The sequence below is a fragment of the Desulfobotulus sapovorans DSM 2055 genome, from assembly GCF_059569355.1.
In genome coordinates this window covers 57,672-110,827 of record NZ_JCANVJ010000009.1, presented here as the reverse complement: position 1 = coordinate 110,827, position 53,156 = coordinate 57,672, and the positions used below count along the sequence as shown (strand labels likewise).

Sequence of the window (53,156 nt, the reverse complement as noted above, 5' to 3'; positions counted from 1 at the left end):
TGAACTGCTCCTGGGGCACATCGAGAATCCCCAGATTTAAAATAAGACGCTGCCGAGGCCCTTTCGGGGTTCGGATAGTTTCAACAAGGTGCAGATATTCATACACCTTCTTGCTGTTACGGTTCGATTTGCGGACGCGTTTAATATACATACCCGTCACCGTAGCTAAAAAACAGGGGGGTGTCAATAATTATTTTGTTTTATGGGTCACTACATTTGGGTTTTGCCCGGTGCGGCACAATGATTTCAGGCGTTTATGCCTGCAAGACATGGGGTTTTGGGCAAAAAATAAGCGTTGCCCGATCAATTTTGACGAAGTTGGGTTAAAAACATAGTCTTTCAGCTCTCATCAAACTCTGCGGCATCAAATTTGAGAACAGAGCAGTTTTCCTTAACGCTGCGCTGCATGCCCTCGTCAAAGCCATCTGTGCTGTTGGCGTGAATTTCAACGGTGATTTCCACATCCACGCCAAGTCTTGCGGTGAACTGCTGCACCACCTCATCCATCAGCACATTGAAATCCATCTTGGCCCGAACCGGGTTCAAAGAAACAGTTCCGTAAAAGCTGGTTTTGGGAGAAGCCGGGCCTGGGCTTGATGAGCCTGAAGGAGAGACTGTCCGGCGTCCATTTCCGGCTCTGGCCGGGCTGTCATCACGGAGAGGGGGGGCGGATTCTCCTGTTCCCCCTTCTGTGGCTTCCGGCCTAAAAGTGCTGGCCTCTGCGTTTTTTCTTTCCTGCTCTCTCATTTCTTCAAGGATTCTGATGGCAGTGTCTTTTTGAATGAGAAGGCAGGCATCGTCCAGCATATTGAGAGGAAGGCTTCTGCCGAAACGGAAACCTACATAGCGGTTTTCATCCCTTGCTGCGGCAAAACCAAAAAAGTCTTCGCTTTCAAGGCCCCTGGCAATGCAGGAGCGCAGAACACCCTCATTCAGCAGGCGGGGAAGGTAAAGATAATGGCAGGTGTCCTGAAAGACTTTTTTGGCGTTTATGGCCTCGACATCATCTTTGAAATACCATTTTTCCAGCATGTTTTTCAGATGAATGGGAGACCATTCGGAAATCAGCCATTCTTCTTCCTTGAGTCTGAATTCAATGGCTTCGATAAGGGCCTGACCGGAAGAGGGCAGGGAGACGGCTTCCCAGGTAAGGACGGGCTTTCCCTTGATGAAGTCTTCCATGGGGGCCATGAGCCATTTCCAGGTTTCCCGGAGCATGAGATTGAGGGTTTTATCGGCGATGTCCCGGTTCCTTTTTGCCTGATTGAGGTGGGCGATGTCCTGATTCAGGTTCCCCTCTTCAATGTCTTTTACGATGGAATCCCAGGCAAGGTAGGTTTTTCCCTGATCCCGTACCCGGAGCTGGGTATCCGCATCCGGTGCAAGAAAAATCAGACGATTCTGTTTTTGTCTTGGCTGATCCCCCCGTTTTCGGAGAATGGCCTCGGCGGCTTCATGGGCCGGACTGTCTGCGCTGCTGCTGTATCCCGCAGAGGTGGGCAGTACTACAAGGCGGGGACCATCGCCGTAATCATCGGGAACATCGCCGGATGCTGTGAAAACATGGATGCCGGAAAAAACATGTTTGCGGCCAAAGAGGGAGGAAAGCCTTTTTTGCAAAATGGGTTGCAGGATTTCGTTTTCGGAAATGTTTTTGATGCGGCTTTCCATTTCCCGGCGGAGATTGGGCCTTGTGTCCAGCCAGAAACGGTTTTTATCCGCATAGAGGTAGTGGAGCCTGTCCCTGAGCCTTTGCAGCACATCTTCAAAAACGCCGGGGCTTTGTCCGGGTTGGGCTGCACCCAGAAGAATGCGGTTACTTTCAAGGCCCCTCAGTCCCTGTTCCCTGCCGGAAGGGGCACTGCCCAGAAAGAGGGTGCGGGCCGTGCGGCGGGCCGCCTGTACACTGCCAAAAAGGGTGTTGCGGCTGTCCAGCTCTGCGGGTGTGGATTTTGGACCATCCACCTCCTTTTCAATGACGGGCTCCCAGCCCTGGGGCAGGTAGTGGATGCTTTTGGTACGGACGGCACTGATTTCCAGGGGAATGGAACCGGGCAGGATCATGGCATCGCTGTTTCCCTGTACCCAGAGATGGTGGATCACAATGGCCATGAACTGAAGAACCCCACGGGTACGCTGGAATTTTTCTAAGGTGGACCAGTCCTCATAGAGGCGGTCAAAAATCTCCGGATGGATGGGGTAGGAGCGGCAGAGGCGTTCCATGTATTCGCCGGACTGGGTTTCCTGGGGAAATTTGTCTGGATATTCATGGTAAAAATCAAAGAAGTGCCTGCACACCTCCCTCACCTTTTCTTCGGAGCCTGCGTTTTCAAAGAGCCTGCGTCTTACGATTTCAAAGGCTTCTTCGGCTGCCACGGGTTTCCATACGGATTCCACACGGGCAAAGTATTTTTCAAGGGAGTTCAGTGCCCTTTGTCCCATACTGCCGCCAATTTCAAGATCGGATTCCGGCAGGGAGGCCAGGAGGATGGCGTTGGGAACGGCTTTCATGGCTTCGGTCAGGGCCTGAATAAAGCTTAGGTTGCTGTCAAAGGTGCCTGCGGCATAGTGTTTGTCCAGCTCCATCTGACGCATGAAGGCCACAAGCTCATCCAGAAGAACCACGCAGGGGGCTGCGGCCTCAAAGAGCTTTGTCAGGCTTTCCTTGCCCGGAGAAGTGCCTTCTGCGTCACTTTCTGCAACCATGGCATAACCATCTTTCCCTAAAAGCTGCCAGGCCAGCTCACCCCAGAGGGTGGCTACCCTTTGTCCTTCGTAGATTCGGGGCTTGCTTGGGGAAAATTTGATGCCGTCTATGACTGCAATTTTAGCGCCGGGAAGGGTGAGGATGCCCGCCTCATCCAGAATGGGCGGAATCCCTTTGAGCCTGTCTGCGGGCACAAGGCTTTTTGCCAGATGAAAGACGGCAATGAGGGTGTGGGTTTTGCCGCCGCCAAAGGAGGTCTGGAGCTGGATAACAGGATCGCCTCCCATACCGGAAAGCCGTTTTGCCACGGAAAGGAGAAGCAGCCTCATCCCCTCTGTGATGAAGGTTCTGGAAAAGAACTTTTCAGGGTTCTGGTATTCTTCGGGCGCTTTACCGGAAGCCACCTGGGTCAGGTCTGCGGCAAACTCGGACTGCTGAAATGTACCTTCCAGAACATCCCTGTGGGGTTGTGCGATTTCACGCCAGGATTGTAAACGCATGGTGTTTTTCCTTGGCAGATACCCTCACCTGACCTTTTTCATTGGCAGTGGAAAATAAGCAGCCAATATTATGGCCATTATCCAGAGGGGTGCTGCGGTAATGGGTTATTCTTTTCAGTCCAAAGCATCCCAGGGCAGCTCTGTTTTCAGGCGGGCCTGATTCACAATGCGGGGGTGGGGATCTATGGCTTTCAGTTTCTGTTTCATTTTTATCAGCAGATTGGCAGGATCAACGGCCTGGGGGAAAAGCTTTGACGGATTTTTTGCCTGTTCCAGATGCAGCACGATGCGGAAACGTTTTTTAGCAAGGACAAGCACGGCAAGCTCTTTTTCATCCCCATCGCTGGCAGTATTTTGGGCCACGGTCAGGCCTGCCAGGGTATCCCGCACCTTGAAGGCCAGCTCATCCGCAAGATCCAGGGCCTTGGTTCTGGCCTTTCCCCGGTAATCCTTGATCTCTACCAGCCATGTCTGGCCTTTTTCCATCAGGATAAAATCCAGGGCCTTGTTGCCGCCAAAGGCGGCGTGGAACTGTTTGCGGTAAAAGGTGCTGTCATCGTATTTGAAAACCCTCATGCCTTCAGGAAAACGGAATGTGAGGCTGCCCTCCTGCCAGTCTGTCATGCTATGCCTCCGTTTCCATGAAGCGGTCGGACTGGGCCAGCTCCTCATCCAGCAGCACAAGGGTCTGAAGGGCATCCAGGCTTTCTCCCTGCTCCACGCTTACTTCATTGTCCTTCAGGGAGAGGGCAAAGTAACGGTGGGTCGGAAAAAGCGTCTTTTGCTTCCTGCTGAGAACTTCCAGTTCCTTTAAAAGGAAGAGGGAATGGGTGGCCACAAAAATCTGGATGCCGTTTTCCGCAAGGCTTACCATTACTTCCGCCACAAGGCGTATCAGTCTGGGGTTCAGACTGGCTTCGGGTTCGTCCCAAAAAAGACAGCCCTTATCCAGCAGGGTTCCCGTGGCGATGAGGCGGGAGACCATGGCAAGCTTTCGCAGACCTTCGGCCACAAGGCTCATTTCGATGCGGCCCTGACCTGTGCGCTGAAGATAAAAGCGTCCGTTCTGATCCAGCAGCACTTTGCCGTCCATGGCTTTTTCAAGGGGGACAAGGAGTTCTGCCACCTTTTTTTCCCTTGGGCCTTTTAAGGCAAGGGCTCCAAGGAGAATGCAGGTATCCCGCCAGCTTTCCTCCAGCTCCAGATAATGGTTCTCATAGACGGAAACAAAATTGGGGTAAAGGGTCATGAGTTCACGGGTGGGAAGAAAGACCGGGGCCTTGTCCTGCCAGATTTCAGGAAGCTTTGTAAGCTGTACCTCAGAACGGCTGGATGTGGAGAAATGAAAGGCGCAGTCCAGGGCCTTGTCCGCAAAGAAAAAGGAAAGCTCACAGCGTTCCTTGCCCTGCTTTCTGCGGGCGATACGGCCAAGGGACTCCGGACGCAGCACATGGATGAGCTTATCGGCAAGGATTTTTTGCAAGGTGGTCTTGGAAGGGCTTTCGCCACCCGGTTTTCTGCCTTCTTCCGCACTGGCCGCCATGACCGCATAGGCGGTTTTAAGAAGGTGGGATTTGCCGCAGCCGTTTTCTCCGATAAGGACATTCAGGCCCGGAGAAAAGTGCAGCTCGGCTTCCGGGAAAACACTCAGATTTTTAATGGAAAGACTTTGCAGCATAGGGCATTCCTCTGGCCAATTTTTTACATCTGCCGTGTCGTTTGTTGTTTTTGCCTTCAGGCTTCAATTTCCGTCTGTGTCCTTCTGTGGCCAATGCGGTGGGATTCTTCCAGAATGGTAGGCCATGAGGTGATCAGCTCGTTGTAGGCCTGGGCTTCTTCCGCCCACTTTTTGCGCTCGCAGAGGGTGTACAGGTGATAGGCCAACTGGCGGATGGCTTCTCCCTTTTCCGGCATCAGGGCAAGCAGGGCTGCGGATGCGCTTTCTCCTTTGGTTTTGAGGCAGAGAACCATCTGATGGCAGGCCTCCCATGCGGGGGTGCGCTTGTCTTTTTTGGGGTTCCAGTCTTCGGGGTATTCTTTCCAGGTGAAGAGACGAACCTTACCGGAAGAAGCATCCAGCACACCGGCCTCCTTCAGGCCGTCCACACTGGTGCCCTTGGCACGGGAAAGGGTGTCTGCTTCGCCAAAGGCACCGGACTGCCAGCCGTACTGATCAAACCAGGCGGCGCAGAAGAGGGTGTCCGGGTCTGATTTTCCCGAATCCGGGGTGAGAAAGTCCGTGATGGACTGATTGATCAGGATAAGGGCATCCTGCACGGCCATGGGGCTGCCGTCCTGGGTGAGGACAGCCTGATAACGGGAAAAGAGGGCCATGCCCGGCCCGATGGCGGACTGGGCCAGATCCACGGGAGCAATGGGGTTTCTTCCGCTTTTGCCGCCGATCATGGTTTCCAGGGCTTCGGGCATTTCTTCCCGGAGAAGGCGCTGGAACTCCCTGCGGGAGATGCTTTCCGCATTTTCGGGCCGCTTGCGGCAGACCAGGATAATGGAAGAGGCCAGGGCGTTGGTGCCAGCACCTATGAGCCTTCTTTCCAGTTCTGTTCTCATGGGCCAGGTACCCTGAATGGCAAAGCCTGCACAGAGAACCGCTTCCAGAAAGGTGATCCAGCCCGTGCTGCTGGTGCTGCCTTCTTTGGTTTCGGACTGTTTGAAGGCGTAATAGATGGTCACGGGAAAGGCAGGGTGGGCCTGATCCGCCAGCCTTGCGATGGCCCTTTTCATGCCTTCCATGAAAAAGTTTTCCGCCTTTTCCTTGTTGCCGTGGCGGTAGGGGGTGGCCACCAGTTCCTCGGCCTTGGGAACGGAGAGGGTGGCAAAGAGGGAAGGAAAGAAGGGCTTTAAGGAACGGCGCATCCAGACATAAAAGTAATCCGAGAGATCCGCATAGCCTATGTTGTCGTAATAGGGTGGGTCTGAAGAAATAATCTTGTGTTTGCTTATTTCCTGATTGGATGCATCTGCTTGTAAGGCATATCCTGTGATAGCAGCAGGTAAAATTTCAATAATTTTATTGATCCAGTTGAGTCCACCGCTAAAATGACCTGTTGATGCAGAGAAGGGATTAACTTCAGCATAATTCCAGATCATAGGAATTGCCTGACGTGCAAAGGTGTTTCTCAAGGTATCCCGTTGCGATGTCCAGCTTGCAATGCTTGACCATGCATCCGCTGCACGATCCACAGCAAAGGTGAGGTAAACAGCCAAGGCATCTCCATAGGCCGTAGCATCGGAGCCACCTGCATCCAGCCCTGTGCCGTCATCTTTCCAGCCTGCGGCTTTGGCATCGGCGATGGCTTTTTCCCTTGCCTCCTGTACCAGATCGGAAAAGGTGGTGAGGGCCACAAGCTGTCGGGGTGTGAAGAGTTCACCATAGGTTTTCATTCCATACATGGGGGGCGAAAACCAGCGGGGATTTTCCGGCATAAGTGTTTCGGGTGACCATGATGAAACAGCACCTGTAGCTATATTTTCGTGTAAAGCAATGGGCGATAGATAAATTCTTCCCTGTTTTCCTTCTGTAACCACTGCCATCAGTCTTTGCCCCAATCTCCCTGCCTGTGCTTCTGAATAAATATGCTTGGGGTCAATGGGGGTCTCTGAAAAAAGGCAGCTAAAGTTTGCGCCACGGCCCAGCTTTGTTCCATTTTTTGCATCTTCAGACGGCTTTCCCGTTTTTACCTCAAAGCGGTAGGTATCCCCTTCCACCACGGGCTTTACATAGACTTCTTTTCCTGCCTTGCTGGACAGTACGAAGCTTGAAACCAGGGGAACATCCACATGGGAAAAGGCGGGGTTGGGGCTTTTTACGGTTCTGGCCCAGAGCCAGGCAATGACGGTGAGTTCTTCATCCACAAGATGGCGCAGTTCGGGCCGGGCTTCGCTTTTGCCCGGTGTGCCTTTGACCATTTCTTCTGTGATCCGGACTTTGGGGTAAAGGTGGCCGATTTTTTCAAAGGCCCTTTCCCGCATCCAGTGACCATAGCGCAGCACATCTTCGGCAAGGCCCATGGCCCCTTTCCAGATTTCCTCTGTCCGGGTCTGCCTGTCCTCTATCGGAACGGGGCCTACGGGTTCACTTCCCGCAAATTTTGGCGGAATTTCAATCATGGCCTTGTTGATCATGACGGCCACGGGGTTGAGATCCGAGGCATGGCTTTCAAGGCCCAGGCGCTGGGCTTCCAGGGGGATGGCACCGCCGCCTGCAAAGGGATCGTGGAAGGCGGGCAGCTTTTCCGGGTTGAAGAGGGTGGCGGCTTCCGGGTGGTTGCGGTTGAGGTGGCAGGTTTCCTTCCAGCTTTCGAGGATGCAGGCCCTTGCCCTTTGAAGGAGCTTTTCATTGTTTGTATTTTCCCACAGCACCAGCTCCCGCAGAATCTGAAACAGCTCTTCCCGCTTTTTTTCCGCTTCTATTTTATTGACACCATGGCCAAGTTCCCGCTGATAGCCCGGATCATTCACCATCTGGGCAAAGAGTACGGCCCTTGCTGCGGCAAGGGGTTTTCGGGACCACCAGAGGTGCAGGGTGGAAGGATGTCCGTGGCGGATGGATTTTTCCCTTGCGGCTGCGGCATTGATGTCATCTAAGGGCAGGGCGACTTCTATGAGCTTTTTCGGGATTTTAATGGCTGTCATGGTTTTTCTTTCTTCAACATATCAAGGAATCCTGCGGCCCAGGGAGGGCCGTTTTAAAGAAGTAAAATCAATGCTTATGGCAGATGGGTATCAGAATCTTTTTTTGATGTCCCTGTAAAAGTTTTCATGGGAACCCAGGGCCATCAGCTCCAGTGTTATTGTCCCTTCCTGATGGCTGTACCCAAGTAGCGTTAACTGATTGAGCATCTTGAATTTGTAAACACGAAGGAAGGCAAGATCTCCCTTCTTCTGTTCACCTAAAAGCGGATTTTCAATGAGTTCCCTGATGGCTTTGTCCAGTTCGGCTTTTTGGTTCCCATGCAGTTTTTTAACAGCCTTTTTAAAAGCAGGGGTCTGGAGAATCCGGGTAATTTCAGCCAAAGGTGTACTCCTCTAATTTTCCGGCCTCTTTTTCGGCTTTGGCAATGATGGCCTGACGGACAAATGCATAGGGTAGATCGGGGTTTTCTTCCATAATTTCACCTATCTTTGCCCAATGTTCGATCTGTTTGGGTGTTGTTCTGTTGAGGGCCTTGCCCATGATGGCTGCTTTTTGTACGAGAGTCTCATCAAGGCGAATACTTGCTGTTGTCATAAGTGACCTCCTTTCCTTAATTCAGGGAAATTGTAGCAACTTGCTACAGATGTGGCAATATGACTTTATTGTCGTTTTAAAATCTTATGAAAGAAATCAATGGACAAGATGGTTTAAAGACTTTCTTCCGGCCTGAGGGCTTTTTCAAGGAGATGATCCAGCCTGTAGTTGCTGCTGGCAACTCCAAAATCCGGCTCCCTTTCAAAGGGATTTTTGATGTAAAAAGGGCCTTCAAATTTATCTCCATCCACAAGAACGATGGCAAGGATGAATTTATCTGTCTGGTTCAGGGCGCAGAGGATTTCATTGCGGGTGATGGTGATGCAGTCTGCACCTTTGGCCCTGCCCTTGACCTCGATGTGACGATCCGGCCTTATGGAGCCGTCTTCAAGCTGGGGCGGTCTTGCGGTGATGTCCCATCCGCATTTTTCATGGGAAACATCCTTTACACTGTGGCCGAGTATTTTTTCTGCCTCCATGACGGCCTGCATGGCAATTTCTTCCACCCGCTTTCGGGCTGCGGCATCGGTGCAGAAATTTCCTTCTCCTTTTCGCTGGGCCAGAAGCCCTGCGGGGATCACCAGAGCGCCCCCAAGGATGATGGGGGTGCTGGACACTACCTCCTTCATGACGGCCACTTCCTTTTGCCGCTGCTCAAGCCTTGCGGTCAGTTCTTCGGCTTCCCGTCTCCGGTTTTCCGGCTGCATTCTGGGCTGTCTGCCTGCCTTCACATCCTCTTCCAGCTTGAGGGCCTGACCGTAAAGGTAGTTGATTTCCTTCACAAGCCTTTCCTGAACCGCCCCAAGGATCTTGTCTGCCTGACGGATGCAGCGTTCCCGGACTTCCGTATAATGCTCCGGCACCAGATGCTCTGAGGCGTGTTTCAGGGCAAGGTCTTCCAGCTTGCTGCTGATCCAGGGAGCCTGAAGGATGTCCTGGATGAGGGGAAGATCGGCTTGGTCAAAGGGTTCAAGATCCAGGTGCGGTGCCCATCCTCCACGGGTAGCAAGGCCCTGTGCATCCATGAACACAAAGTGCAGCCTTCGGGAGACTTCCTTTGGGGAAGTGCCGCTGCTCTGGCGGATGCTGTGATCCACCATGAAGAGCAGGCGGGGTTCCGTGCCTTCGTCCGCAGGGTCTAAAAGAACAGCCCCCTGCTTTAAACGGCTGCGATGGGCCATGAGGATGCACTCCGTTGTGGCCTTCATCAGGGGATGGCCGGGGTGCAGGAGTTCTGCCATGGGCTTTTTTTCGTGAATCCGTTTTTTTTCAAAACAGACCCTCTCATACCTTTTCAATACGGGTGTCCGGGATTCGCCCATTGCCCTGTCCTGCTCCCTGATGGTGGCGGGCACATGGCGGATTTCAAAACGCTCCTTTTCCCTTGGCCGCAGTTCGCCCCCAAGATTTTTGAAGGCTTCCACGAAAAAGGCATGGACAAAATAGGGCTGGAGCTTGCGGGCTTCGGCCTTTTCCATTTCCTCCCGCACGGCATAGAGTTCTTCAAGGCCCATGTGCTGATCCACCAGGGCCTGCCTTTTGAGAATTTCTTTGAGGTGTTCTGTGTCGAGACAGCTTTCTATCTTCCTGTGGACTTCTGCCTGTCTTTCGGGGGATTCTCCGTAGCGGATCGCCTCAATGAGGAGTTCTTTCAGGGAGTGGTTTTCAAAGGCTTCACCGAGAATATCAAAGACCTTGCCGCCGAGAGCCTTTTTTTCCACTTCGATCTTGTCAAAGAGCCTCTGGAAGACATCGCCCTCACGGGTTTCCTTTGCCACAAGGTTCCAGAGGTGGCAGATCTCGGTCTGGCCGATGCGGTGGATGCGTCCGAAGCGCTGTTCCAGCCGGTTGGGGTTCCAGGGGAGGTCGTAGTTCACCATAAGATTGGCATTCTGGAGGTTCACGCCTTCACCTGCGGCATCTGTGGCCACCAGTACCCTCACCTCGTGATCGTTGCGGAACAGCTCCTGGGCCTTTCTCCGGTCATCCCGGTTGGTGCCCCCGTGTATGGTGATCACGGCTTCCTGTCTGCCCAGAAGGGAGCGGATGCGGCTGACCAGATAGTTCAGGGTATCCCTGTGTTCCGTAAAAATGATGAGCTTGCGAAGGCCGCCGTTTTCAAGGCGCATTTCTGGGGTGTCCTGCAACATGCGGGAAAGTTCTTCCCACTTTTTGTCCTTTTCCGACTGCACAAGGGCGCAGGCCTGTTTTTCAAGACCTGCAAGAATGTGGATTTCCGCCTCAAGCTCAGGAATGGATTCCGCAGCGGATGCCTGATCCACCACCTGATCCGCATACAGCTCATACTCTTCGGCATTGAGTTCTTCTTCAAGCTCATCAATGTTGTCCGGTACATCCAGCTTTTTGGTGACGGTGAACTGGCCAAGGGTTTCTGCCACCTCATCACCCACCTGCATTCCCCTTGCCACAAGGCGCATTTCCTGAAGGCGGGATTCCAGTTTCTTGTGCCTTCGTTTGAGGGACTGGTAAATGGCCTCCGGGCTGGATGCCAGCCTGCGCTGCAACTGGGTGAGGGCAAAGCCCACATTGTTTTTTTTCTGGCCGGAGAGTTTTTCCGCACGGTTCATCTCATTGCGGACATATTCCGTTACTGCCGCATAGAGGGCGGCTTCCGCATCGGAGAGGTCATAGCCTGCTGTGTAGGCCCGGCGTTCGGGAAAAAGGGGGGTGCCGTCAAACTTTAGAAGCTCTTCTTTGACCATGCGGCGCATCATGTCCGAGACATCCACCTTGTGGGCACCTTCCCGGAACTTGCCGTAAAAGCGGTCGGAATCCAGGAGGGAAAGCCAGATCTGAAAATCCTCTTCTTTTCCGTTGTGGGGGGTGGCTGTCATCAGAAGAAAATGGCGGGTGCGGGAGCCTAAAAGCTCGCCCAGTTTGAAGCGCTTTGTTCTATTCACATTGCTGCCTAAATAGGAAGCGGACATCTTGTGGGCCTCATCCACAATAATGAGATCCCAGCGGGTGGTTTTGATTTTGTCCTGATAGTCCCCATTGCGGGAGAGCTGATCCAGTCGGCAGATGAGCTGATCCTGCTCCTCAAAATAATTTCCCGAAGGGCAGGTTTCCTGCTTTTCCCGGCTGAAAACCTCAAATAAAAGACCAAACTTTTCCCGGAGTTCATCCTGCCACTGCTCGCTGAGGGAGCCGGGGGAGACAATGAGAATGCGTCTGGCATCGGCCCGGAGGATCAGCTCCCGGATGAGAAGACCTGCCATGATGGTTTTGCCGGCTCCGGGATCATCGGCCAGCACAAAGCGAAGGGGCTGGCGGGGCAGCATGGATTCATAGACCGCTGCAATCTGATGGGGAAGGGGCTCCACGCTGGAGGTATGCACCGCCATCATGGGATCAAAAAAACGGGCCATCTGGATACGAAGGGCTTCCAGAGCAAGTTTGAAATCAATCCCTGCTGCATCAAAGGCCCAGGGTCTGCCTTCTGTCACAGGAAAAAGCCTTGCCTCGTCACTGCGGTAGAGCATCTGCTCCCCAAGGCGGCCCTGGCTGTCTTTATAATATATGGTAAGGGCATGTTCTCCCACGGCTTCCGTCTGCACAATTTTTACGATCTCATCGCCCTGTATGCCACGGATCATGGCGCTGGTTTTGATTTCTTCAAGTTTCAGCATGGAGGCTCTGTTCCTTGTTGATGGTGCAGGAAGCTTCGGTTTTTATTTTTCCCATGCAGGAGCTTTGGAAGGATAAAATCCGACAGCTGAAGCAAGGCCGTAGTCATCAAAAAAAACAATAAGGGCACAGATACCAGAAAAAGCGTATCTGTGCCCTTGTTTTTTCAGGCCTGGTTTTTTCCACCAGGCGATGGATCAGCGGGTCTGTTCGGCAAGGTAGGGGCCGATGCCCATCTGGGAGATCTGATCCTTCTGGGTTTCCAGCCAGTCGATGTGGTCTTCTTCGTCTTTGAGGATGGCCCGGAGCAGCTCTTCCGTACCATGGTCGCCCAGTTCGGCGCAGAGGGCGATGGCCTTGTTGTAGGCCTCAATGGCCCCCTTTTCCGCAAACCAGTCGTTTTCCACCTGATTGGGAATTTCCGGGCCGATGTGAATCTTGTTGAGATTGCTGACGATGGGACGGCCTTCCAGGAAGAGGATGCGGCCAATCAGCTTTTCCGCGTGCTTCATCTCGTCAATGGCCCGTTTTTCGATGCTGCTGTGCAGGCGGCTGTATCCCCAGTCATCACACATTTCTGAATGCACCATGTACTGGTTGATGGCGGTGAGTTCGTCGGCAAGCAGCTCATTCAATACGGCGATAATTTTTTCATTTCCCTTCATGTGCGGCTCCTTGGGTTGGGGTGGGGTAGAGGGGGTTTTGTCCCGCCCTTGCGGGATGTTTTAAAGCCCGACCTGTAATGATGCAGGCCAGGGCAAAATAGACAAGGCTTTGTGCCCATAGCTGAAGGAATTCGGGGCTGACCATGGAAAAGTCCGCACCCATGTGATTGAGCTTGAGAAAACCCGCAATGCCCGGTGTGGCGGGCAGGCACTGGGAAAGAAGGCGCAGGGGGGCCGGTATGGCCTCCACGGGCCAGGAAAATCCGGAGAGAAAGAGAACGGGGATGGAGGTGAAAAGAAGGGCCATCATGGCCGATACCCTTTCCCTGAACAGATGGCGCAGGGAAAGGCCGAGGCAGATGGTGGCCAGGAGAAAGGGGAGAAGAAAGAAGAAAAGTTCCCAGAGATCCGCACGCTGGGGATAGCCGTAGATCCGGAAGAGAACGCCGAAAAACCAGATTACGTGCAGGGTGTAGAGGGGCAGGTATACAAGGATACGGCCCAGGGTCTGGGCTATGGGAGAAAGGAGGGAACTGGCAGGAGACGCATCGCCGTACTCCCTTCCCGTTCCCCCCAGCATACCGATACCGATGAGCAGGGTCTGGTGCAGGATAAGAACAAGGACGGCGGGTACGATATAGGCTCCATAGCCTCCTGCGGGGTTAAAGAGGAAGATATTGCGAAGGGGCAGGGGATCCCGGGCAGCCAGGGCCTGTTTGCGGGGCAGGCCCTGGGCAGAGAGTCTCTGGATTTCAATGCCTGCGGAGAGTGTACCCGCGGCCTCCTGCACTCCCATGGCCACCTGCCGGTAAACGAGAAAATAGCTGCCGTCACAGTAGAGGGGAAGGTTTGCCGTCCGGCCCTGTCGGATATGGAGGGTGAAGTCGGGTGGAATGACAAGAATGCCGCTGGCCTCTCTCTGGATGAATTTTTCCCTTGCGGTTTCTAAATCCGCCACCTGTGTTGAGACGGAAACGGTTTCTGTGGCGTTCACCATACGGATCAGCTTGCGGCTCAGGCTGCTGTTTTCCTGATCCACCACGACAATGGGAACCTCCCGCAGTACGGCGTTGCGGTAGGGGAGGGGATAGATGGCCGGATAGATGAGCTGTACACCGAAAAAAAGCAGCAGGATACCGGGGTCTTTGAGGATGCGCAGGGCTTCGGCCCGCCATTCCTGAACGATGCCTTTCATGACCGCCCCCAGTAGACAGGGTTTTTCAGGAGTCGGGGCATGAGCGCAAAACCTGCACTGCCGGCCAGAACAATAAAGAGCCAGAGACTGCCGAAGGCATCGAGGGAAACCTGCACCGGAGCCCCCCGGAGGGTCTGATCCACAAAGAGCCTCAGGTAGTGGGTGAGGGGCAGAAGGTCTCCCCAGATGCGGGCCGAAGAGGGCATCCCCATGGCGGGAAAGGTGATTCCCACAAAGGCAAAGGCCGTGCTCGCGTAAAAGGAGGCAAGGCTTAAGGCCATGCGCAGATTGGCGGATAGGGCCACAAGGAAGATGCCGATGGCCTGGTAGGCGAGGATCATGCTGCTGGCTCCCAGCCTCAGAAAAAGGGCGCTGCCTTCCATGGGGACGCCCATACGGAAGAGAAAGACATTCATGAACAGTCCCCAGGCCCAGAAGGTGAGGGTGTAGGGCAGGAGTTTGGCGAGCATGGCGATGGCGGGCTTGCCTCCCGCCCTTTCCAGCCATTGTCCTGCTGTGCTGTGGGCCAGCTCCGATCCAAAGGCGTAGATGATGGATGTGATGACAAACATGTGAAGCAGGGTGGGCAGCAGGGTTGCGGCCAGAAAATAGAGATAGTTGGTATAGGGGTTGAAAGGCACCCGCATATCCACGCGCAGGGGCTGGATACGGCCCACTGCGGCTTTGCGGGTCTGGCCTCCGGCCATGTGGCGTTTCAGTTCCAGACCGCCAGAGAGAGACTGCATGACCATGGTGGCATCCTTCATGATGAGGCTGGCTGCAATCATGTAGGTGTTGTTCACATAAAGGCTGGTGACGGGGGCAAGCCCCTTCCGTACATCCTTTTCAAGGTTTTTGGGGAGGAGTACCAGGGCATAGACCTCCCCTTTCCGGATGGCCTCCTGGCCTTCGGGAAAGCCTGTGACGGGAAGCTGGATGCGGATACCCGGAGTGGCGTCCATGCGGCGGATCATTTCCCGTGACAGGGCCGAGTGATCCTGATCCAGCACGGCCACGGGCAGGTTCCTCAGAACCCCTTCGGAGAAAAACCAGGCGATGAAGCCAAAGGCCAGGGGGGGCAGCACAAAGAGGCTCAGAAGGAGCAGGCGGCTCCTTGCGATGCGACTCAGCTCCCGGCAGAAGACAGCCCGGAAGCCCGTTTCCGGAATCAGGGCTGTCACGGTTGTTCTCCTTCTGGGGAAGCGAGGCTCTCCCAGATGACAATGGCGCTCATGCCGGGGCGCAGTCCATGGATGGGTTTTTCGGGCCTGGCCCGGATTTCAAAGGTTTTCAGGTCAAAGTCCCCCCTGGCCCGGGTGGCCCGCCAGGTGGCAAAGTCCCCCATGGCGGCGATGTGGCTTACCTTCAGGGGGTAAAGGGCCTCCCCCATGGCGGGGAAACGGGCGGGCAGGAGAGTTCCCATGCGGATGCGGGGAAGGAGGTCTTCCCGGAGCTGGAAGGTCACCCAGATATCTTCCGGATCCATAAGGGAGACCACGGGAAATCCGGGGCTGACCAATTCGCCCACCTCGGCGTTGATGGCTGAGACCTCGGCGGAAAGGGGGGCGGAGAGCCGGGTTTCCCGGAGATAGGCTTGCACTTCGGATACGGCTCCTTCGGCCTGGGCCACCAGGGCATCCGCTGTGGTTTTATCTTCATGCCGTGCACCGGCCTGGGCCATGTCGTATCCGGCCCGGGTGGCTTCTGCGGTTCTCCGGGCCGCGATCATGCGGGCTTCGGCCTCATCCTTTTTCTGGGCGGGAACAACGCCTTCTGCATGGAGGCGCTGGATGCGGGCAAAGGTTTTTTCCATGAGACTGGCATTGGCTTCCGCCGTCTGCCAGGCATTGTAGGCGGATCGGATTTCTTCGCTGCGGGCTCCGGTGTGGGCCTTTTCCTGCTGGGCGCTGGCGGCCCGTTCTGCGGCCGTGGCCTGACGGAGCTTGGCTTCAATTTCAGGGCTTTCCAACTGCACCAGGAGGTTGCCCGCCAGAACGTGCTGGCCTTCTTCCACATACAGGGTGGCGATGCGACCGGGAATTTTGGAGGAAACATGCACTTCACGGGCCTCCACCTGTCCCTGAAGCAGAAGGGGGGGCGGGGTGAGAAGATGCCAGCCCGCAATGGACAGGGCGGTAAGGATCAGAACCAGGGTGACAAGGGTGAGGATACGCTGGCGGAGAGTCATGGGAGTTCGGCCTCCTTTTCTGCCTGTGTGCGGTAGTGTTCAAAGTCCTGGGTATCGCCTGCGGCCTCAAGGAGTTTTGCCAGGGCGAGGTCGAAGGTGAAAAGGGCCTGAAGGTGGGCGATCTGTACCCTGGAGAGGGCCATCTCCGCATCCACCACATCGAGGGAAGTGGCAAAGCCCTCCTCAAAGGCCCGGGTGCGTACCCGGAGATATTCCCGTGCAAAGGTGCGGGAGACGGCCAGGGCATCAATCTGTTCAATGGCCTGCATGAGACTCTGATAGCGGCTTTCCACCAGAGTCTCCACCTCCATCAGGGCCTGGGTGCGGAGCTGGCGAACCCGCTGGCCTGCGGATTTTGCAGCTGCGACTTTGCCGGATCGGGTAAAACCGTCAAAGAGGGTAAAGCGGGCACCGACCCCTGCGGCCCACTGGGGATCCAGGGCTGTGAGATCGTCGGTGGCAAGGGCCCGTGTGCCAAAGAGGAAGACTTCGGGCCTGTAGACGCTTTTTTCCATCTGAAGTCCGGTTCCGGCAAGATCCTGCTGCTGACGGAGCTGGCGCAGGATGGCGTTCTGATGGCGGGCCTGTTCCGTAAAGTGATCCCGGTCCGGAATGTTCCGGTTCAGAAAAAGGGGAGAAGCGGGTTTTATCTCTCCATCGCAGGCAATGAGGGTTTTTAGGGCCGTACGGGCGATCTGGGCATCCCGTACCGCTTTTTTGTACTCACGATCTGCCTCCTCCGCAGCCACCTGGGCGTGCAGCCTTTCCGCCAGGGCCATCATCCCCGCTTCCTCCAGGCGCAGGGCCTGATGGAGATGCTGTCTCATCCCCTCGTGAACCTCACGCCGTACTTTCACCACGGCGTCCGCAAGGCGCACTCCGAAATAAAGGCGAACCAGCTCGCTGAACATCTGATCCGTCAGCCCGTCGGTTTCGCTTCGGGAAAGTTCGTGACGGATTTCCGCAGCCTGGTTGGCGGCCGTGATTTTTCCCCCCGTATAGACGGGCCAGGAGAGGGTGAGGTCACTTTTCAGAAAGTTCTGATCCTGAAGCGTGTAATGCCGGGGCATCTGGTCTGTGATGGCCGCAATCTGCTGGGGGGGAAGGCCGGGGTGCAGGATGTGGATGAGCTGGCCTGTCATGGCCCCCAGAGTGCCGAGTTCCACTTCCAGCGGGGCGTCCATGTGGGTCCATGAGGCCGATACCTGAACCTTGGGATAATAGAGGCCCCGGGCGGCTCTTTTTTCCGCTTCCCGTTGTTCCATGGAAGACCGGGAAGCGGCGATGCGCTGGTTTTCCGCCATCATGCGGGAGAGGGCCTGATCAAATTCCAGGGCAGGGACGGATCCGGGCAGAAGAAAAAGAGCGAGCAAGAGAAGAGGTGCGGAACAGGCTTTCATCAGGATCTCCTTGTTTCTGACGCCATGGGATGCAGGCCTTTTTGTTCCTAAGGCGGCAGACTCCGCACTGTCAAGACCTTTCGGACGGAAAGGTTCACAGAATCAGGGGGCATGGGAAGATCCATGGTCATCTGCCATGCTTGCCTGTTATGTTCATCTGTCTTGATGTTCTGTATCCAGAGCACAGGCGAAGGGTGGATCCTGGGTAATGAAGAGGGAAAGACTGCATGCCGCTGTTGGCTGCATACGGATGACCGTCATGGAGATGGCCGAAGCGGAACAGGCTCTGGCAAGGAAGCAGAGCCAGTCGTAGTACAGGGTGTCAATGACGGGAATCCGGCTTAGGTCATAGAAGAGACTCACGGCATTTTTTCGGCGGAGCTGGTCAAGGATTTCTGGAATCAGGCCTTCGGTGTCCGAAGGATCCAGCCCGATCCCCGGTTCCAGAAGAACCTTGCCGGATCCGATGGGGGTGAGGTGGATATCGGCCGTCATGCTCACTCCGTCTGGGCCTTGCTGACATGGATTCCCAGGAAACGGAAAGCTTCCTTGAGACCTTCGGACAGGGTGGAGCGGGTCTGGATATCCCCCATGTTGATGTTGAGGTTGGCAAGGGACCGGGCGATGGAGGGCCTTATGCCCGTCAGGATGGCCCGGGCTCCCATGAGACCCGAGGCGCGGATGACCTGAATCAGGTGGTGCATGACCTGGGTATCGATGGTGGAAACGCCGGTAAGGTCGAGAATGATGACCCGCGCCCGGATTTCCTCGATGCGGAGCAGCAGCTTTTCCATGAGATCCATGGCCCGGCTGGAATCCAGGGTGCCGATGACGGGCAGGGAAAGCACCCCATCCCAGATTTCTGTGATGGGGGTGGCCACGGCCATGAGTTCATTCTGCTGGGCCTGAACGGCGCACTCCCTTTCCAGCTGATAGAGGCGGAAGGTATCCATCACCAGTTTGTTAAAGAGACGGATGAGATAGAGGAGCATCTGGCTGATTTCCTCCGAGGATTCAACCTGCTGGAGAAGGGATTCGAGGAACTGGGACTGGATGAACTGGATCAGCCTGAAAAAAGACTCGGCGGAGCCACCCCGCATCTGAATTTTACTGTGGATTTCCATCATGAGGCGGCCCAGGGTCTGATAGGCGGGATCCTTGCCGGAGATCAGCCCCTTTTTCAGGATTGCCGTAAAAAGGTCAACAAATTCAAAGGTATAGTCCCGGATCTCGTTTTCATTCAGGTAACGCTGGTTGGCCAGGGTCTGGTCTGCAAATTCGGCAATTTTGTCCGCAATGTTGCTCATGTCGATGCGGTTGAGAACCGTAGGGCCGATACTGCTGTAATCCAGTGTCATGGGATGCTCCTTGGAGGTCTGGTTTGTATACCATTTTTATATTGTGCAATGAAAAGACTCTTGTCGTCATGATCCCGGCCCAGAAGATTGCCCATGAGAAGGGCGATGAGCTGGGGATGGCGGTTTTTGAGTCCGGGAAACTCGCTGATGTCCGGGTGGATGAGAATACCGTCGGAGCTGGAACATATCAGCATATCGGGTTCAAGGTCAAAGGAACCTTTTCCGGGATGGCCTCCGCCCCTTCCCAGTACGCCACCGGGAAAGCAGGGCATACTTTTTTTTTCAGATCCAAGGATACGCAGGGCAAGATCTCCAAGCCCCGCATAATCGACGCACATGTTCTGGAAATTCAGGCGTACGGCCAGCCCCATGGCCCCCCGGCTTCCGTTCAGTCTGTGATGGAGTGTGGTCAGCAGGGACTCGGGATCCGTTTCCGGCTTTGGGAGCTCATGGAGGCTTTCCGAAGTCATGGCCGCTTCCCGGCCATGGCCGAGACCATCCAGATGAATCCAGTTGAAAAAGCTGGGGCTGGAGGCGGTTCGGATGGTGTCTCCGTTGAAAACATTGTCCCGCAGGGCACGGAGAAAACGGCCTGTGAGAAGTCCTTCGATGGGCGGATGAGAAGGGGGGGCCGGAAGGTGAAAACGGGCCCAGGCCGCTGTGCCGCACCAGGATCTGGAATGGGGGGAACCCTCTTTTGAGTAAATGTCGAAACAGTCTGCGGCCCTGGCAATGGAACCCAGGCCACGTCCCAGGGTGTTGGCTGTGGAATAGCCATCGGTAAGGGCACTCTGGATATCCTGAATTCCAGGGCCATGGTCAAAGGCAAAAAGATCCAGGGAAGGGGCTGGGGAAAAATGTTCCCATACCTGAAAGAGCCCGGCTCCTGTGGCAAATTTCATCTGGTTGGTCATCAGCTCACTGGCTGCGATCTGAATGCGTTCCATCTGGATATTGTGAAAGCCCATGCGCTTGGATACTGCCCGCAGGCGGGAGCGTATCACGAGGGGGCTGGATCGGTCGATGATAAGCTGCTGGGTGATGAGGCGCATCGGTCTCTTTCTTCAGGGGAGCCTGCTGTAAACCGGTTCAGGGAAGCGTATCGCAGCGGCCTTGTCAGCCCGGGCCGGGGCACTCAAGAAAATTTTCGTTTTTTTCCAGACAGACCACCTGCCCCCTGCCATTTTCTTTGGCATGGTAAAGGGATTTGTCCGCTCTGTGGGCCAGACTTTCGGGGGTATCTCCCTCTTTGCAGGTGGAGATGCCGATGCTGACTTTCTGATCCATATCCGCAAGAATGGCGCAGCCGATGCGTTCCGCCTGATGAATATCGGCAAAAAGGAGGATGGCAAACTCGTCTCCCCCGATGCGGCAGGCCATGTCCCGTCCCTCCCGTATGGCGGATCGCATGGAGAGGGCCATGGAACGCAGTACCTCGTCCCCATAGGCATGACCAAAGGTGTCGTTGACCTCCTTGAAATAATCCAGATCCAGGAAAATAAGGCTGAAGGGCAGGCTGGGGTTACGCAGGGTCTCGTGGAGGATGCGGTCATAGGCGCCACGGTTCAGAATACCCGTCAGGCTGTCCGTTTCCGCTTTCTGGATATAGAGATCCAGTTCTTTTTTTCTGTGCAGAAGCTGCTGCTCAATATCCCGGATTTCCCTCTGGGCATCCTGCTGGGCTTTTTTGAGTTTTTTACGGATATTCTCATTGTGCATGCGGAGAAGTTCCGGATTGCTGGTGCGGATTTTATCCTGAAAATCCTGGCATAGTTTTTCCATATCAAGATGCTGCGGAGGACGGATGTGCATGACCAGGGGAAAGCTTTCTTTTTTCCAGCGGAGTCTGAGGGTGTTTTTTTCGAGGGTGAGGGAGGTGTAGAGGGTGTCTTCTTCTTGACGGAAGGCATCCCGGAGATGCTGGTTCAGGGCTGGAATCCTTACGGAAACCGGGAATACGGAACCTCCCAGGCGCTTCACCGCTTCCAGCAACAGGCTGGGAAGCCTCTGAATGTCGGGTTCTCCAAGGATGGGAAAGGAAAAAAGACAGGCCATGGTGTCTTTCAATGGTCAGGAGTGTAGGGGAATAAATTCAGGTTTTGGGAAAAAAATCTTGTTCACGATGCTTTTTACGATAACAGAATACGGAAAAAAGTCAAAAAGGATTCCTTATACCACAGTCCCTGAGTTTTTATGGATAGGCAAGGGTGTTCAGGAAACAGCTGATGTGCGCCGTGCTGTCCGTATCGTCGCCTGAGCTGGTCTGATCCGTGTGAAAAAAGCGGGCATTTTCCGTGTGCCATGCTTTCATGTCCCCCTCGGGTTCTTCCAGATACAGGACGGTTGTTTTATTCTGTTTTACGGAAAAACGCAGATCGCAGAGCAGGTAATCCCGGTCTCCGGGAAGGGCTTTTTCCGCAAGATCCTTTGAAAAACTGATGCGGATACGCTCCTTTCCATTTTCTGGACTCAGTGCAAGGCTTGTGACTTTCCATCCCCAGCCGGTGTGGGGAGTTTCCAGAATCCGGTCAAAGGCCAGGGTGTCCTGGGCAAAGGCAATGACAAAGGAAAAATTTTCAAGGTCATTGGGCGCATCCTGAATCAGGATACGGGTATCGGCACTGCCTCCGTTGCGTCCATGGGTATGGGTGAGGAGGAGATCGGCAGCCGTGGCAGGCAGGTTCAGAAAGCAGAGAACAGAAAGGAGAAAGAAACAGCGCATGGTAAGGCTCCTTGTTTTGGAGGGAATCCGTATCATCTTGGCCTCTAATGGCTTCACAGGGGGGAGACGGGCTGTGTGCTGGAGGGGGGCCCTGCATACGGGGATTTCAGTCGCCCACCTGCCTTGCCCCATGCCGCAGGGGAAGGTTTTCCAGCCATAGCACAGATCGTAACGGGCCGGAAGCCCTGATTTTATGGCGATTTGCCGGAGAAGAGCGGATGTTGTTTTGCTTTCCCATCCAAAGGATGCTAAATAGACTTTTCTATATTTTTCTTCGGAATGGTAACGTGTTGTTTCACGGCAGGACTCGTACAGTCCGGGGCAGGAGACAGGTCAGACACATTTTTTTTGGACGAACGACCATGGCATTTGATTTTCAATGGAACGAAAGTATGAAGGATAAAATATATAAGGATTTGTTTTTTATAATATTTATTCTTGTATCCTTTGTTTTTTTTCTTTACGCAACCGTATCCGGTGTCATGGAACTCCGGAATATTTCTCAGGTTCTTGCGGAAGGCTCTCTGGAGATGGGCAGCCTGCAAAGGGCTGGGGGGGATGGCGATTCAGGAGAGGTCGGGGGAGCAGAAGGTTCCGCATCGGTGGACTCTTTTACTGAAAAGGCGTTGCAATCCGCCTGGATTCAGCTGGGTTCGGGATTTTTTTTCGGTGTTCTTGGCTGTTTCCTGTTCTGCTGCTGGATGTTGACTCTGGAAAAAAAGAGACATGGGAACATCTCCGTCGCTTTGATGCAGGGAATACGGGAAATCCGTGCGGGAAATCTTCGCTGCCGTATGGGAGACCGAGAGATGGCCATCATGGGAGAAATCGGGGAAGCCTTTAATGAAATGGCAGGTGCGCTGGAACGTTCGGACAGGGCGCGCAAGGCTCTGGTGGAGATTCAGATACGTAACAATACGCAGTGGATCCGGGAAACGCGTAACAGGCAGAGAAGCCTTGCCCAGCATAAGGAGCGGCTGGAGGAAAGGGTGAAGGCCCGTACTCTGATACTGGAGTCCACCAATACGGCCCTGCGCAGTACCATCCATGCACTGGAACGGCGTACTCTGGAGATTACCCACCTGAACCGTCTGGCAGAGTCCCTGCAACATGCCAGGGATATGGAAGAGGCCGCAGTGCTTGTGGTACGAACCTGTCAGCAGATTTTTCCTTCCGATGCCGGTGTGCTGGTTTTTCTGGATGCTGAGGGCAGGGTCAGAACCATGGAAGGGTGGGGGCGGGAACGTCCGGATATGACCTCCTGCATGGGGGAGAACTGTCCCAGTAAAAGGCCCGGTGGCGATAAGCTGGATGTGTGCTGTGCCGGTGTCGCGGGGTATGAAGATCTTTGTATTCCCATTCAGCCCAGAGAGGGAAGTCCGGCAAGGCTGCGTATCCGCCTTTTGCAGATGGCAGATCTCTATGGGCGAAAACAGGCGGCCCGGCGTGCCCTTGCCGCGAGCATTGCCGGACACCTCAGTGCCAGCCTTACCACTCTTTATCTGGTTGACCGCCTTCGCAGAGAGGCCGTGACGGATCCGTTGACGGGACTTTACAACCGCAGATATATGGAAGAAACGTTCCGGCGGGAATTTTCCCGTATTCGGCGGGAGGGGGTGCCCCTCTCTGTGATTCTGATGGATGTGGATGATTTTAAGGCCTTTAACGATACCCATGGTCATGACATCGGTGATGCGGTTTTGAAGAATCTTGCCGAAATTCTGAAAACAGATGTCCGTACCGAAGATGTGGCCTGTCGTTTTGGCGGAGAGGAATTTTTGCTTCTCATGCCGGGTCTTTCCGGTGATGCGGGTATGAAACGGGCGGATTTTTTACGGCGTCAGGTGGAAGAGACCCCGCTGTACATGGAGGGAAAGTCTCCGTTGAAAGTGACCCTGTCTCTGGGGGTTGCCACCTATCCGGGCCATGGGGATTCGCCCCAGGAGCTGATTACCGGGGCGGATAAGGCCATGTATGCTGCTAAAATGGCGGGGAGAAACAGGGTCTTTGGTGCCGAACCCAAGCAGGTGTGACGCTGCTGCGCAAGCGTGCTTTCCCGCTGCCGGGAAACAGGGGAGCAGATTTTCATGTTTGACAAAGGTTCTGGCCTGTGGCCTGATAAACGGGGTTTCTCGGGGGAGAAAGCCATGCGGGGATAACCCTCCCCACAGATAAAGGAGTGAATCATGTCTGAAGTTCTGAATTTTCTTAAAACCCGTCGCAGTGTCCGCAAATACCAGGATCGGGCCATCTCCGAAGAGATTCTGGAAAAAGTGCTTGAGGCTGTTCAATGGTCTCAGTCCTGGGCCAATACCCAGTGTTGGGAAGTCCTTGTGGTGAAAGACAGGGATATCCGGCTTCGTCTTCAGGAAACCCTGGCTCCGAGGAATCCCGCCACCAAAGCCCTGGTCGCAGCTCCTGTCTTGCTGGTGCTTTGCGGCAGAAAGGCAGCCAGCGGTTACTATGACGGCAAGGCACCGACCATCCTGGGAGACTGGATGCTTTATGACCTGGGGATTGCCACCCAGAGCCTTTGTCTTGTGGCCCACGATCTGGGGCTTGGAACCGTTGTGGTTGGGCTTTTTGATCACGAGAAAGCCGCAGAAATTTTGAATGTTCCCGATACGGTTCAGGTGGTGAGCATGATTCCCCTGGGCTATCCTGAAAAACTTCCCCAGGCACCGGATCGCCGGGCTGTTTCTGATTTCCGCCATAATGATACCTACGGCAAGTGATTGTGATGCCGCTTCCGAAAAAACGGGGGCGGCATGTTTATTTGTGGATGCAGATTTTATGGCGCATCAGGAGATGAGATTTTATGCAGCATCAGGCGGAAAAATGGTATCTGACCCGGCAGACCTTTCCGGAACTGCTGCACCGTAACATTGGCCGTTTTCCAGAGCGTAAGGCCCAGATCTGGCGTGATGGAAGGGGGGCAGCAGCCAGTCTTTCCTACGGAGATCTGGGTATCGTTGTGCGGGAGCTGGCGGAGGGTCTCCTCTCTTTGGGAGTGGAAAGGGGGGATCGGGTGGCCATTATCGCCCCCACCGTTCCCCAGTGGTTGTGGGCCGATTATGCCATCCTCTGCTGCGGGGCCATTTCTGTGTCCATTCATCCCTCCCTTTCCGCCTATGAGATAACGGAACAGATCCGGGATTCCGGATCCCGTTTTGCGTTTGTCTATGGGGAGTCTGTCCTGGAGCGGGTACTGACCGCAGGTTCTTACCTCAAGGCCCTGATCTGGATGGAAGACCGGGATATGGTGCAACGCCATGCGGGATTTTTTACGCTGGAGGCGTTTCGGGAGGCAGGGCGTACTTTTCATCGGTCAACCCCCCTTCTGTATGGTGAACGCTGGCGGGGGGTACAGCCCGAAGATCCCATGACCCTGATCTACACTTCGGGAACCACGGGACAGGCCAAGGGAGTTCTGCATACCCATGCCTCCATGACGGCTGCCTGCATCCGGGATCTGTATATGTTGCCCCTTTTAAGTGAGACGGATTGTCTCTTGGCTTACCTGCCCCTTGCCCACAGTTTTGAACGGCAGGGGGGGCATGGAACAGCCATGTTCGCAGCCCTTCCCATTGCCTATGGATCTGCAAAAAACCTGGGAGAAGATCTGCGTTTTTTTCAGCCCACCTACATGATGGGTGTGCCTTCCATTTATCTGCGTCTTTATGCCCGGGTTCGGGGAACCTTGAAGGGGTCTTTGCAGCGTTTCCTTTTTCATAGGGCAGAGCAGGTCGGTCTGGCGGTAATTGAAGCGTCACTGAATACGGAAAAAACAGTGAATATGGCGGAAAAAGGGAGGCCCTGGCTCAGGGCAAGCGGCTGGATCCGGAAAGGGCTCTATCTTTGCCTGGACTGGCTGGTTTTCCGGAAACTGCGTCAACGTCTCGGTGGCCGGCTGCGTTTTGTTTTTTCGGCGGCCAGTGCCCTTCCCGAAAAGATTTGTCGTCTCTATCTCTGTGCGGGTATTCGTATCCTGGAAGGATACGGTGCGACGGAAACCTGCAATGCCGTTACCCTGACCCCCCTGGAAGCGGTGAAGCCCGGAAGTGCAGGGCTTTTTTCCAGAGGGGTGGCCCATCGGATTGCAGTCGATGGGGAGCTGCTGGTCAAGGGGGATTTTCTTTTTCGGGAATATTGGGGGAGGCCTGAGGATACCCGCAATGTTTTTACCGATGATGGCTATTACCAGACCGGGGATGTGGTGGAACTGCTGGAGGACGGGTATCTCCGCGTTGTGGATCGTAAAAAAGGTTTGCTGATGTTGTCCACGGGGCATCGTGTCGCACCTTCTAAGATAGAGACGCTTTTTGCGTTGAGTCCTTATATTGAAAGGGTTCTGGTGCTGGGGGATGACAGGCCCTTTCCCCTGGTTCTGGTGCAGCCCAACTTCAGGGCCTTTGTCCGTATGTTCAAAAAACACGGCATTCCCTTTGATGAGGATGCGGTGAAGGAGGGGCCGGAGGGAAATCTTCTCGTATATCCTGAATTTGTAAAAATTCCGGAACTGGTGACCCTGGTGGAGATCGAGGTTGCCACGGTGAATGGGAAATTGCAGAATTTTGAAAAGATCGGAAACTATATTATTTTGAACGTCCCCCTTTCCATGGAAAGGGGGGAAGTGACACCCACCCTGAAGATCCGACGGGATGTGGTGATTTCCCATTACCGGACTTTCATCGACAGGGCCTATGCAAAGGGATTGCGGTTTTAAATTTTTTTGAGGGCGTACCGTGGAACAAGGAGCAGAAATGCAGGACATTCAAGTACCCGTTATCGGTATCATTCATTCTCCCTTTACGGATCTGGAGAATATGCCCATACAGCCTGTCGGAGCCGGTGAGGTGATGGGAAGTGCCGTCCTGTCTCCGGAGTTTGCTGAAGGACTGAAGGATCTGGAAGGTTTCAGTCATATTTATCTGCTGTATTTTTTCCATAGGGCGTGTCGCAGCGAAATGCGGGTGGTTCCCTATATGGACAGGGAAGAACGGGGGGTTTTTGCCACACGCTCGCCGCTGCGGCCTGCCCATCTGGGACTTTCCATTGTGGAGCTTGTGGCGGTGGAGGCCAGTCTTTTGCATCTTCGGGGAGTGGATGTTCTGGACGGAACCCCTCTTCTGGACATTAAGCCTTATATTCCCGCCTTTGACCACAGGGAAGAGGTGCGTACGGGCTGGATGCAGAGGGACAGAGCTTCTGTGGTACGCATGCGTTCGGATCAGCGATTTGTCTGATGAAGGAGAAAAAACAATGCGGTATGCGGCATCTACGGCGGAACTGCAAAGCCTGATCCGATCCTGGCCCGGCGAGCTGCCTTCGGCCTTTCTCCCGGATGATGGCCCTGCGGCTTATTATTACGATACCTGCAGTCTGAGGGAACTTCGTTCTTTTTTGAATGGAGATCCGGATATGGATGTCTGCGGGCGTTACGGAGTGACATCGGGGGAGTGGCGGGAAGCGGTGGAGATGGCCATGGTGGCCCGTATTGTTGTGCAGCAGAGACGGAAGAAGCAGGTTTAAGGGGATTCTGCCTTTTTCCCCTTTCCCCGCAGTAACGGGGAAGGGAGGAAAGAAGGCAGTCCGTTTTTCAGTTGATCATATCTTTTTTCAGACCGCTGTCTGCGGGTTTGTCGCCCAGCCAGATGGCGAACAGGGCCTTTTTGAACTCAAGGCCGGCGATGGTTCCCCGGATGCTTCCATTTTTTGTCATGGTGACACCCTTCTGGGGGGCATAGCTCAGTTCAATGAGATCGCCATCTTTGATTTCATCGTTGAAGCAGGCGTTGAGCTGATCAATCCCGGTTTTTATGGAAGCCGTGTTACCGTCCGTTGCCGCCGTAAAACCTTCGTTGATGGCATCCAGCATTTTTTCCCGCGTAATTTTACCTGAGGTGATATGAAGACGGATGCTCATGGGGGCATCGGCATTGATGATGCTTGCGGCATCCTTGGTTTTCTGCTGGACGTAGAGGGCACCTACATAAAGATTTATGAAGAATTTTTTGCGGATGCCTGCGCCATTCAGTACAAGATCATTGCCGTCTGTACTGATGCTTGTGGGCAGTTCGACACTGCCGACTTTAAGGCTTGCCATGGCGGGAACGGCCAGAAAACAGGCGATGAGCATGAAAAAACAGACCTTTTTCATTTAAAACTCCTTTGGGTGTTGGGGGTTACCGGATACTTCCGGATTACTGGGTATGGATCGGGGTATCATTTCTGGAGATGCTGTCCTGTGGCAGGTGGGAGACCTGTTTCCAGGACGTGCTGCGGCCCAGGGCGGGAATCCCGATATAGCCCCTGAGTTCCAGCGCATCTCCTTTCATTTTTGCCTGAGCCTTGTAGGTTTTACCCGTTTCAGGATCATAGACCTGTCCGTCTTTCCAGGCCTCGTTTTTTGCCGGTTTAAATCCCCAGGCGATGGTCAGCCCTATGATGGGATTTTCCTTTTTTTGGGGATCCGGATTCAGTTCGTCATAAAGGGGGTTGCCTTTTTCGTCCTGGGGTTCCTTCAGCCATACAATACGGGCAGCCCAGGTTTTATTTTCCGGAAGGGAGATGATTTCCACAATGGATTTACCGCCTTCTGTCTGCCACAGTCCCGTTGGTTCCGGTACATCGGGTTGGGCCATGGCACAAAGAGCAGATCCAAGGATAAGAACAAGCTGTACCAGTATCTTTTTTTTCCACATGAAGGCCTCCTTGGGACAGGGCAGAGGGTTTGGAAATGGTGATGAAGGGCATCTGAACAGAAGTGTCAGGCGGATTCAAAACAGATGCCGGTCTCACAGAGTGATGCTGCAACACGATGCATCGGTCGGGAATCCGTGAACGGAGCGGGAAATTTCGGAATCCCGGAAGGCTTTCTGACAATGGCAGAACAGATCAAGAAACATTGTTTACAGAAGTAAAATTTAAATGGCAAGTCCTAATCTGATTTTTTAAGGAAGCAGCAGGGAACCCTTCAGGGCCGCCACCGAGGGGATCTTCTGCTTTTTCAGGTAGTCGGCAATGCCGTCCGCAATTTTTGCCGTGGTCTTCGGATCAATGAAATTGGCTGTCCCCACGGCCACGGCACTGGCACCTGCGAGGATAAACTCCAGGGCATCCTCTGCATTCATGATCCCCCCCAAGCCGATGATGGGAATTTTCACACAGGAGGCCGTCTCCCAGACCATGCGCAGGGCCACGGGTTTGATGGCGGGGCCTGAGAGTCCGCCGGTGATGTTGGCAAGGCGGGGTTTTCGGGTTTTTACGTCAATGCTCATGCCCGTGAGGGTGTTGATGAGGCTTAAGGCATCGGCCCCTGCGGTTTCCACGCTGCGGGCAATCACCTTGATATCCGTGACATTGGGAGAAAGCTTTACGATGAGGGGCTTGGTGCTGACCCTGCGTACGGTTTCCGTGAGACGGGCTGCCGCAGAAGGGTCGGTACCAAAGGCAAGACCTCCGGCTTTCACATTGGGGCAGGAGATGTTAAGCTCCAGGGCTGCGATGTCCGGCTCATTTTCAAGGCGCAGGGCAAGCTTTTGGTAGTCGTCTTCGCTTTTGCCGTAGAGGTTGGCGATGACGGGTGTTCCCCAGACTTTCAGGCGGGGGAGTTTCTGTTCCAGAAAGGCCTCCACGCCGATATTTTCGAGGCCCACGGCATTGAGCAGTCCGGCTGCGGTTTCCACCACCCGGGGTTCGGGGTTGCCCTGGGAGGGCAGAAGGGAAAGCCCCTTCACAATGATGGCTCCGATGCGGGAAAGATCGGTGGCTTCGGCGTACTCCAGGCCGTATCCAAAGGTGCCGGATGCGGTAAGTACGGGGTTTTTCAGTTCCAGTCCTGCGATGCGTACACGAAGATCGGGCTGCATGGCCTTATCCTTTGTCGTCTGTGGATGAAATGGAAGATCGGGGCCTTGCCATGGGCAGGCGCCTCGTTTATAGACGGACGGGGGGAAAGCTGGCAAGAAAAAGATCCGGCAGGAAAAAAGATGGTGAGAAGCGAATACTCCCCAAACATCAATCACGTTTTTGACCCAAGGAGAAACTATGGGCAGAACCATTACGGAAAAGATATTTGATGCCCACCGGGTGGATAATCCCGCAGGAGACATCCAGGTCATCCGCCTGGACGCGGTCTTCTGCCATGAGATCACCACCCCTGTGGCCATCAACGATCTTGTGGCCAGAGGCAAGGACCGGGTGTTTGATCCTTCAAAGATCAAGGCCGTCATTGACCATGTCACCCCGGCCAAGGACTCCAAGACCGCAGAACAGGGCAAGATCATCCGGGACTGGGCAAGACGCCACGGCATCCTGGATTTCTTTGACATCGGCCGCAACGGGGTCTGCCACGCCCTGTTTCCGGAAAAGGGCTTTGTGCGTCCGGGGTACACCATCATCATGGGCGATTCCCACACCTGCACCCACGGCGCTTTCGGGGCCTTTGCCGCAGGTGTCGGTACCACGGATCTCGAAGTGGGGATTTTAAAGGGCGTCTGCGCCTTCAAGGCCCCCAAAACCCTGAAGGTGGAAGTGACGGGAAGCCTGCCCGAAGGGGTCTATGCCAAGGATGTGATCCTGGCCCTCATCGGCAGGCTGGGGGTGAACGGAGCCACCAACAAGGTGATCGAGTTCACGGGCCCTGTCATTGAAGCCATGTCCATGGAATCCCGCATGACCCTCTGCAACATGGCCATTGAGGCGGGCGGCACCTGTGGGGTCTGCTCTCCCGATGCCGTCACGGTGGATTATCTCTGGCCCTTCATTGAGAAGGACTATGTTTCCAAAGAAGCGGCACTTGCGGACTTCTCCCGCTGGATTTCCGATGCGGATGCCGTCTATGACGGGGTGATGACCCTTGATGTGTCCACCCTCACGCCCATGCTCACCTTCGGCTACAAGCCCGATCAGGTGAAGCCCGTTTCCGAGTTGGCAGGAGCGCCCGTGGATCAGGTGTATATCGGTTCCTGCACCAACGGCCGCATCGAAGATCTCCGGGTGGCGGCCTCCGTGCTGAAGGGACGTCGCATTGCGGACACGGTGCGGGGTGTGGTGTCTCCGGCAACGCCTGAGGTTTATCGTATGGCTCTGGCCGAAGGGATTATCCAGATTTTTATGGATGCAGGCTTCTGTGTTACCAACCCCACCTGCGGTGCCTGTCTTGGCATGAGCAACGGGGTGCTGGCCGAAGGCGAGGTCTGTGCGGCCACCACCAACCGGAATTTCAACGGCCGTATGGGCAAGGGCGGCATGGTGCATCTCATGAGTCCGGCCACGGCCGCAGCCACGGCCCTTGCGGGCTGTATCGCCAATTCTGAACTCTTTTGGGCCAGGGAGGTACATGCATGACATCCTTTGACGGCAAGGTGGCCTTTCTGGATCGATCCGACATCAATACGGATGAGATCATTCCGGCACGCTATCTGACGGAAATCACCAAGGAAGCCCTGAAGCCCTACCTCATGGAAGACCTCAAGATGGAGGGCTTTGATCCCAAGACAGGCTTTGCAGGGGCCTCCGTTGTGATCTCAAGGGCTAATTTCGGCTGCGGTTCTTCCAGAGAACATGCGCCCTGGGCCTTTGAAGTGAACGGTATCCGGCTCATCATTGCGGAAAGTTTCGCCCGGATTTTCCGGCAGAACATGTTCAACTGCGGCATGATGGCCGTGGAACTGCCCGCTGCCACCCTGGATACCCTCTTTGCCCGTTTTTCGGGAAAGGAAACCCATGTGACCGTGGATCTTGCGAAAAACCTTTTCACCTTCACGGCTTCAGGGGAGAATCTTGAAGTTCCCTTTGCCATTTCCGATTTCGACCGCAGTCTGGTCATGGCCGGAGGCTGGGTGGATTTTGCGGATCGCAACTATTGATGTGACCTGATTTGGCCCTGATCAGACCCTGAATCCTGCGGCCTCCCGCCTGCTCAGGAACTGGCCGCAGGATGGGGATTTCATGGAAAGCAGGAGTGTCGGCATTGCGCCATCTCCTGCTTTCTGGTACATGGCTGGTATTTCAAGGGAGGTTTCATGGTGCAGGCGAGCTCCGGAGTGCCGGGAATACTGCCCCAGACTGTGGTGGACGGATTTTTTGTGCTGGGGCTTTTTTCTGCCCTCATGTTCCGTATCCTCATCGTGTTCACCAGCTGGCAGCCCCAGTGGTTCCGGCCGGTCTGGTACGCAGGCGTTCTCGGGTATGTGTTTTTTTTCGGGTTCCGTTATTATATTTCCCGTAAACGCCGGAAGGTAATCTCGGATTTCAGGCTTCTGGAAAAGCTTGAAGGCGGAGCGTCCCTGGAGGAAGGGGAGCGTGAGGCCCTTCTCTACCTTGTGCGCTCCATCCGGAAATCCCGCGAGATTCTGAATTATCTTTTTATCTTTGCGCTTTCCTGTCTTGCCATCCTGCTGGATCTCTGGATGCACCTGTGAGAAATCCGAAAACGAAGGAAGAATCTATGGATATGGGGAAAAGGGTGCCGCCGGAGCTGGTCTTTCTTGATTTTGGCGGGGTCATTGCCGAGGAAGGCTTCAAGGCCGCCATGAAGGATCTGGCCCTGCAACAGGAAAAAGATCCTGAACATGTCAAGCGTGTGGCCTTCGATCTTGTGTATGCCACGGGTTTTACCACAGGCCGTGTCCGGGACGGCGTTTTCTGGCAGGCCTTCCGCGAGGCCACGGGAATTGGGGGAGAAGATGCTTTTCTCACGGCCTTTGTGCAGGATCGTTTTGTGCTGAGGCCTTCCATGCTGGCCCTTGCCTCAAGGCTTCGTGAAAGGGGAATCCGAACGGCCATTCTCAGTGACCAGACCCACTGGCTTCAGGAGATGGACGGGAAAAAGAATTTTTTCCGATATTTTGACCGGGTCTTCAATTCCTTTGATGCGGGCATGACCAAAAAGGAGCCTGCTTTTTTTGTCCATGTGCTGGAGGCCATGAAAACTCCTGCCCAAAAGGCCCTGTTTGTGGATGACCATAAGCCCCATGTGGAGCGGGCACTGGCCTTGGGCATGGATGCCCTCTGGTATCAGGAGGAAGATGCTTTTCAGAGGGAGATGCAGTCCCGTTTTCCCTTTGATGTTTTCATCCCTTAGCTGAAAGGAGCCGGAAGCATGGGGAAAAAAGCCTTTGAGCGGATCTGGCCCGAAGATGTGGCAACGTACATGAAAAATCACCGGGAGGGGCAGTATCTTCTGGTGGATGTACGGGAAGACGGGGAATATCAGGGGGAGCATATTCCCGGAGCCCTGCATCTTCCCCTGCGGGAGGTTCCGGCGAAGATCGCAGCACTTGTGCGGGAGCCTGGGCGGGAGGTCATTTTTTACTGCGCAAGGGGGGTACGTTCCGAGGCGGCGGCCCTCATGGGCCGGGATGTTCTTGGGGAAGAAATTGCCATCATGAGCATGACAGGGGGGATTGCCGCCTGGGAAGCCGGTCTTGCGGTTTCGCCGCCGGATCTCTCTCTTTTTTACGGATCAAGCTTGCATGGCAGCGCCCTGGAGCGGGCCATGGCCCTGGAAAAGGGGGCGGAGCTTTTTTACGGTTTTCTGGCCCGGCGCTGGGAAAAGGGTGCTCTCGGTACACTTCTCGCAAGAATGGCGAAGGACGAGGTGGGCCATGCCCGGATTCTCTGGCGTTTCATGGAGAATAAAGAGGCTTTTGAAACCCTCTATGAAAAGCTGGATGCGGAGTTTACGGAAAGCGGTGAGGTTTTGGGTGATCTTTTGAAGGAGATGGAAGCCCTTTCGGAAGGTGCCTGTGAAGAGGTGCTGGAACGGGCTTTAGGGCTTGAGCTCATGGCCTATGATCTGTACAGAAATCTCGGGGAAGCTTCCGAAGGGGAGGAAAGGGCAGCTTTTTTTGCCCTGGCCCAGGCGGAAAAATCCCATATGGAACGGCTGGCCGAGGCCTTTGGGCTGTGCGGAACCGTGCAATAAAGGAGTTGTTGGATATGAAGAGTTTTGAAGAGCTGTTTGCGGAACTCACGGAAAAGGCCAAAGCGGGGAATCCCGACTCCGGCACGGTGGCGGCCTTAAAGAAGGGAAAACATTTTATCGGCAAAAAAATCCTTGAGGAGGCCGGGGAGGTCTGGATGGCCGCCGAATACGAGGGCCGGGAAAAGACCGCAGAGGAGATTTCCCAGCTTCTTTACCATGTGCAGGTCATGATGCTGGCCTGTGACCTCACCCTGGAAGACGTTTACCAATACCTTTGATATCTCCCTACTTTTGATAAGGATACCTCATGTTGCAGATTGCATTGCCCAATAAGGGAACCCTGGCCGAAGACAGCATGCGGCTTGTGCAGGAGGCGGGCTACAAGTGTCGTCGTATGGGCAAGGAGCTGATGATTTCGGACGTGGAAAACGGCATTGATTTTTTCTTTTTAAGACCCAAGGACATTGCCGTTTATGTGCGCAAGGGCATTCTGGCCTTAGGCATCACGGGCCGGGATCTGGTGATGGATTCAGGCGCCCACCTTGTGGAAATTCTGCCCCTTCATTTCGGAAAATCCCGCTTCTGCTACGCCGTTCCCGAAGACAGCCCCATCACGCCGGAAAGTCTTCAGGGCTGCCGCATTGCTACAAGCTATACCACCCTTGTGGCCCGGGATCTGGCGGCAAGGGGAGTGGATGCGGAGATTATCCAGCTCGATGGGGCTGTGGAGATTTCCATCCGTCTCGGAGTTTCAGATGTCATTGCCGATGTGGTGCAGACGGGAAAAACGCTTAAGGATGCCGGACTTAAGATCGTAGGGGGCACCATCCTTGAAAGTGAGGCTGTGCTGGTGGGCCGGGATGAGGCGGTTCTTGAAAATCCTCTGGTGAAGACCTTTGTGGAGCGCCTGCGGGGCATTGTCGTGGCCAGAGACTATGTGATTGTGGAATATGATGTGGAGGAAGGGTTGCTGGATCAGGCCTGCCGCATTACGCCGGGTATTGAATCTCCCACGGTGTCTCCTTTGAGCAAAAAGGGCTGGGTGGCTGTGAAGGCCATGGCAAAGAAAAAAGAGATCAATGCCATCATGGATGCCCTTACGGCCATCGGTGCACGGGGTATCATGGTGATGGATATCCGAACCTGCCGGATTTAAAGGAGCTTTTTTTATGGAAGAAGCCAGGGTTCTGGTGCTGACCCACACCCCGGAGCCGGAGCGTATCTGCGCGGCTGCGGCCCGGATTTCCACGAAGGAGGGGGCTGCACGGGCTGTTTATGCGGAGACCCGTCGGGAGAATATCGGCGGGCTGATCCGCAATGTCATGGGCCTTGGGCATCAGTCCATTGCGGAACATGCGGTGTTCACCCTTGCCTTTGAAAATGTGTCCGTCTTTTTTGAGCAGTACCTTATTGAGTTCCGGCTGGCTGCCTATACGGTCAAATCCAGACGCTACGTGAATTATGCGGGCATGGGCTGGCTGCGACCTGCTTTTCGCTATGAAAAAAAAGGTGTGGACACAAAAGCCCTTGAAACCCGTTACGATGCCCAGATGGCTGCACTCTTTGCCGCCTACGCAAGGCTTACGGAGCTGGGAATTCCCAAGGAAGATGCCCGCTTTCTGCTTCCCTGCAGTTTCAGAAGCCATATTTACTGCACCATGAATGCAAGGGAGCTTTTGTATTTTCTGAAAACAAGCCTTCAGGGCCGGGGCAGCCGGTATCCGGAAATTGTAGCCCTTGGTGAAAGTCTCCTTGCCCAGGTGCAGGAGATTTTGCCCGATGTTTTCGGGGATCTTGAAAAGACCCAGGTGGTGCATTCGGACAGAAGGGCTGAAATTGTGGCGGGTCTTGGCCTTTGTCGGGCGGAAAACAGGGGACGTGATGTTTTGCTTCTGTCTGCCACGGAAAAGGGCGAGGAGAAGGTGGCCATGGCGGCGCTTATGGCCGAAGGCCTTGATCCTGCTGCGGCCCTCCGTCTTTTATCGGAAAATCCCGGTCTGGAGGGAGAGCTTCTTGCTGCCGTACTCAAGGATGCGCGGCCAAGGGAGCTGGAACAGGTAAACTATACCTTTTATATTCCCGCAATCAGCCTTGCGGGACTCACCCATCTGACCCGGCACCGCATCCAGAGTCTCTGTGTACCGGATCTGAGCCGTTCTGTGCATGAGGGAGGAGTGCTGCCGAAAACGGTGTGTTTACATCCCGAAGCCCTGGATATTTATGGCAGGGCCGTGGCGGAGAGTGCGTTGCTGCGCAGGGAGTTTGAAGAGGCGGGTCTTGTGGCCGAAGACGGGGTCTATCTTCTTCTTGCAGGAAATACGGTGGGTGTCTTTTCCACCATGAACGCAAGGCAGCTTTTTCATTTTCTGAGGTTGAGAACCTGTTTCCGGGCCCAGTGGGAAATCCGGGACATTGCCTGGAAGATGCGGAGTCTCCTTGTGGATCGTCAGCCTCAACTTTTCAGGGATTCAGGCCCGGGCTGTCTTGTCTCTGGTAAATGTCCTGAAGGGAAGATGTCCTGCGGTCGTATGGCGGAGGTGAAAGCTTTTGCCGGTCTTTGCCCTGAAGGAACAGGAAGCTTCAGACAACGGTGATGGAGGGTTTTTTATTTTTCTGAGTCCCGGGATCTCTGGGCGTATAGAAATGGCAGGGTTGTCCGGAGCTGCGCAGTACCACAAGGGAAGGCATTTCCCGGGTTTTGAAATTCAGGACACGGCAGCCATTGGGAAAACGGGGATCCCAGGTAACATAGTAGTGGCGGCAGCGATGGCAGTTGATGTGTGAGGTGGTCATTTTTTTATACCGGGCATTTTCAGGTACGGAGCCAGTACCAGACAGAAAAGCTCAGGTTATCTTCTTGTTTTTTGAAAGGCAAGAATCTTGGAGTTCTTGAACCGTGATAGAAAAAATAATTTTTCGGAATTTAAAAAAATATCAGTCCTATAACGATGAGCGGCGTCGGATGTTTTTTGAGCGCAGTCCCAAGGAGGCTGTGCAGATCCTCTGTCTCCTCCCTTGGATGCTCAGCGTGAACCACCCGAAGGTTCCCGGATATATCAGAGACCTGGATCATGGTTTCCGGATATATGGGGTGGATCGGTGTCCTGAAATCCGAAAAAGGGAAGCCAGCTTCAGGCGGATATTTGGTCTGGGTGAAGAAAAGCTTTTTCCAAGGAAAGCCTTCAGAATCATTGACGGGATGTATACCATCGGCAGTGTCGGTACCCTGGCCCAGACCCAGGATTCGGATTGTGATGTCTGGATCTGTTGCGACAGCAAGGCCATGGGAATGGAAGGATGGAAAATTCTTCAGAAGAAGATCAATATTCTGAAGGACTGGCTGGATATGAATTGCCGGATGCCTGTTTATTTTTTCCTTTCCGATCTGGAGTCCGTCCGCAAGGGGGATTTTGGTCGTGCCCTGGATGAAAGTTCGGGTTCGGCCCAGCAGAACGTACTCAAGGAGGAATTTTACCGGACATGCATTGTCATCATGGGGAAGACTCCATTCTGGTGGGTGTATTGGGATGAGGAGGAAAGACTCGACGAATCCTATGAACGCTGTTGGGAACAGATACAGCAAAAGGGGCGGATTTCCGATGACCTCGTGGATTTGGGGAACCTTGAACGTATTTCAGCACGGGAGTTTTTGGGAGCCGCTCTCTGGCAGCTGCATAAATCCCTTACCAGTCCGTTAAAATCTGTTATCAAGATGGCCCTTTTGCGTATGTATCTGGAAGAAGGGGATGCGGTTTTACCGTCTCACCGCTTTCGGGATCAGGTTCTTCGGGAAAATTCAGAGTTTCAGGATCCCATGGCATTTTCCATGGAATGGATTCTTAAGGAGTATGCGGGGACGCTTCCCGCAGAAGAACGTCAGCTGCTGGTGCGGTGTTTTTATCTGCGATGTCGGCTGACGGCCTTTGAACATAAATATCCCATCCGTAAAAACCAGATATCCCGATTTCTGGGGATCGCCGGGCTTTCACGGGAGGAACAGTTTGAACTGGATGCCTTTGAGACCTGGAGTCCGGCCCGGCAGGTACGTCTTGGAAAGGCCATGGTGTTGCGCCTGTTTCGTTTATATAAGGATATCGTCCGCTGTTCTGCGGGGGTGGCCTCTTCCATGGATCAAAGGGATATGACGGTGCTGGGGCGGAGGATCACAGCCATTTACCAGAAAAAAAACAGCAAGGTGGTACATCTGCCAAGGCCGGGTTACCGGTTTAATCTGAACTCTCTCGACTGTATCTGGAGCGGAGAGGACAGGTGGTCTCTTTTTGCCGGTTCGGATCGATCCCAGCCTTTGCTTGCGGATGTGGATATTCTGGAGGCCGTTGCCTTTGGGGTCTGGAATGGTCTGTATACGCGTATGGGGATACGCATGGAGCCGAATCCTTCCAGTGTTACCTTGCAGGAAATTATCAATCTTTCTGAAAAGGTAAAGGATCTTTTCGGATATTGCGATGTGGCTGACAGGGATGCGGATATTTTTTTGAGGGCGGAATATTTTACCAAAGTGTTGGTGGTTATCAGTTTTGAAAAGAATCCCTATGAGAAAGACATCAATGATCTTGGGGTTATTTTTGCCAATGCCTGGGGAGAATTGTTTGTCCGCAGATTTTATTCTCCCTTTACCCTGAATGCTTTTTTAAAAGAGCAGAGGGTTTCCAATTCCGGTCTTGAGGTGCATTATTATCTGCAACGGAACGCATCCTATTATGAAAAAATTATTGAGCGTACCAAGCGGCTTACGGCTCTTTCTCTGGAGTCTGGAAGTCGGTAGGGGGCGGGAGCTTTCCGTCGGTTTTCTTGCCTTCTGACTTCCCGGAGATGTGGAATTTTGAACTTGCCGTAGAACGGCCAAAGAAGGGTGTAATGTATAAAAGCCTTGCGGAACAGGCCCGTGCCAGCCTTGAAGAGATGATTGTTTTTAATGAACTGGAAGATGGGGTGCTTTATTCGGAAAAGCAGCTGGCTGTGCATATTGGCCTTGGCCGTACGCCTGTACGCGAGGCGCTGCAACGTCTTGCCCATGACCGTATGGTGACCATTCATCCCCGTAAGGGGGTGCAGGTGGTCGGTCTGACGATCACGGATCAGTTACGTATCCTTGAAGTCCGTCGTGCTATTGAAGGCGCCTGTGTGCATCATGCGGCCATGCGGGCCACGGAAGGACAGAAACAGCGGATGCGGGGGCTGGCGGATGGTCTTCTGATGGCGGCATTACAGGATGAGGATACAGCTGTGCTGGGGTTTCTGAGAGAAATTCATGAATGTCTGGTGGAGGCCACCCAGAATCTTTTTTTTGCTCAGGCCATGAGTCCCCTCCTGAGTCTTTCGCGGCGTTTCTGGTTTATGAACAAGGATATGCAGGATTCAAGAACCGGTGCACTTTTGTATCAGAAAATTCTGTATGCCGTATGCGGGGGAGATTGCGATCAGGCGGCTTTGGCGTCCCAGGTTTTGATGGATTACCTGAGAACCTTTGCTGAAAAGGAAAAGGCAGGTACGTGAAACAAGAATAACATGCGGGGATGGATTTCCGGGTGTAAAGAACTGGCGTCCCCAAGGGGATTCGAACCCCTGTCGCCGGCGTGAAAGGCCGGTGTCCTGGACCGGGCTAGACGATGGGGACGCATATGGTGGTGGGGGGAGGATTTGAACCTCCGAAGGCTTGGCCGACAGATTTACAGTCTGTTCCCTTTGACCACTCGGGAACCCCACCGGGATAAATTTTTGAGATAAATATGAAGAGTCAGGAGAGAATAAGGATGGTACCGAAGGCCGGATTTGAACCGGCACGGGTTTTCCCACTGCGCCCTCAACACAGCGTGTCTACCAATTCTTCCTCTTCGGCACATTTTTGGCGTCCCCAAGGGGATTCGAACCCCTGTCGCCGGCGTGAAAGGCCGGTGTCCTGGACCGGGCTAGACGATGGGGACGCATATGGTGGTGGGGGGAGGATTTGAACCTCCGAAGGCTTGGCCGACAGATTTACAGTCTGTTCCCTTTGACCACTCGGGAACCCCACCGGGATACTGAGGATACTGCTTTATTTTGGTACCGAAGGCCGGATTTGAACCGGCACGGGTCTCCCCACTGCGCCCTCAACACAGCGTGTCTACCAATTCCACCACTTCGGCATAAGACTAATCTGTACTTTTTTCCTGGACAAAGGGTTCCTGACTGCTTGTTGCGGGCATGATGGAATCCACCCGTTTATTCCCGGAAACCCAAGCAAGGCTCAAGGATGTCAACATGAACAAAATGGCTATGCTGGTTGTTATCTTGCCAATGAGACTTTGTCCACCAGAGGCTCCAAGAAGAGCCTGGCTGGAGCCGCTTCCAAATGCAGCACCCATTTCTGCACCTTTTCCTGCCTGCAACAACACAATGACAATAAGGCTGAGACAGGCAAAAATATGTAGAATAACGAGCAGTGTCGTCATGATAAAAATCCGTTTCTGATCAAGGCAAGAAAGGTTTCAGGTTCCAGGCTTGCGCCTCCTACAAGGGCACCATCGACATCCTCTAAGGAAATTAAATCCTTGATATTGGATGATTTAACGCTGCCACCATACAGAATCCGAATGCGCTTTGCAAGGTCTTTTTCAAAGCAATCGGCCAGTATTTTCCGCAAATGGGCATGAACATCCTGAACCTGATCTGTCCGGGCTGTTTTCCCTGTCCCGATGGCCCATACAGGCTCATACGCCAGAACAAGAAAAGCAGCATCGGCTACGGAGAGGCCTTTTACCGCTTCACGGAGCTGTTTGTCAAGCACTTTAAATGTGAGGCCCTCATTTCTTTCCTGTTCGCTTTCTCCGATGCAGAGAATGGGGTGCATTCCCTCTCCGATAACCGCCTTGACCTTGCGGGCTATGAGGGCATCTTCCTCCCCGGCGTACTGACGGCGCTCTGAATGCCCGACAATGACAAAGGTACAGCCGCAGGCCTTGAGCATAGGGGCGGAGACTTCTCCCGTAAAGGCTCCCATGGCTTCACTGTGCACATTCTGGGCGGCGAGGAAAAGGGGGGTTCCGGTCAGGGCCTTTTCCGTGGCTGGCAGTGCCGGGAAGGTGGGAGCCAGTACAATGTCTGCACCTGGCAGAACAGTGCTGAGATCCTGTGCGATGATGGCCGCATCCTGCGCCGACTCTGCGGGCGTTTTGTGCATTTTCCAGTTGGCCACAATGAGTGGTTTACGATCCATTTTCCAGCCCCTTTTTTTTTGCGATCAGATCTGTTTTCCCATGTAAGCGGCAAGATCCACCATGCGCTGGGAATAGCCGGTTTCATTGTCGTACCAGGCCAGAACCTTCACCATGTCTTCGCCCATGGTTTCCGTTGTGGGAGCATCCACGATGGAGGACAGGGTGCAGCCATTGAAATCCATGGAAACCAGGGGTTTTTCCTCAAAACCCAGTATGCCCTTCAGGGTACCTTCGCTGGCAGCCTTGAGTGCCGCATTCACATCGGCTTTGCTGAGTCCTTTGCGTTCCGTATTCACCACAAGGTCAATCATGGAGACATTGGGCGTGGGAACACGAATGGAAAGACCGTTGAGCTTACCCTGAAGGCTGGGGAGTACGAGACCTACGGCCTTGGCTGCACCGGTGGTGGTGGGCACCATGGAAAGCCCGGCAGCCCTGGCCCTGCGCAGATCTTTGTGGGGAAAATCCAGGATACGCTGATCTCCCGTATAGGAGTGGATGGTGGTCATAAGGCCTTGGCGGATGCCGAAGGTTTCCATCAGAACCTTGGCCACAGGAGCCAGGCAGTTGGTGGTACAGGAGGCATTGGAAACGATGATGTGTTTTGACGGATCAAAGGTTTCTTCATTGACGCCCATGACAAAGGTGGCATCCGGATTTTTACCGGGTGCGGAAATGATAACTCTTTTGGCGCCGGCCCTGATGTGGGATGCAGCTTTTTCCCGATCCACAAAAGCCCCCGTGCACTCGGCAACAATATCAATACCCAGATCCTTCCAGGGGAGTTCTGTGGGATCTTTTTCAGCGAAGAAGGGGATGGTGCGACCATTAACCACAATGGCACCCTCCCTGGCTTCTATTTGGGCATTGAGCCTGCCGTGTACGGAGTCATAGCTGAGCAGATGGGCCATGGTTTCCGGCGTGGTCAGGTCATTGATGGCGACAATTTCGACTTCCGGGTGATTCAGGGCACAACGGAACACCACACGACCGATGCGTCCCAGGCCGTTGATGGCGACTTTGATACTCATGCTTCCTCCTTAAGGGGTTTTATCGGTGAAATTTTCCATCAGGTTTTTCATCATATTGATGGCATCAATACCGCCGGGATAGTAGCGTTTGCGGATGCCTGTACTTTTAAAACCCTGTTTCCGGTAAAAGGCCAGGGCAGCGTCATTGCTGCTGGCAACTTCAAGAAAAAGGGCAGGAGATTCGGATTGTTTTGCCCAGTCATGCAGCGTGTCCATGAGAAGACTGGCCAAGCCTCTGTGCTGACGGTCTGGCCGGACGGCGATTTTGAGGATTTCGATCCCATCCGTCACCCGTCTGCAACAAAGGTATGCCAGAAGATTTTTTCGGGATTTTTCGATGAGAATACGACAGAAAGTCTGTGGAACACCCTGTTCTGCCATGAAATCCTCGAGACTCCAGGGGTGGCTGAACACAAGGTTTTCAAGGTCTGCCACATCGGCAAGATCCTCTTCCTCCATGGCACGGATATCGATATCATCCCTTCTGGGCACTGCGGGGAGTTCCTTTCAGCAGGCCACTGGCCAGGGTGATGCTGCGTTTGCCATGGGCTTCCAGCTGGATTCCGATTTCGTGGATGGGCACACGTTTTCTGAGGCTGATGGCCCGGATCAGCAGGGGAAGGTTTACACCGCTGATCACTTCAATGCGGCCTTCTTCCAGGAAGGAATAGCTGAGGTTGGAAGGGCTGCCGCCAAACATGTCTGTGAGGATGAGAAGTCCTTCACCGCTATCCAGTTTTTTCAGGGTTTCGGCGATGGTTTTACGTATGCTGTCAGCATCTTCCCGGATATTGACGGATACGGGAACAACATTCTCCGGCTTTTCCCCCAGGATGAATTCTGCGGCCTCAATGAGGGCTTGGCCCAGTTGGCAGTGGGTGACAACGGCAATTCCAATCATAAAAATAATTCCCCGTTTAAGGGTTGGGTATCAGGTGGAAGCGGACTGGCGGAGAATGTCTCGGTGGGAAATTCCGATCTGGCCGACCCGCCCCTGCAGATACTCGAAGATACGGCGGGTGATGGCCACGGATCTGTGGCGCCCGCCGGTACAGCCTATGCCCAGGGTGAGATAGGCTTTGCCCTCTCTTTTATACAAAGGGATCAAATAGTCAAGGAGGTCGAGGTACTTTTGCAGAAAGATCCGGCACTCTTCCTGGCGGAGGATGAAATCCCGTACAGCGGGATCTTCTCCGGTAAGATCCCGCAGTTCCGGTGTGAAATAAGGGTTGGGCAGAAAGCGGACATCCATGAGCAGATCCATGTTCCGGGGCAGACCATATTTGAAGCCAAAACTCAAAAGATCAATCCTTAAGGTATCCGTGGAGATGCAGTGCTGGGCAATGCCCATGATCAGCGCCTTGAGATCATGCACTGTGGTGTCGGACGTATCAATGACATAGTCGGCCCTGTCCTTGAGGGGGGCCATGTAGCGGATCTCTGTCTGGATACTGGTGAGAAGGGAGGTACCCTGGGAAAGGGGATGCTGACGCCGGGTCTGGCTGAAGCGGGTCAGGAGCACATCTTCACGGCTGTCCAGGAAAATGAGTTGCAATTCCCAGTTCTGTATACGAATTTCATCAAAAATTTCAGCATGTTTTCCGATAAAATCCCTTTCCCGGATATCCATGACAAAGCCCAGACCGTTGTAGTCGGACGTGCCACTGTGAATGCGCAACTCCAGAAATTTGGGAAGAAGACTTACGGGAAGATTGTCCACACAGTAGAAGCCCGCATCTTCCAGGGCTGCGGCAGCGGTGCTTTTCCCGGATCCAGAAAGGCCTGTAACAACAATGATTTTTCCTTTTGTGTGCATTGTACCGTCAGTTTTTTAGGGTTACCCTGTTTGCTGCTCAGGTTGTCAGGGTGAGTGGGGATGTGAACCGGTCTTTATTCGATGAAAGGGAAAATTTTGTGTGCAGCTACCAGGAGTTCTGCCGTAAGGTTGCGTGCTAAAAATTTTCATCCAGAGGGGCGATGATTTCCCGGATGCTTTTTGGATCTGAAGCCCTGCGCAGTTCCGCCTTGAAGTCGGACTGGCGCAGCATCTTTGAAATTCGGGCCAGTATCTGGAGATGCACTCCTTTTTCAGAGGTCGGTGTCAAAATCATAAAAAAAAGATGTACCGGCCTTTCGTCTAAGGCATCAAAGGGAATGCCTCTGCGGCTTTTACCAAAAACAAGGGCAGGGTGTTGGAGGGTGTCCAGTTTGCCGTGGGGGATGGCCACGCCTTCCCCAATGCCGGTACTGCCCAGTCTTTCCCTTTCCAGGAGAACGCGGAGCAGCGTCTCTTCAGGAATGTGGAAGGTTTTGCAGATGGGCGAGCAGAGTTCTTCCAGGGCGGCCATTTTGTTTCTGGCCTGTAGATCCGTAAGAATATGTTCCTGGGGCAGCAATTCCAGGATTTTCATGGCAGTAACCTTAGGGCAAGTTTGTTGGAGAGGCTGGCGTTTTCAAATTCGCAAATGGGATCCGGTGCCCAGGTGGACACCCGCAGGGGGTGTCCACATCTGCCTGTATACCCGGTCAGGAGATCAGGCATCAGGCTGTATCAGACCCAGACTGCCATCTTTCCGCCTGTACAGTACATGCACCCTTTCTGTTCCGGCATCCGTATAGACGATGAAGTCTCTGTCCGAGAGCTCCAGCTGCATGGCCGCTTCTTCGGTTCCCATGGGTTTGAAGGGCATGGATTCCACAACAATAGCCGTATTTCCGGAGATCTTTTCCTCGTCACTGCGGTCTTCGGCCAGGGTTTCCGCTGCTATTGCCGCTTCTGCGCCTTTGATGCCTTCCCGGGATACGGGGCGTTTTTCCCGTATCTTTTCCTTGGTTCTGCGGATCTGGGTTTTGAGCTTGTCCACCAGAAGATCCAGGCTGGCATACATGTTTTCCGATTCTTCCTTTGCCTGAAAACTCAGCTGATCGCAGGTAATGCGCACTTCTGCAATGTGCCGGAGTTTCTCCACAGAGAGAACCACCTGAGCTTCCGCCGGGCTGTCAAACTGTTTGTCCAGCCGGGAGAGCTTATTTGCGGCGTAGGACTTCAGTGCTTCGGAGGGATCAATGTTTTTGAAGGTCACGGATGTCTTCATGGGCTGCCTCCTCATCAGTATTGTCTGCGTTTGCTGGACGGAAGAATTTTGAGAATATCCCTGTATTTCGCTATGGTTCTTCTTGCAATGCGGATGTTGTGTTCCTCTTCAAGGATGCTTGCAAGCTTGATGTCGCTGTAGGGTTCCGCCGGATCTTCATTTTCCACAAGCTGTTTGATTTTTTCAAGCACACTGATGGAGGCCATGGCCTCACCTTCCACCCGGTTGATGGAACTGTTGAAAAAATATTTCAGCTCAAAGAGTCCCTGGGGGGTATAGGCATATTTGTTGGTGGTTACCCGGCTGATGGTGGACTCGTGCATCTGGATATCCTGGGCCACATCCCGGAGTACCATGGGTTTGAGGTGGGCGATACCCTTTTCAAAAAAATCCCGCTGGAAGCGTACAATGCTTTCCATGACACTGCATATGGTTTTTTGTCTTTGCTGGATACTTTTGATCAGCCAGGAGGCGGAACGCATTTTTTCCTGGAGGTACTCCTTGGTTTCTCCTGAAATTTTTTCTCCCGTTCGCATGGCTTTTTTGTAGTAGGGGTTGATGTGCAGTCTCGGCATGCCATCGTCATTGAGGGAAACCACAAAATCATCGTTGTGCTTGTAAACGTAAATGTCCGGTGTGATGTAAACCGGAGACTCATCGTGAAATTCCCTGCCCGGCTTGGGCTCCAGAGAACGGATCAGGGTGACGGCGGCAATGACGGTGTCCAGATCCAGTTTAAGGCTCTTGGCAATGGCCTTAAAATTTTTGTTCTCCAGATTTTTCAGGTGATAGAGAATGATTTTTTCCACCACACCCAGTTCAAGCCCCAGTCTGCGTATCTGAAGGAGGAGGCATTCCTTGAGACTGCGGGCGGCGATTCCCGGAGGGTCGAAGGACTGCACCAGGGCAAGGGCTTCCTCGGCCTTGTCCTCGGAAGTACCGGAACTGCGGATGATGTCGTCAAGGTCGGCATCCAGATAGCCGTCCGTATTGATATTCCCGATGATGAGGCTGGCAAGCTCACGTGCCTGGGGTTCTGGATCGGTCATGGAAAGCTGCCAGAGGAGGTGACCCTGAAGTGTTTCCTTGCTGGAAACGAAATTTTCGTACCGGGTCGCTTCCTTTTCTTCGGATTCAAAGTGTACCCGGCCTGCACTGCTGTATTCATCGAGATAGGCGTCCCAGTCTGTCTCCGGATCCACCTTTTCCCCGATTTCCACTTCCTGAAGACCGCTTTCATCGGCAGGGGCTGTTTCCGCCGGATCCGGTGCATCTGAATCCGGTGCATCCATCCTTTCTTCCAGGGCTGGATTCTGCTCCATTTCCTGCTGTATGGCGTCCACGAGTTCCAGCCGGGAAAGCTGTAGCAGTTTGATGGCCTGCTGCAGCTGTGGCGTCATGACCAGTTGCTGGCTGAGCTTGAGTTGCTGTCGGAGTTCTATGGCCATGTTATAACCGGAATCCGTCTCCTAAATAGGTTTTTCTGGCAATGGGACTGGCAGCGATCTCTGCGGGAGACCCCGAATCCACCACCTTGCCAGAATGCAGAATATAGGCCGTATCACATACGCCCAGGGTTTCCCGTACATTGTGGTCTGAGATCAGAACACCGATATCCCTCTGGCTGAGGTAGGTAATGATCTGCTGAATGTCATTCACGGCCAGAGGATCCACACCCGCAAAGGGTTCGTCCAGCAGGATGAACGCTGGATCTGTGGACAGAACCCTTGCAATTTCAAGCCTTCTGCGTTCTCCACCGGAAAGAACGGCAGCTTTCTGATGGGCAAGATGGGCAATCCCCAGTTCTTCAAGGAGGGCATGCGCCTTTTCCTGTCTTGCCGTACTTCCCATATCAAGATTTTCAAGGATGATCAAAAGGTTATCCCTTACAGAAAGTTTCCTGAATATGGAAGCTTCCTGGGGCAGGTAGCCGATTCCGTGACGTGCCCGCATGTACATGGGATAATCTGTCAGATCCTGATCGTCAAGAAAAACTCTCCCCCCATCCGGCCGGATGAGTCCTACGGCCATATAGAAGGTGGTGGTTTTACCTGCACCATTTGGGCCGAGCAGGCCAATGACCTGCCGACTTTCCACATTCATGGAGACGCCGTCCACCACTTTTCTGTCTCCGTAGCGTTTTTCCAGTTGTTCCAACCGCAAGACGGGCATGGCTATTGTTCTCCAGAAATCAGAAGGGCATGGAAGGGGACGTGCCCTTTTCCTGTAAAAGGGTGCCGGAAACCCCCCCGGAAAATTCCACCTCACCACTTTTACGGTTCATGCGGATGGCCGGCCCCTGCAGCACATGGCCCTGGCGCTCCAGTCGGGCAGGGGATCCGGTAAGGGTGATGGTGTCGTCTGCTGCCACAAAAATGGCCCGTTCGCCCCAGGCTCTGCCGTTGGGATGGGTTATCTGAACATCCCCTTCAGCAATCAGTGTATGGATGGACATCGGGGACTCTTCGTTGTTTTGATTCTGTATCAGGCTGGCTTTGCCACGATAGTGGATGATAACAGAATCTGCCTTGAGATCCATATCCGTGTGCTGGATGTGAACCTTTTTCTTGAGGGTGAGGGTCTGGGCAGGATTGTCCCAGTGCTGATAAAGGGACTGGGACATGACGGCTGTCGGTGGGCTGCCTTGCAGGGTGTACTGGAGGGTTGAGGGCAGCTTGTCAGAGCCTTCAACCTGCATGTTTTCCAGGCTGTGTTCATAAAAAATTTTATTTCCGGTGATCTTGATATCCGGATTCATGAAGACGGCGGGGTTTCCCTCAAGCAGGAGTTTCTGGCCCTTGCTTTCATAGCGTGCTTTTTCTGAGCTTGTACTGAAATCCTTGTAGTGCAGACGTACCTGGCCTTCGGCTTCAAGACTTTCGATATTCTGTTCCGAGAAAGCTTCCTCCATTTTTTCGGAGTGAAAGCGGATGCGCAGGCTGTCCGCATGGATACCCGCTTCTTTTCCGAAAATCCGGGCGTCCCCTTTCATGCGGATTTCCCTGGATCCGTTTTCATATTCCATCTGGGAGCTTTCAAAGTTGATGGAAAGAAGATCGGCCTGTGCAGGGACGGGTCTGAGGAGGATGAGCAGGCATAAGAAGGCTGCCACAATGCTGGAAAACCGTTGCAGCCATTGTTCTGTAAGGATTTTTTGATGAAAGTGGTTCCGGATTTCATGGCGAAGACTGGGGGGCATGGAGTACTCCTTTTACATTTCCGGTAAGGCGCAGGCAGCCGGAAGGCAGATCATAGCTTGCGGCATCGGATTCCACAAGGAAACGGGGGCCTGTGACCCGTGTTTTTACGGGAGAGACCAGCGTTTTTTCAGGGGATGTATAGCGAAGCTCTTCGGTTTCAAGATGATACTGGAGGTGAAGGAGGCGTACATTTTCTGCAAGGCGTAGATTGCCGGTCTGGGTCTCCGCAAAACCTGTTCTGGCCTGGGCGGTGATGGGGGTGTTGTCTTCGTTGATATAGGTGACCGTGACTCCGCTCAGCTCCGCCATGCCGCCCTGTCTGTCGTAATCGGCCCGGTCTGCGGAAAGGGTCCAGAGGATTCTGTCGTTTTCCGTTGCCGTATGCCGAAAACGGGAAAGGGCGATATGGCTGCCTTGCAGGGAAGGATCGGCTGGAGGTGGGGCTGTGAAATGTTCGGCAAGGAAAAGAAGAAAGGTTACAAGGAGCAGTCCAAGGGCAAAGAAAATGAGAAGAATACGTTTTCGCCTGCGTTTTTGATGAAAAAGTGTCATTGGAGGAAACGATCCACAATGCTGTTCCAGAGGCCTCTGGCCTTTAAAATGGCCTCGCAGACTTCCCGAACGGCTCCCTGTCCGCCAGTGGCCTGGGTGATATACGTTGCCCGCTGTCGAACCTCCCATGCGGCATCTGCCACGGTAATGGAAAGTCCAACCCTTCGCATCAGTCCGAGATCCGGGAGATCATCTCCCATGAAAGCCATGGCCTGGGGCGGGATACCTGTTCGGGACTGAATGTCTTCAAGCAGGGCGGCCTTATCCTTTACGCCATCCCAGATGAGATCTATTCCCAGATTGGCCAGCCTGTGGCGCAGGGCAGGGGCTGCCCTCCCTGTGACAATGCCCGCAGGGATACCCGCATCCATGAGAAGCCGGAGTCCCAGGCCGTCTTTGACATGGAACACTTTGGTTTCCTCACCGGCGTCATTATAAATGATACTGCCCGGTGTCAGTACGCCATCCACATCAAGGAGGAGAAGGTCAATATCGGAAAAGAGACTTTTCATGCGGCACTCTCCCCGAGGATGGCTTTGATGGCGCAGAGCTGATCCAGGAGGCGGGGGACATCGTGGAGATGCAGGGAATTGGCTCCGTCACAGAGGGCTTTTTCCGGTTGAGGGTGGGCTTCAATGAAAATTCCGTCCGCGCCTGCGGCCACGGCACTGCGGGCGAGGATGGGGGCAAACTCCCTTTGCCCCGAAGAATGGGTTCCGGAACCGCCGGGCAGCTGGACACTGTGGGTGGCGTCAAAGATGACCGGATAGCCGAAACCGCTGAGTATGGGAAAGCTGCGGAAGTCCACCACAAGATTGTTGTAACCAAAGCTGGCTCCCCGTTCCGTGAGAAGAATTTCCCGGCATCCGGATTCCTCCAGCTTGGTGATGACATTCTGCATATCCCAGGGAGCAAGGAACTGGCCTTTTTTGACGTTTACGGGCTTTCCCGTATGTGCGGCGGCAGCAAGAAGATCGGTCTGCCGACACAGGAATGCGGGGATCTGAAGAATGTCCAGCACCTCTGCGGCGGCTTGTGCCTGCTGGGGCAGATGGATATCGGAAATGACGGGAACGCCGATGCGGGTTCGAACGGTTTCCAGGGTTCGCAGGCCCTCATCCAGTCCCGGCCCGCGGAAAGAGCTGATGCTGCTGCGATTGGCCTTGTCGAAGGAAGCTTTGAAAATATAGGGGATTTCCCTTTTTTCCGTTTCTCTTTTTAAAAAATCGGCAATTTTGAGGCAAAGATCCGTATCCTCTATGGCACAGGGGCCTGCGATCAGGAGGAGGGGATGTTGGGGGCCTAAGGGGATCGTTGTCTGCTGAAGCGGGATTTTCATGATCTTTCCTGCAATTCGGGTATTTTAGGAGGCGGACGTTTGCTCTGGTTTCTATTCCTAACGTCCTGTTGTCCAAAAGTCAAGGTGCTATGCAAAAGTCAAGCCGAAGCTCTCGTATTTGAGCAGGGCTTTGACGGCATCATGGGTACGGGCTTGATTCCCTTGGGGTGAACTGTTATGAATGCCACCGGAATACGCTGAAAAAAAATCTGTGGAGAAAGGGTTGTATAGACATGAAAAGACAGGAGAAAAAAGGTAAATCCTGGCTGTTTTTTTTTCTTGCGGTGGTGGTTGCCCTTGCTGCGGGCTGGTTGGCCTTTACCTGTTTTGAAGGACGTAAACCCGAAATTCTTCTGTTGATGGAAGGCAGTACTCTGGGGAATGACAGGGAAATTCGTCTGGAGCTGAGGGATTCGGGACGGGGACTCAAGGATGTCCGTGTCAGTTTCTGGAAGGATGGCAAGGAACATGTCCTTGCGGAAAAGACTTTTCCTGCCAGTGGTTTTCTGGGGGCAACGGCGGTTCTGGAGGATGCACTGGCCTTTCATTTTACCCCTTCGGCTTCCGGTATTCCTGATGGAATGGGATCGTTGAAAATTGAGGTGCGGGATGCTTCCCTGCGGGGAGGATTCAAGGGAAATCTTGCCGTTTTGGAGAGGGAACTGCTTGTGGATACCCGGCCTCCGGAAATTCATGTCCTGACGCGGAGGCACTATCTGGCCCAGGGGGGAGCCGGACTGGTGGGCTACCGTCTTTCGGAGCCTGTGCTGCGCAGTGGTGTGATGGCAGATGGCCATTTTTTTCCAGGGTATGGGGGGTTTGGGCCGAACAAGGATGTACATCTGGTTTTTTTCGGACTGGGGCATGAACCGGGGGCGGGGAAGGAGATTTTTATTCTGGCTGAAGATTTTGCGGGCAATACCGGCAAAAATGGTTTTCCCCATCATGTGAATGTGAGACGTTTTCCTGAAGATTCGATTCATATCTCGGATCGTTTTTTAAACTGGAAAATGCCCGAATTCCAGATTCCAGGGGGCGATCCGGCATCTTCCCTTGAAAAATTTCTCAAGGTGAACACCCTTATCCGGAATGCAAATGAGGCAGTTATTTTTGCGGCAACCGGTCAGCCAGAAACCGGGATTCTCTGGGAGAAGCACTTTCTGCCCCTGCCCGCTGCAGCCAACCGGGGGGGATTTGCTGATCGCAGAATTTATTACTATAATGGCCGGGAAATTGACCGGCAGTTTCATAAGGGAATTGATCTGGCTTCCATTGCCCAGTCACCTGTCCCGGCAGCTGCGGCGGGCAGGGTGGTGATGGTGGACACCATCGGTATTTATGGACGCAATATCCTGGTTGACCATGGATGCGGGCTTTTTACCCAGTATGCCCATCTCAGCCAGACGGGAGTTTCCGTGGGAGATTGGGTGAAAAGGGGAGATACTCTGGGACGTACGGGACTCTCGGGTATGGCAGGAGGCGATCATCTGCATTTCGGGGTGGTGGTGCATAATATGTTTGTCAATCCCATTGAGTGGCTGGACCCCAATTGGGTGGAGAACAATATTTTATCAAAACTTCGTGATATTGCTGCGGGTATTTAGGGGAGAAATCACCTCTTGAATATGCCGCGCACAGGGGAGAAGGCATGGCGTCCTTTGAGATAAACAAGACGTATCAGGAAATCAACGCGAAAATTGCTGCGGGAAAGGCCGTTGTCGTCACGGCGGAAGAGATGATCTCTATTGTGGAAAACGAAGGGCCCGTAGGTGCCGCACGTCATGTGGATGTGGTGACGACCGGAACCTTTGCTCCCATGTGTTCTTCCGGAGCCTTTATCAATTTTGGTCACTCGACGCCTGCCACCAAGGCTTCCCACACCTGGCTGAACGGGGTTCCCGCTTACGGGGGGCTGGCGGCTGTGGACTGTTACATCGGTGCCACGGAACCCACAGTGGAAGATCCCCTGAACAAGGTGTATCCCGGGGCCTTTAATTATGGCGGTGGGCATGTCCTTGAGGATCTGGTGGCCGGAAAGCGGGTGCATATGCGCTCGGAGGGCTATGGAACCACCTGTTATCCCAACCGTCTTTTTGAAAAGGATCTGAGCCTTGCGGATCTGCCTCAGGCACTGCTCTGCAACCCCAGAAATGGCTACCAGAATTACAACTGCGCCATCAATACGACGAAAAAGACCATTTATACCTATATGGGGACGCTGAAACCCCGTATGGGGAATGCCAATTATTGCAGTGCCGGCAGCTTAAGTCCCCTGATGAATGATCCCTGTTACCGGACCATTGGTCTTGGAACCCGGATTTTTCTGGGAGGAGGGGTGGGTTATGTTACCTGGTGGGGAACCCAGCACAAGCCCCAGGCTCCGAGAACGGAAAAGGGGATTCCCACCACGCCAGCGGGAACCCTTTTTGTGATGGGAGATATGAAGCAGATGAAGCCTGAATGGTTACGGGGGGTGAGCATCCGGGGGTACGGTTGTTCCCTTTCTCTGGGGCTTGGTATTCCCATCCCCATTCTGAACGAAGAGATGGCCCGGTATACGGGGGTGAAGGATTCGGATATTTTTACCCAGGTCGTGGACTATGGTCTGGATTACCCCAATGGGGTTTCCCGCAGCTATGGTCAGGTTTCCTATGAAGCCCTGAAAAGTGGCAGCATTACCGTGGAGGGCAAGGTTATTCCAACGGTTCCTCTTTCCAGTATGGTCAAGGCAAGGGAGGTGGCCCTGATGCTGAAGGAATGGATTGAACGGGGCAAGTTTTTCCTTGGAGAACCCCAGTTTCTCCTTCCTGGCCCGGCATAGAAAAAAGACGCCCCCCTTCCAAGGATCTGGAAGGGGGGATTTTTACGTGATGGGATGTGTATACAACAATATTTTCTATAAGGCAGACGTGTGAAAATTCAGGCAACAGCGGAAACGGAAAAGGCAGGGGCCAAGCCATCAGCCCTGCGGGAAAATGTAGAGGCTATCATCATTGCGGTGGTGCTGGCTCTTTTGATACGGACTTTCGGGGTACAGGCCTTCAAGATTCCTTCAGGATCCATGCTGGAAACCCTTCAGATTGGTGACCATATCCTGGTGAACAAGCTGGCGTATGGTTTGAAGGTGCCCTTTTTCGGGGAACCGCTTATTGGTGGCAC

General features: G+C 53.9%; 54 protein-coding genes and 6 tRNA genes (1 of these 60 only partly in view). 18 read left to right on the top strand and 42 right to left on the bottom strand.

Annotation, left to right across the window (positions count from 1 at the left end):
- The 18 genes from BR04_RS08900 to BR04_RS08815 form a co-directional block, all read right to left on the bottom strand.
- The coding region (locus BR04_RS08900) for an IS1634 family transposase N-terminal domain-related protein (protein WP_496355647.1) at positions 1-151 on the bottom strand (151 nt) is incomplete at its 3' end.
- Positions 152-339: 188 nt separating this feature from the next.
- Entirely contained in the window at positions 340-3,207 is a 2,868-nt protein-coding gene (locus BR04_RS08895; RefSeq protein WP_496355646.1) for an ATP-binding protein, read from the bottom strand.
- Between the two features lie 114 nt (positions 3,208-3,321).
- The gene (locus BR04_RS08890) at positions 3,322-3,831 is read right to left on the bottom strand and encodes a hypothetical protein (RefSeq protein ID WP_496355645.1); all 510 of its coding nucleotides are present in this window, start codon (positions 3,829-3,831) and stop codon (positions 3,322-3,324) included.
- Between the two features lies 1 nt (position 3,832).
- The gene (locus tag BR04_RS08885; protein ID WP_496355644.1) at positions 3,833-4,885 is read right to left on the bottom strand and encodes an AAA family ATPase; all 1,053 of its coding nucleotides are present in this window, start codon (positions 4,883-4,885) and stop codon (positions 3,833-3,835) included.
- A 56-nt stretch (positions 4,886-4,941) separates the two neighbouring features.
- On the bottom strand, positions 4,942-7,860 hold the full coding sequence (locus tag BR04_RS08880; protein ID WP_496355643.1) for a DUF1156 domain-containing protein: 2,919 nt from the start codon (positions 7,858-7,860) through the stop codon (positions 4,942-4,944).
- Between the two features lie 90 nt (positions 7,861-7,950).
- Positions 7,951-8,241, bottom strand: a complete 291-nt coding sequence (locus BR04_RS08875) for a type II toxin-antitoxin system RelE/ParE family toxin (protein WP_144686719.1) — start codon at positions 8,239-8,241, stop codon at positions 7,951-7,953.
- Positions 8,234-8,455, bottom strand: a complete 222-nt coding sequence (locus BR04_RS08870) for a TA system antitoxin ParD family protein (protein WP_496355642.1) — start codon at positions 8,453-8,455, stop codon at positions 8,234-8,236. The genes BR04_RS08875 and BR04_RS08870 overlap by 8 nt, the downstream gene beginning before the upstream one ends.
- 113 nt (positions 8,456-8,568) lie before the next feature.
- A complete protein-coding gene (locus tag BR04_RS08865; RefSeq protein ID WP_496355641.1) occupies positions 8,569-12,105 on the bottom strand; it encodes a helicase-related protein in 3,537 nt (1,178 codons plus the stop codon).
- A 195-nt stretch (positions 12,106-12,300) separates the two neighbouring features.
- Entirely contained in the window at positions 12,301-12,768 is a 468-nt protein-coding gene (gene bfr / locus BR04_RS08860; RefSeq protein WP_496355640.1) for a bacterioferritin, read from the bottom strand.
- A complete protein-coding gene (locus BR04_RS08855; RefSeq protein ID WP_496355639.1) occupies positions 12,755-13,963 on the bottom strand; it encodes an ABC transporter permease in 1,209 nt (402 codons plus the stop codon). Before BR04_RS08855 ends, bfr begins: the two co-directional genes overlap by 14 nt.
- On the bottom strand, positions 13,960-15,144 hold the full coding sequence (locus tag BR04_RS08850) for an ABC transporter permease (protein WP_496355638.1): 1,185 nt from the start codon (positions 15,142-15,144) through the stop codon (positions 13,960-13,962). Before BR04_RS08850 ends, BR04_RS08855 begins: the two co-directional genes overlap by 4 nt.
- Positions 15,141-16,151 (bottom strand): HlyD family secretion protein, encoded by a 1,011-nt coding sequence (locus BR04_RS08845; protein WP_496355637.1) that lies wholly within the window; start codon positions 16,149-16,151, stop codon positions 15,141-15,143. Before BR04_RS08845 ends, BR04_RS08850 begins: the two co-directional genes overlap by 4 nt.
- Entirely contained in the window at positions 16,148-17,551 is a 1,404-nt protein-coding gene (locus BR04_RS08840) for a TolC family protein (RefSeq protein WP_496355636.1), read from the bottom strand. The genes BR04_RS08845 and BR04_RS08840 overlap by 4 nt, the downstream gene beginning before the upstream one ends.
- Before the next feature lie 153 nt (positions 17,552-17,704).
- The gene (locus BR04_RS08835) at positions 17,705-18,046 is read right to left on the bottom strand and encodes a hypothetical protein (protein ID WP_496355635.1); all 342 of its coding nucleotides are present in this window, start codon (positions 18,044-18,046) and stop codon (positions 17,705-17,707) included.
- 2 nt (positions 18,047-18,048) lie between these two features.
- Positions 18,049-18,909 carry an STAS domain-containing protein gene (locus BR04_RS08830; RefSeq protein WP_496355634.1) on the bottom strand — a complete coding sequence of 287 codons (861 nt, stop codon included), beginning with the start codon at positions 18,907-18,909 and terminating at the stop codon, positions 18,049-18,051.
- Positions 18,906-19,961, bottom strand: coding sequence for a hypothetical protein (locus BR04_RS08825; protein WP_496355633.1), 1,056 nt, complete (start codon positions 19,959-19,961; stop codon positions 18,906-18,908). Before BR04_RS08825 ends, BR04_RS08830 begins: the two co-directional genes overlap by 4 nt.
- Before the next feature lie 64 nt (positions 19,962-20,025).
- The gene (locus tag BR04_RS08820; RefSeq protein ID WP_496355632.1) at positions 20,026-20,964 is read right to left on the bottom strand and encodes a GGDEF domain-containing protein; all 939 of its coding nucleotides are present in this window, start codon (positions 20,962-20,964) and stop codon (positions 20,026-20,028) included.
- A gap of 136 nt (positions 20,965-21,100) precedes the next feature.
- The gene (locus BR04_RS08815) at positions 21,101-21,631 is read right to left on the bottom strand and encodes a hypothetical protein (protein WP_496355631.1); all 531 of its coding nucleotides are present in this window, start codon (positions 21,629-21,631) and stop codon (positions 21,101-21,103) included.
- A 392-nt stretch (positions 21,632-22,023) separates the two neighbouring features.
- Here BR04_RS08815 and BR04_RS08810 point away from each other — a divergent pair, with 392 nt between their 5' ends.
- The 5 genes from BR04_RS08810 to BR04_RS08790 all read left to right on the top strand — a co-directional run bounded on the left by BR04_RS08810 (position 22,024) and on the right by BR04_RS08790 (position 27,163).
- Complete coding sequence (locus BR04_RS08810) at positions 22,024-23,664, top strand: sensor domain-containing diguanylate cyclase (protein ID WP_496355630.1); 1,641 nt, start codon at positions 22,024-22,026, stop codon at positions 23,662-23,664.
- A gap of 153 nt (positions 23,665-23,817) precedes the next feature.
- Positions 23,818-24,366, top strand: coding sequence for a nitroreductase family protein (locus tag BR04_RS08805; protein ID WP_496355629.1), 549 nt, complete (start codon positions 23,818-23,820; stop codon positions 24,364-24,366).
- A gap of 83 nt (positions 24,367-24,449) precedes the next feature.
- Positions 24,450-26,357: an AMP-dependent synthetase/ligase gene (locus BR04_RS08800; protein WP_496355628.1), complete on the top strand. Its 1,908-nt coding sequence runs from the start codon at positions 24,450-24,452 to the stop codon at positions 26,355-26,357.
- A gap of 37 nt (positions 26,358-26,394) precedes the next feature.
- A complete protein-coding gene (gene tsaA / locus BR04_RS08795) occupies positions 26,395-26,877 on the top strand; it encodes a tRNA (N6-threonylcarbamoyladenosine(37)-N6)-methyltransferase TrmO (protein ID WP_496355627.1) in 483 nt (160 codons plus the stop codon).
- A gap of 16 nt (positions 26,878-26,893) precedes the next feature.
- Entirely contained in the window at positions 26,894-27,163 is a 270-nt protein-coding gene (locus BR04_RS08790; protein WP_496355626.1) for a hypothetical protein, read from the top strand.
- A 67-nt stretch (positions 27,164-27,230) separates the two neighbouring features.
- Here BR04_RS08790 and BR04_RS08785 read toward each other — a convergent pair whose 3' ends face one another.
- The 3 genes from BR04_RS08785 to BR04_RS08775 form a co-directional block, all read right to left on the bottom strand.
- Positions 27,231-27,791 (bottom strand): chalcone isomerase family protein, encoded by a 561-nt coding sequence (locus BR04_RS08785; RefSeq protein WP_496355625.1) that lies wholly within the window; start codon positions 27,789-27,791, stop codon positions 27,231-27,233.
- A 43-nt stretch (positions 27,792-27,834) separates the two neighbouring features.
- Entirely contained in the window at positions 27,835-28,335 is a 501-nt protein-coding gene (locus BR04_RS08780) for a DUF2147 domain-containing protein (protein ID WP_496355624.1), read from the bottom strand.
- Positions 28,336-28,584: 249 nt separating this feature from the next.
- Positions 28,585-29,502, bottom strand: coding sequence for a dihydroorotate dehydrogenase (locus tag BR04_RS08775; protein ID WP_496355623.1), 918 nt, complete (start codon positions 29,500-29,502; stop codon positions 28,585-28,587).
- Positions 29,503-29,680: 178 nt separating this feature from the next.
- Between BR04_RS08775 and BR04_RS08770 the strand changes: the two genes are divergently transcribed.
- The 8 genes from BR04_RS08770 to thyX all read left to right on the top strand — a co-directional run bounded on the left by BR04_RS08770 (position 29,681) and on the right by thyX (position 36,157).
- A complete protein-coding gene (locus BR04_RS08770) occupies positions 29,681-30,982 on the top strand; it encodes a 3-isopropylmalate dehydratase large subunit (RefSeq protein WP_496355622.1) in 1,302 nt (433 codons plus the stop codon).
- Positions 30,979-31,503, top strand: coding sequence for a 3-isopropylmalate dehydratase small subunit (leuD, locus tag BR04_RS08765; protein ID WP_496355621.1), 525 nt, complete (start codon positions 30,979-30,981; stop codon positions 31,501-31,503). The genes BR04_RS08770 and leuD overlap by 4 nt, the downstream gene beginning before the upstream one ends.
- A gap of 156 nt (positions 31,504-31,659) precedes the next feature.
- Positions 31,660-32,058: a hypothetical protein gene (locus tag BR04_RS08760; protein WP_496355620.1), complete on the top strand. Its 399-nt coding sequence runs from the start codon at positions 31,660-31,662 to the stop codon at positions 32,056-32,058.
- A 26-nt stretch (positions 32,059-32,084) separates the two neighbouring features.
- Positions 32,085-32,720, top strand: a complete 636-nt coding sequence (locus BR04_RS08755; protein ID WP_496355619.1) for an HAD family hydrolase — start codon at positions 32,085-32,087, stop codon at positions 32,718-32,720.
- An 18-nt stretch (positions 32,721-32,738) separates the two neighbouring features.
- The gene (locus BR04_RS08750; RefSeq protein ID WP_496355618.1) at positions 32,739-33,563 is read left to right on the top strand and encodes a rhodanese-like domain-containing protein; all 825 of its coding nucleotides are present in this window, start codon (positions 32,739-32,741) and stop codon (positions 33,561-33,563) included.
- Positions 33,564-33,577: 14 nt separating this feature from the next.
- Positions 33,578-33,841, top strand: coding sequence for a phosphoribosyl-ATP diphosphatase (locus BR04_RS08745; RefSeq protein WP_496355617.1), 264 nt, complete (start codon positions 33,578-33,580; stop codon positions 33,839-33,841).
- A gap of 29 nt (positions 33,842-33,870) precedes the next feature.
- Entirely contained in the window at positions 33,871-34,719 is an 849-nt protein-coding gene (hisG, locus tag BR04_RS08740) for an ATP phosphoribosyltransferase (protein WP_496355616.1), read from the top strand.
- A 13-nt stretch (positions 34,720-34,732) separates the two neighbouring features.
- Complete coding sequence (gene thyX / locus BR04_RS08735; RefSeq protein WP_496355615.1) at positions 34,733-36,157, top strand: FAD-dependent thymidylate synthase; 1,425 nt, start codon at positions 34,733-34,735, stop codon at positions 36,155-36,157.
- Here the strand turns inward: thyX and BR04_RS08730 are convergent.
- Positions 36,144-36,356: a uracil-DNA glycosylase gene (locus BR04_RS08730; RefSeq protein WP_496355614.1), complete on the bottom strand. Its 213-nt coding sequence runs from the start codon at positions 36,354-36,356 to the stop codon at positions 36,144-36,146. The two genes, thyX and BR04_RS08730, sit on opposite strands and share 14 nt — an antisense overlap.
- A 103-nt stretch (positions 36,357-36,459) precedes the next feature.
- Between BR04_RS08730 and BR04_RS08725 the strand changes: the two genes are divergently transcribed.
- Together BR04_RS08725 and BR04_RS08720 are read left to right on the top strand one after the other, a co-directional pair.
- A complete protein-coding gene (locus tag BR04_RS08725) occupies positions 36,460-38,349 on the top strand; it encodes a class I adenylate cyclase domain-containing protein (RefSeq protein ID WP_496355613.1) in 1,890 nt (629 codons plus the stop codon).
- A 92-nt stretch (positions 38,350-38,441) separates the two neighbouring features.
- Positions 38,442-39,080: a GntR family transcriptional regulator gene (locus tag BR04_RS08720; protein ID WP_496355612.1), complete on the top strand. Its 639-nt coding sequence runs from the start codon at positions 38,442-38,444 to the stop codon at positions 39,078-39,080.
- 43 nt (positions 39,081-39,123) lie between these two features.
- On the opposite strand, the gene BR04_RS08715 is transcribed toward BR04_RS08720, so the two are convergent.
- The 20 genes from BR04_RS08715 to kdsA form a co-directional block, all read right to left on the bottom strand.
- Positions 39,124-39,201, bottom strand: a tRNA-Glu gene (locus tag BR04_RS08715).
- 5 nt (positions 39,202-39,206) lie between these two features.
- Positions 39,207-39,291: transfer RNA gene (locus tag BR04_RS08710), tRNA-Tyr, on the bottom strand.
- A 47-nt stretch (positions 39,292-39,338) separates the two neighbouring features.
- Positions 39,339-39,423: transfer RNA gene (locus BR04_RS08705), tRNA-Leu, on the bottom strand.
- A gap of 7 nt (positions 39,424-39,430) precedes the next feature.
- Positions 39,431-39,508: transfer RNA gene (locus tag BR04_RS08700), tRNA-Glu, on the bottom strand.
- A 5-nt stretch (positions 39,509-39,513) separates the two neighbouring features.
- Positions 39,514-39,598, bottom strand: a tRNA-Tyr gene (locus tag BR04_RS08695).
- 26 nt (positions 39,599-39,624) lie between these two features.
- Positions 39,625-39,709: transfer RNA gene (locus tag BR04_RS08690), tRNA-Leu, on the bottom strand.
- Between the two features lie 6 nt (positions 39,710-39,715).
- Entirely contained in the window at positions 39,716-40,015 is a 300-nt protein-coding gene (gene secG / locus BR04_RS08685) for a preprotein translocase subunit SecG (protein WP_496355611.1), read from the bottom strand.
- Positions 40,012-40,779 carry a triose-phosphate isomerase gene (tpiA, locus tag BR04_RS08680; RefSeq protein ID WP_496355610.1) on the bottom strand — a complete coding sequence of 256 codons (768 nt, stop codon included), beginning with the start codon at positions 40,777-40,779 and terminating at the stop codon, positions 40,012-40,014. Before tpiA ends, secG begins: the two co-directional genes overlap by 4 nt.
- A 24-nt stretch (positions 40,780-40,803) precedes the next feature.
- Positions 40,804-41,811, bottom strand: a complete 1,008-nt coding sequence (gene gap, locus BR04_RS08675; RefSeq protein ID WP_496355609.1) for a type I glyceraldehyde-3-phosphate dehydrogenase — start codon at positions 41,809-41,811, stop codon at positions 40,804-40,806.
- A gap of 9 nt (positions 41,812-41,820) precedes the next feature.
- Positions 41,821-42,303, bottom strand: coding sequence for a ribosomal protein S18-alanine N-acetyltransferase (gene rimI / locus BR04_RS08670; RefSeq protein ID WP_496355608.1), 483 nt, complete (start codon positions 42,301-42,303; stop codon positions 41,821-41,823).
- The gene (locus tag BR04_RS08665; protein WP_496355607.1) at positions 42,287-42,712 is read right to left on the bottom strand and encodes a PTS sugar transporter subunit IIA; all 426 of its coding nucleotides are present in this window, start codon (positions 42,710-42,712) and stop codon (positions 42,287-42,289) included. The genes rimI and BR04_RS08665 overlap by 17 nt, the downstream gene beginning before the upstream one ends.
- Before the next feature lie 30 nt (positions 42,713-42,742).
- Complete coding sequence (rapZ, locus tag BR04_RS08660; protein WP_496355606.1) at positions 42,743-43,627, bottom strand: RNase adapter RapZ; 885 nt, start codon at positions 43,625-43,627, stop codon at positions 42,743-42,745.
- Positions 43,628-43,763: 136 nt separating this feature from the next.
- Positions 43,764-44,222, bottom strand: coding sequence for a PTS sugar transporter subunit IIA (locus BR04_RS08655; RefSeq protein ID WP_496355605.1), 459 nt, complete (start codon positions 44,220-44,222; stop codon positions 43,764-43,766).
- 123 nt (positions 44,223-44,345) lie between these two features.
- Positions 44,346-44,906: a ribosome hibernation-promoting factor, HPF/YfiA family gene (gene hpf, locus BR04_RS08650; RefSeq protein WP_496355604.1), complete on the bottom strand. Its 561-nt coding sequence runs from the start codon at positions 44,904-44,906 to the stop codon at positions 44,346-44,348.
- A gap of 14 nt (positions 44,907-44,920) precedes the next feature.
- Entirely contained in the window at positions 44,921-46,354 is a 1,434-nt protein-coding gene (rpoN, locus tag BR04_RS08645) for an RNA polymerase factor sigma-54 (protein ID WP_496355603.1), read from the bottom strand.
- Position 46,355: 1 nt separating this feature from the next.
- The gene (gene lptB / locus BR04_RS08640; protein WP_496355602.1) at positions 46,356-47,078 is read right to left on the bottom strand and encodes an LPS export ABC transporter ATP-binding protein; all 723 of its coding nucleotides are present in this window, start codon (positions 47,076-47,078) and stop codon (positions 46,356-46,358) included.
- Positions 47,079-47,097: 19 nt separating this feature from the next.
- Positions 47,098-48,105 (bottom strand): LptA/OstA family protein, encoded by a 1,008-nt coding sequence (locus tag BR04_RS08635; RefSeq protein ID WP_496355601.1) that lies wholly within the window; start codon positions 48,103-48,105, stop codon positions 47,098-47,100.
- Complete coding sequence (lptC, locus tag BR04_RS08630) at positions 48,083-48,658, bottom strand: LPS export ABC transporter periplasmic protein LptC (RefSeq protein WP_496355600.1); 576 nt, start codon at positions 48,656-48,658, stop codon at positions 48,083-48,085. The genes BR04_RS08635 and lptC overlap by 23 nt, the downstream gene beginning before the upstream one ends.
- On the bottom strand, positions 48,655-49,170 hold the full coding sequence (locus BR04_RS08625; RefSeq protein WP_496355599.1) for a KdsC family phosphatase: 516 nt from the start codon (positions 49,168-49,170) through the stop codon (positions 48,655-48,657). Before BR04_RS08625 ends, lptC begins: the two co-directional genes overlap by 4 nt.
- Positions 49,167-49,997 (bottom strand): 3-deoxy-8-phosphooctulonate synthase, encoded by an 831-nt coding sequence (gene kdsA, locus BR04_RS08620; RefSeq protein WP_496355598.1) that lies wholly within the window; start codon positions 49,995-49,997, stop codon positions 49,167-49,169. Before kdsA ends, BR04_RS08625 begins: the two co-directional genes overlap by 4 nt.
- A 233-nt stretch (positions 49,998-50,230) precedes the next feature.
- On the opposite strand from kdsA, the gene BR04_RS08615 reads away from it, so the two are divergent.
- The 3 genes from BR04_RS08615 to lepB all read left to right on the top strand — a co-directional run.
- On the top strand, positions 50,231-51,601 hold the full coding sequence (locus BR04_RS08615; RefSeq protein WP_496355597.1) for a M23 family metallopeptidase: 1,371 nt from the start codon (positions 50,231-50,233) through the stop codon (positions 51,599-51,601).
- A 44-nt stretch (positions 51,602-51,645) separates the two neighbouring features.
- The gene (locus tag BR04_RS08610) at positions 51,646-52,818 is read left to right on the top strand and encodes a homocysteine biosynthesis protein (protein WP_496355596.1); all 1,173 of its coding nucleotides are present in this window, start codon (positions 51,646-51,648) and stop codon (positions 52,816-52,818) included.
- Between the two features lie 90 nt (positions 52,819-52,908).
- Positions 52,909-53,156, top strand: partial view of a signal peptidase I gene (gene lepB, locus BR04_RS08605; RefSeq protein ID WP_496355595.1) — the start only. Its footprint extends 400 nt past the window's final position; the window shows 248 of its 648 coding nt (coding positions 1-248); the start codon lies at positions 52,909-52,911; the stop codon falls past the right edge of the window.

What these genes read in the sequence shown, in the direction of transcription:
- BR04_RS08895 (WP_496355646.1), bottom strand. Translation starts at nt 3,207, where the DNA reads ATGCGTTTACAATCCTGGCGTGAAATCGCACAACCCCACAGGGATGTT.
- BR04_RS08890 (WP_496355645.1), bottom strand. Translation starts at nt 3,831, where the DNA reads ATGACAGACTGGCAGGAGGGCAGCCTCACATTCCGTTTTCCTGAAGGC.
- BR04_RS08885 (WP_496355644.1), bottom strand. Translation starts at nt 4,885, where the DNA reads ATGCTGCAAAGTCTTTCCATTAAAAATCTGAGTGTTTTCCCGGAAGCC.
- BR04_RS08880 (WP_496355643.1), bottom strand. Translation starts at nt 7,860, where the DNA reads ATGACAGCCATTAAAATCCCGAAAAAGCTCATAGAAGTCGCCCTGCCC.
- BR04_RS08870 (WP_496355642.1), bottom strand. Translation starts at nt 8,455, where the DNA reads ATGACAACAGCAAGTATTCGCCTTGATGAGACTCTCGTACAAAAAGCA.
- BR04_RS08865 (WP_496355641.1), bottom strand. Translation starts at nt 12,105, where the DNA reads ATGCTGAAACTTGAAGAAATCAAAACCAGCGCCATGATCCGTGGCATA.
- bfr (WP_496355640.1), bottom strand. Translation starts at nt 12,768, where the DNA reads ATGAAGGGAAATGAAAAAATTATCGCCGTATTGAATGAGCTGCTTGCC.
- BR04_RS08855 (WP_496355639.1), bottom strand. Translation starts at nt 13,963, where the DNA reads ATGAAAGGCATCGTTCAGGAATGGCGGGCCGAAGCCCTGCGCATCCTC.
- BR04_RS08845 (WP_496355637.1), bottom strand. Translation starts at nt 16,151, where the DNA reads ATGACTCTCCGCCAGCGTATCCTCACCCTTGTCACCCTGGTTCTGATC.
- BR04_RS08840 (WP_496355636.1), bottom strand. Translation starts at nt 17,551, where the DNA reads ATGAAAGCCTGTTCCGCACCTCTTCTCTTGCTCGCTCTTTTTCTTCTG.
- BR04_RS08835 (WP_496355635.1), bottom strand. Translation starts at nt 18,046, where the DNA reads ATGACGGCCGATATCCACCTCACCCCCATCGGATCCGGCAAGGTTCTT.
- BR04_RS08830 (WP_496355634.1), bottom strand. Translation starts at nt 18,909, where the DNA reads ATGACACTGGATTACAGCAGTATCGGCCCTACGGTTCTCAACCGCATC.
- BR04_RS08825 (WP_496355633.1), bottom strand. Translation starts at nt 19,961, where the DNA reads ATGCGCCTCATCACCCAGCAGCTTATCATCGACCGATCCAGCCCCCTC.
- BR04_RS08820 (WP_496355632.1), bottom strand. Translation starts at nt 20,964, where the DNA reads ATGGCCTGTCTTTTTTCCTTTCCCATCCTTGGAGAACCCGACATTCAG.
- BR04_RS08815 (WP_496355631.1), bottom strand. Translation starts at nt 21,631, where the DNA reads ATGCGCTGTTTCTTTCTCCTTTCTGTTCTCTGCTTTCTGAACCTGCCT.
- BR04_RS08810 (WP_496355630.1), top strand. Translation starts at nt 22,024, where the DNA reads ATGAAGGATAAAATATATAAGGATTTGTTTTTTATAATATTTATTCTT.
- BR04_RS08805 (WP_496355629.1), top strand. Translation starts at nt 23,818, where the DNA reads ATGTCTGAAGTTCTGAATTTTCTTAAAACCCGTCGCAGTGTCCGCAAA.
- BR04_RS08800 (WP_496355628.1), top strand. Translation starts at nt 24,450, where the DNA reads ATGCAGCATCAGGCGGAAAAATGGTATCTGACCCGGCAGACCTTTCCG.
- tsaA (WP_496355627.1), top strand. Translation starts at nt 26,395, where the DNA reads ATGCAGGACATTCAAGTACCCGTTATCGGTATCATTCATTCTCCCTTT.
- BR04_RS08790 (WP_496355626.1), top strand. Translation starts at nt 26,894, where the DNA reads ATGCGGTATGCGGCATCTACGGCGGAACTGCAAAGCCTGATCCGATCC.
- BR04_RS08785 (WP_496355625.1), bottom strand. Translation starts at nt 27,791, where the DNA reads ATGAAAAAGGTCTGTTTTTTCATGCTCATCGCCTGTTTTCTGGCCGTT.
- BR04_RS08780 (WP_496355624.1), bottom strand. Translation starts at nt 28,335, where the DNA reads ATGTGGAAAAAAAAGATACTGGTACAGCTTGTTCTTATCCTTGGATCT.
- BR04_RS08775 (WP_496355623.1), bottom strand. Translation starts at nt 29,502, where the DNA reads ATGCAGCCCGATCTTCGTGTACGCATCGCAGGACTGGAACTGAAAAAC.
- BR04_RS08770 (WP_496355622.1), top strand. Translation starts at nt 29,681, where the DNA reads ATGGGCAGAACCATTACGGAAAAGATATTTGATGCCCACCGGGTGGAT.
- leuD (WP_496355621.1), top strand. Translation starts at nt 30,979, where the DNA reads ATGACATCCTTTGACGGCAAGGTGGCCTTTCTGGATCGATCCGACATC.
- BR04_RS08760 (WP_496355620.1), top strand. Translation starts at nt 31,660, where the DNA reads ATGGTGCAGGCGAGCTCCGGAGTGCCGGGAATACTGCCCCAGACTGTG.
- BR04_RS08755 (WP_496355619.1), top strand. Translation starts at nt 32,085, where the DNA reads ATGGATATGGGGAAAAGGGTGCCGCCGGAGCTGGTCTTTCTTGATTTT.
- BR04_RS08750 (WP_496355618.1), top strand. Translation starts at nt 32,739, where the DNA reads ATGGGGAAAAAAGCCTTTGAGCGGATCTGGCCCGAAGATGTGGCAACG.
- BR04_RS08745 (WP_496355617.1), top strand. Translation starts at nt 33,578, where the DNA reads ATGAAGAGTTTTGAAGAGCTGTTTGCGGAACTCACGGAAAAGGCCAAA.
- hisG (WP_496355616.1), top strand. Translation starts at nt 33,871, where the DNA reads ATGTTGCAGATTGCATTGCCCAATAAGGGAACCCTGGCCGAAGACAGC.
- thyX (WP_496355615.1), top strand. Translation starts at nt 34,733, where the DNA reads ATGGAAGAAGCCAGGGTTCTGGTGCTGACCCACACCCCGGAGCCGGAG.
- BR04_RS08730 (WP_496355614.1), bottom strand. Translation starts at nt 36,356, where the DNA reads ATGACCACCTCACACATCAACTGCCATCGCTGCCGCCACTACTATGTT.
- BR04_RS08720 (WP_496355612.1), top strand. Translation starts at nt 38,442, where the DNA reads ATGTATAAAAGCCTTGCGGAACAGGCCCGTGCCAGCCTTGAAGAGATG.
- secG (WP_496355611.1), bottom strand. Translation starts at nt 40,015, where the DNA reads ATGACGACACTGCTCGTTATTCTACATATTTTTGCCTGTCTCAGCCTT.
- tpiA (WP_496355610.1), bottom strand. Translation starts at nt 40,779, where the DNA reads ATGGATCGTAAACCACTCATTGTGGCCAACTGGAAAATGCACAAAACG.
- gap (WP_496355609.1), bottom strand. Translation starts at nt 41,811, where the DNA reads ATGAGTATCAAAGTCGCCATCAACGGCCTGGGACGCATCGGTCGTGTG.
- BR04_RS08665 (WP_496355607.1), bottom strand. Translation starts at nt 42,712, where the DNA reads ATGATTGGAATTGCCGTTGTCACCCACTGCCAACTGGGCCAAGCCCTC.
- rapZ (WP_496355606.1), bottom strand. Translation starts at nt 43,627, where the DNA reads ATGCACACAAAAGGAAAAATCATTGTTGTTACAGGCCTTTCTGGATCC.
- BR04_RS08655 (WP_496355605.1), bottom strand. Translation starts at nt 44,222, where the DNA reads ATGAAAATCCTGGAATTGCTGCCCCAGGAACATATTCTTACGGATCTA.
- hpf (WP_496355604.1), bottom strand. Translation starts at nt 44,906, where the DNA reads ATGAAGACATCCGTGACCTTCAAAAACATTGATCCCTCCGAAGCACTG.
- rpoN (WP_496355603.1), bottom strand. Translation starts at nt 46,354, where the DNA reads ATGGCCATAGAACTCCGACAGCAACTCAAGCTCAGCCAGCAACTGGTC.
- lptB (WP_496355602.1), bottom strand. Translation starts at nt 47,078, where the DNA reads ATGCCCGTCTTGCGGTTGGAACAACTGGAAAAACGCTACGGAGACAGA.
- BR04_RS08635 (WP_496355601.1), bottom strand. Translation starts at nt 48,105, where the DNA reads ATGCCCCCCAGTCTTCGCCATGAAATCCGGAACCACTTTCATCAAAAA.
- lptC (WP_496355600.1), bottom strand. Translation starts at nt 48,658, where the DNA reads ATGACACTTTTTCATCAAAAACGCAGGCGAAAACGTATTCTTCTCATT.
- BR04_RS08625 (WP_496355599.1), bottom strand. Translation starts at nt 49,170, where the DNA reads ATGAAAAGTCTCTTTTCCGATATTGACCTTCTCCTCCTTGATGTGGAT.
- kdsA (WP_496355598.1), bottom strand. Translation starts at nt 49,997, where the DNA reads ATGAAAATCCCGCTTCAGCAGACAACGATCCCCTTAGGCCCCCAACAT.
- BR04_RS08615 (WP_496355597.1), top strand. Translation starts at nt 50,231, where the DNA reads ATGAAAAGACAGGAGAAAAAAGGTAAATCCTGGCTGTTTTTTTTTCTT.
- BR04_RS08610 (WP_496355596.1), top strand. Translation starts at nt 51,646, where the DNA reads ATGGCGTCCTTTGAGATAAACAAGACGTATCAGGAAATCAACGCGAAA.